Genomic DNA, 54288 nt, shown 5'->3' on the forward strand with positions numbered 1-54288 from the left:
CGATCTGCTGCTCGAGGTCTTCCGGCGTCGTGCGGAGGAGGGGTTGGCGCACCAGGCGCGTGCGCTGGAATCGGACCAGCCGTTGTGGGCGTTGTGGCGGTTCAGCACCGATCCCGCGGGCGTCGCGCTGACCATGGCTTTCGTCGGACTGGTCGGCCGGTACGAGTCGATCCGGGCGGAGATCGCCGATTATTCCGAGCGCTTCCGCGTCGCGCAGGTCGAGGCGCTGAACACGATCTTCGATCGTTATGGAATTCCGTCCGAGGAATTTCCGCCTGTGGTTTTGGTGGTTATTCTGACAAGTATTTCCCGTGTGGTCATGATGGAAGAGGCGCTCGGCTTCTCCACCGGCCACGCCGAGACCATGGAATGGGTCGAACAGCACATCCGCAAGGTCGAGGGGCCCGAAGCGGCGAACGCGGCGCTGCGGACGTAGCATGCTCGAACTCTGTGGTCAGTCGCCGGAAGGCCGGCGATACGGTGTCGGGTGGCGCCGGACGGCGCGGCCGGGGAGTCCTTGGAGGTCATGGCATGGCATCGCCGCGACGGATCGGCGCGCTGGACGCGAAGAACCGTATGGTCCTGCTCGACGCGGCGGAGCGGCTTCTGCTGGAGGAGGGGCACGCCGCGGTGAGTTCGCGGCGGGTGGCGGCCAAGGCCGGGCTCAAGCCGCAGTTGGTGCATTACTACTTCCGGACGATGGACGATCTGCTGCTCGAGGTCTTCCGGCGTCGTGCGGAGGAGGGGTTGGCGCACCAGGCGCGTGCGCTGGAATCGGACCAGCCGTTGTGGGCGTTGTGGCGGTTCAGCACCGATCCCGCGGGCGTCGCGTTCGCGATGGCGTTCACCGGCCTGGCCCATCAGCGCGCGGCGATCCGGGCGGAGATCGCCGATTATTCCGAGCGCTTCCGCGTCGCGCAGGTGGAGGCCCTGTCCGAGATCCTGGACCGTTACGAAATCCCCTCGGGCGAGCTCCCTCCCGCCGTCCTGGCCGTCCTCCTGACGAGTATCTCCCGTGTGGTCATGATGGAGGAGTCTCTCGGCTTCGCCACCGGCCACGCCGAGACCGCGGAACTCGTCGAACGGTGCATTCGCAGGCTGGAAGGCGACCCGAGGACCGAGGACACGACGTCCTGGACGTCCGGCTCCGCGGGTCCGGCCTCGTCCGTTCAGGAGGTCCACGGCCTCCGCCTTTGATGTGATCCCGACCGGCGCGAACTCGGTCTTCACGAGTTCCGGCCATCTCCCCGAGGCGTCGCGGAGGAGGAGGTTCGGGTCATGGCCGCCGCGCCGTTCGGGCTCACGGTCGGCGACACCGAAGGCTGGTCTCCCTGGGCGGGGGTGGTCTGAGGCCGAAGTCTCAGGGCCTCTTGTCGGTCTTGGCGACGGTCGTGCGCAGTTCTTGCTCGGGCATCAGCCAGATGGCGAGCAGGGTCGCCGCGCCCGCCGTCGCGGCGAGCAGGAAGACCATGCCGGTGGCGTCGGCGTAGGCGTCGCGGACGACGCGCAGGACCGGGTCCGGCAGGGCGGACAGGTCGAGGCTGCCCGTCCAGGCTCCCGGACCGGTGATGCCCGCCGCCGCGAGGCCCGTGTGGATCTCGTCCGAGACGCGGGCGGCCAGCACCGCGCCGAGCACCGCGACGCCGACCGTGCCGCCCAGGGAGCGGAAGAAGCCGACGACGCCGCTGGCCGCGCCGACGTCGCGGACGTCGACGGTGTTCTGCACCACGAGCACGAGGTTCTGCATCAGGGCGCCCATGCCCAGGCCCATCAGGGCCATGAAGACGCCCAGCAGCCAGATCGGGGTCCGGTGGTCGATCGTCCCCAGCAGCACCATGCCGGTGATGAGCAGGACCGCCCCGCCGAGCAGGTAGCGCTTCCAGGCGCCCGTCTTGGTGATCAGTTTCCCGGAGACCGTCGCGCTGATCATGTTGCCCACGATCGTCGGCAGCATCAGGAGGCCGGCGACGGTCGGCGCATGGCCGCGGGCGACCTGGAGGTACTGGCTCAGGAAGACCGTCCCGCCGAACTGCGCGATGCCGACGGCGACGCTCGCGACGACCGCCAGCAGCGTGGTGCGTTCCATGATGATCCGCGGAGGCACCACGGGTTCGGCGTGACGCCTCTCCACGAGCACCGCGAGGCCGAGCGCCGCCAGCGTCCCGGCCAGGAACAGCGCGGAGGCGCCCGAGACCCAGGCGAAGTCCTTGCCCGCGAACGACACCCACACCAGCGGCAGGCTCGCCGCGACCGAGATGGACAGCGCGCCCCACCAGTCGATGCGCACCTCGCGGCGCAGCGGCTCCAAGCGCAGGAAACGCTGGATCAGCAGGAGGCCGGCGATCGCGAACGGCACCGTGGCGAAGAAACACCAGCGCCAGCCGGCGGTGTCCACCAGCAGGCCGCCGATCAGCGGTCCGGAGACCGTCGCCACCGCCATGGCCGAGGCCATGTAGCCGCTGTAGCGGCCGCGCTCGCGCGGGGCGATGATCGTGCCCATGACGGCCTGGGTCAGGGCCACCAGCCCGCCGACGCCCAGCCCCTGCAGCGCGCGGGCCGCCAGCAGTTCGGGAACGTTCCGGGCGAACCCCGCCCAGAGCGAGCCGAGCAGGAACACGACGCCGGTCAGCTGCAGCAGGCGCTTCTTGTCGAAGAGGTCGGCCAGTTTGGACCACAGGGGGCTGGAGACGGTCATCGCCAGCAGCGTCGCCGTGAACACCCAGGTGTAGGCGCGCTGAGAGCCGTCGAGGGCGCCGATGATGGTCGGCAGCGCCGTGCTCACGATGGTCGAGCTGATCATCGCCACGAAGAGCATCGACACCAGGCCCGCCAGCACCTCGAGGATCTGGCGGTGGGTCATGGGCTGCGGCGACGGCGCCGGGGGCTGCGCCGTCTCGGAGGTCTGGGGCACGCGGGGTCCTTCGTCGCTGGTGCGCGCACACGGCGGCGAAAGCCTGGGTTAACGCGCGTTCACCACGATAGCGACCGCGCCGGGACCGCCTCTCGGCCGGGGCGGCCCGGTGCCGGACGCCGGCGCCCGGCCGTCAGAACGGCAGTTCGCCCCTGGTGACGAGCTGCCGCGCGATCACGTTCCGCTGGATCTCGTTGGTGCCCTCACCGACGATCATCAGCGGGGCGTCACGGAAGTAGCGCTCCACGTCGAACTCGGTGGAGTAGCCGTAACCGCCGTGGATCCGCACCGCGTTGAGTGCGATCTCCATGGCGGTCTCGGAGGCGAACAGCTTGGCCATGCCGGCCTCCATGTCGCACCGCTGCCCGGCGTCGTAGCGCTCGGCGGCCAGCAGCACGAGCTGGCGGGCCGCGGTGAGCTTGGTGACCATGTCGGCGAGGTAGTTGCCGATCGACTGGTGCTGCCAGATGGGCTTGCCGAAGCTCTCCCGCTCCTGCGCGTAGCGCAGGGAGTCCTCCAGCGCGGCACGTCCCACTCCCAGGGCGCGCGAGGCGACCTGGATCCGCCCGATCTCCAGCCCCTTCATCATCTGCGCGAACCCGCGCCCCTCCACTCCGCCGAGCACCGCGCCGGCCGGCACCCGGTGGTCCTGGAAGGACAGCTCGCACGACTCGACGCCCTTGTAGCCGAGCTTCGGCAGATCGCGGGAGACGGTCAGGCCCGGCCCGTGCTCGACGAGCAGCACGCTGATGCCCTTGTGCGCAGGGCTCGCCTCGGGATCGGTCTTGCACAGCAGGGCGATGAGCCGGGAGCGGCGGGCGTTGCTGATCCAGATCTTGGTCCCGTCGATCACGTACTCGTCGCCGTCGCGGCGGGCGCGGGTCGTCATCGCCTGCAGGTCCGAGCCGCCGCCCGGCTCCGTCAGGGCCATCGTGGCCCTGATCTCGCCGGTCGCCATCTTCGGCAGGTAACGCCGCTTCTGCTCCTCGGTCCCGAAGTCGAGGATCAGTTTGCACACGACGGTGTGGCCGCCCATGGCGCCCGCCAGGCTCATCCAGCCGCGGGCGAGCTGCTCGGTGACCTGCACGTAGCAGGCGGTGGAGACCGCGGCCTCCCCGTAGGGCTCGGGAATCGCCAGACCGAAGACGCCGAGGCGCTTCATCTCCTCGATGAAGCGCTCGGGGTATTCGTCGGCGTGCTCCATGCCGTTCACGACGGGCCGCACGTCACGGTCGACGAAGTCACGAACGGTGTCGACGATGCTCTGCTCTTCTTCGCTCAGCCGTGCCATGTGGTCTCCAGAGGGGGGCGGGTGCGGTCGATACCGTACGGGGTCTCGGCGGTCAGGTGAAGTAGACGCCGATGCGGCTGCCGCCCAGGTCGTGGACGTCGATGTCCAGGTCGTAGACGGGGTTGAGGACCTCCGGGGTCATCATCTCCGCGGTCTCGCCCTGGGCGGCCACCGTGCCGTTCTTCATGGCGACGATGGTGTCGGAGTGGCAGGAGGCGAAGTTGATGTCGTGGACGACGAGGACGACGGTCTTGCCGTAGTCGTCGGCCATGCGGCGGAGGCGGCGCATCATCTGGACCGAGTGGCGCATGTCCAGGTTGTTCAGCGGCTCGTCGAGGAGGACGTAGTCGGTGTCCTGGCACAGGACCATGGCGACGTAGGCGCGCTGCCGCTGGCCGCCCGACAGCTGGTCCAGGTGGCGGTCGGCCAGGTCGCCCAATTCGAAGTAGTCGATGGCCTCCTCGACGAGTTCCAGGTCGCCCGCGGTGAGCCTGCCGCCCGAGTGGGGGAAGCGGCCGAAGGCGACGAGTTCCCGGACGGTCAGCCGGACCGGCATGTGGTTGTCCTGACGGAGCACGGCCAGCCGTCTGGCGAGCACCTCGCCGGGGGTGGAGGCGACGTCCAGCCCGTCCACGGTGACGGTGCCGCCGTCAGCAGGGGAGAGGCGGCTGATGACGGACAGCAGTGTCGACTTGCCCGCGCCGTTGGGGCCGATGATGGAGGTCACGCCCCCGGGGGCGATGGTCAGCGACACCTCGTCGAGGACGGTGGTCCCGTCGTAGCGCTTGGTGACGTCCTTGATCTCGATCATCGTCGGGACTCCCGGATGAGCAGGGCGATGAAGTAGGCACCGCCGATGAAGTTGATGATCACGCTGAGGGCGGTGTTCATGGTGAAGACCCGCTCCAGCAGCGCTTGGCCGCCGGCCAGCACGGCCACCGAGAGCAGCACCGCGGCCGGAACCAGGGTGCCGTGGCGGAAGGCGCCGGTGAGCTGCCTGGCGAGGTTGGCGACCAGCAGCCCGAGGAAGGTCAGCGGGCCGACCAGCGCGGTGGACACCGACACCTGCACCGCGATGACGACCAGGGTCTGGTTGACCACCGAGGCGTGGTCCACGCCGAGGTTGAGGGCGTAGTCGCGGCCGAGCGCCACCACGTCCAGCCGCCTCGACAGCCGGGCCGTCCACGCGAGCGTCGCGGCGACGAGCAGGGCGGACAGGGCGAGCAGGCTCTCGTCCACCTGGTTGAAGCTGGCGAACAGGCTGTCCTGCAGCACCACGAAGTCGTTCGGGTTGATCAGCCGGGCGGCCAGCGACGACAGGCTGCCGAACAGGGTGCCCAGGACGACGCCGGCGAGGACCAGGACGAACAGGTCCTTGCCGGTGCGGCCGAACAGCCATCGGTAGAGCGCTCCGGCGAAGACCACCATGACGCCCACCTGGCCGGCGAACAGCAGCCTGGGATCGGTCGTGGTGAGCACCAGTGAGCCGAAGAAGAACACGATGAGGGTCTGGACCAGCACGAAGAGCTGCTCGAAGCCCATGATCGCGGGCGTCAGTATGCGGTTGCCGGTGACGGTCTGGAACAGCACGCTGGAGCAGGCGACCCCGGCCCCGACCACGACCATCGTGGCGATCTTGCGGAACCGGACGCCCAAGGCGTACTCCCAGTCGCCGACGAGCCCGACGAAGCAGAACGCGGCGGCCGCGGCGACGGCGAGCAGCGCCAGCAGGAGGAGGGCGCGGTGCTCGCGGCGCGAGGCCACGGGGGTGCGGACGGCCGTCTTCATCGCAGCCCCATTCGCCTGCCGCCGCGCAGCAGCAGCGTGAGGAAGAGGACGCTGCCGATGACGCCGACGACGGTGGAGACGGGGATCTCGTAGGGGAACCGGACGAGCCGGCCCACGACGTCGCACAGCAGCACGAACGAGGCTCCGGCGAGAGCGGTCACGGGCAGCGCGTGGCGCAGGTTGTCGCCGAGCGCCAGGGTGACGAGGTTCGGCACGATGAGGCTGACGAACGGGATCTCGCCGACCGTGGACACGACGACGGCGGTGATGACCGCGGTGAGCACCAGGCCGGTGTTGACGACCCGGTCGTAGCGCACGCCCAGGTTGACGGCGAAGCTGCGGCCCATGCCGACGACGGTGAAGCGGTCGGCGTACAGGTAGCCGAGCAGGGTCACCGCGCCGGCGATCCACAGCAGTTCGTAGCGTCCGCGCAGCACGCCGGAGAAGTCTCCCGAGGTCCACGCGCCGAGGGTCTGCAGCAGGTCGTACCGGTAGGCGAGGAACGTGGTGGCCGATCCGATGACCGCGCCGAACATGAGGCCGACCAACGGCACCAGGACCATGTCGTGGAAGGTCAGCCGGCGCAGGACCCACATGAAGAAGAACGTGCCGATCAGGGCGAAGACGACGGCCACCGACATCTTGACGAAGAGGGCCTGGCCGCCGGCGAGCAGCGTGGCCACCAGCACCCCGAAGGAGGCGGACTCGTTGGTGCCGGCCGTGGACGGGGTGACGAAGCGGTTGCCGGTGATGTGCATCATGATCAGCCCGGCGACGCTCATGGCGGTGCCGGCGAGCAGGACGGCGAGCAGGCGGGGCAGCCGGGACTCCACGAGGACGCGCAGGTCCTCGGGCCGTCCGTCGAGCAGTCCGGCGGGGGTGAGGCCGCTGACTCCGACGAACAAGGACCCGACGGCCAGGACGGCGAGCAGTGCCGTCCCGGCCATCAGGTGCCGGGTCCTCAGCCGCCCGGAGGCGGGTGAGCGGGTCATCAGGACAGGCTGTCCCCGATGGTCTTCACCATCGACTCGACCGAGCTGAGCGCGGCGGGGGCGATGTACCAGGAGAAGCCGTCGAGGTAGACGATCTTGTTGCTCCGGGCGGCCTTGGTCTGCTCGACCAGCGCGTTGTCGAGCACCTGCGCGGCGGCCTGGCCGTCCTGGCCGATCGCGGCGTCGCGGTCGACGACGTAGAGCAGGTCGGGGTCGGTCTCGGCGATGAACTCGTGGGAGACGGCGTTGCCGTGGGTGTCGGTCTTCAGGCCGGTGGCGGCGGGCTTCACGCCCAGGGCGTCGTGGACGAAGCCGAACCGGCCGCCGGGGCCGTGGGCGCTGATCTTGCCGCCGGTGGTGAGCACGACGAGGCCGGTGCGGTCGCCCGCCTTCTCCTTGACTCCGGCGATGGACTGCTCGAGGGCGTCGAGGCGCCGGCGGACCTCGGTCTCCTTGCCGAGGATCCGGCCGACGGCCTCGGTGCGGGCGCGGAAGCTCTTGAGGAAGTCGGCCTGATCCACGGTCAGGTCGACGGTGGGGGCGATCTTCGCGAGTTCGTCGTAGGCGGCCGAGGAGCGGCCCGCCACCACGATCAGGTCGGGGTCGAGAGAGTTGACCTTCTCGTAGTCGGGCTCGAACAGCGAACCGACCTTGGTGTAGCCGTCACCGGCGTACTCGGCGAGGTTCTCCGGGAGGTTCTCGATCTGGGGTACGCCCACGACCTTGGCGCCGAACTCGTCCATGGTGGACAGGAATCCGACGTCGAAGACGACGAGCTTCTGCGGCAGGCCGGGGATGGTGGTGCTGCCCTTGGCGTGCTCGATGGTCACGCTGCCGGAGCCTTCGGCCGAGGAGTCGGCGTCGGTGCTTCCGCACGCGGACGGCAGAAGGAGGAAGGGCAGGAGGAGCAGGCCGAGCAGACGGGCCGCGGGGGAGCGGTGACTCATGGGAACCTCTCACAGGAACGATCCAAACTTTGGTTAGCCTAACCTAACTATGCATAGACATACGACACCAGTCAGGTTCATACGGTTCATGTAGTGACAAATCGCATGCCGTGGCGCCCCGGTGCGCCAGGCTCGGAAAACTGGCTCTTGACGTATCAAATGAACACTCGTTTAATTTCGCCCATGGGTCGCATCGCGGGCGTCACCGCCGCCGAAACCCGGGAACGGCTGCTGCGCGCGGCCGCCGACGTCTTCGCCGAGAAGGGGTACGACGGCACGCGCGTCGCGGACATCGCCGCGGCCGCCGGGGTGAGCAACGGCACGCTGTACGCGCACTTCGGCTCCAAGGCCGAACTGCTGGTGGCGGCGCTGCGCGTCCACGGGCGGCGGAGGCTGGCCGACCTGATCGCCGCCGATCCCGACCAGCCGGTCTCCGAGCTGCTGCTGGCCATCGGCCAGTGGCTCCCGCGCCGCCGCGGGGCCAGCGGCGACCTCATCGTCGAGGCGCTGGTCACCGCCCGCCGCGACGAGGGCGTCGCCCGGCCGACACGCGACTACATCGGCGAACGCGCCGACTGGATCTGCGAGCTGGCGCGCACCGCGCAGGCGGGCGGGGAGATGGACCCCGCGCTGTCGCCGAACGCGCTCGCCCACTTCTGCCTCCTTCTCGCCATGGGAAGCGCGCTCGTCACACCGGACCTGCACGAGGTCGGCCCCGAGGAATGGGCCGACCTGCTGGCCCGCGTCGTGGCGGCCTTCGCCCCCACCCCCTCCCCGGCACGAACAGGAGAAACACAGTGAAAGTCCAGATCGACTCCGGGCGGTGCCACGGGCACGGCCGCTGTTATGACCTCGCCCCCGACCTGTTCGGTGAGGACGAGGAAGGCTACGGGCAGGTCCTCGGTGACGGAGACGTGCCGGCGGACAAGCAGCACGAGGCGCGCCTGGCCGCGTCCAACTGCCCCGAGCGCGCGGTCACCGTTCTCGAGGGGGTGTGACATGACCGTCGACGAACGCTTCACCGAGGGCTTCTGGGACAAGCGCGACGACCGTTCTACCGGCGCGCGCAACGAGATCGTCACCGGCCCGGTCTCGGACTGGACGAGCGACTTCTCCCACCTCGACCCCGAATGGGCCGCCGACCCCTACCCGGTCCAGGACGACCTGCGGCGGCGCTGCCCGATCGCGCACACCGGGCGGTTCGGCGGCGGCTGGCTGCCGACGCGTTACGAGGACGTCGCGGCGGTCGCCTACGACACCGAACACTTCAGCTCGCGGACGGTCGTCATGGGCAACTTCCGGCCGCCGCGAGAAGTGGCCCCGGTGGGTGTCACGCCGCCGATCTCCTCGGACCCGCCGTTCCACCACAGCGCGCGCAAGCTGCTGCTCCCGGCCTTCACCAAGACCGCGGTCTCGCGGCTGGAGTCGGCGACCAGGGCGTTCTGCCACTCGCTCATCGACGCGTTCGAGGGGCGTGACGTCGTCGACGCCGCCCAGGAGTACGCGCAGCACATCCCGATGCGGGTCATCGCCGACATGCTCGGGTTCCCCCAGGAGGACGGCCCCAGGTTCCGTGAGTTCGTGGAGACCGCGCTCGAAGGCGTCAACCTGCCGCCCGAGGAGCGCATGGCGCGGGTGTCGGAGCTGTTCGACTACCTGCTCGAGCAGGTTCACGACCACCTCGACGATCCGCGGGACGACCTGACGACCTACCTCCTCAACGTCGAACTCGGCGGGCACAAGCTCGCACCGTCCCATGTCTCGGGCACGATGGCGCTGCTGCTCATCGCCGGGATCGACACGACGTGGAGCGCGATCGGCGCGTCGTTGTGGCATATGGCCGGGAACCCCGCCGACCGCGAGCGCCTCGTCGCCGAGCCCGCCCTGCTGCCGACAGCGATGGAGGAGTTCCTGCGGGCCTACGCGCCGGTCACGATGGCGCGCCTGGTCAAGGAGGACATGCACTGGCGGGGCGTCGACATGAAGGCCGAGGACTGGGTCCTGCTGTCCTTCCCGGCCGCCAACCGCGACCCGGAGCAGTTCGACCGTGCGGACGAGGTCGTCATCGACCGGGAGGTCAACCGGCACGCCGCGTTCGGGCTCGGAATCCACCGCTGCGTCGGCTCGCACCTGGCGCGCATGGAGCTCCGGGTGGCCCTGGAGGTCTGGCTCGAGCGCGTCCCGGAGTTCTCCCTGGCGGACCCGTCGGCGGTGGCCTGGTCGGCCGGCCAGGTCCGCGGGCCCCGTGCCCTTCCGGTCCGCATCGGCTGACCGTCGGCGTCAGGGTTTTCGCATCGTCGGCGCTCGCCGTCAGCGGGCGCCGACGATGCGGAGGGCTATCTGGACGTAGCGTTCGGCGACGTCCTCGGGGCTCCAGTCGCCGTCGTCGCTGTACCACCGGGCGATGTCGATGCCCAGGGAGAGCAGGGCGACGGCCGCGGCGCGGGGGTCGGGTGCGTCGAAGGCGCCGGCGGCCACGCCCCTGTCCACCAGGTCGCGGATCTCCTGGCTGATGAGGTGGCGGATCTCGCGGATCTCGGTGAGGTGCTCGGGGCTGAGCGCGGCCAGTTCGTAGTTGACGATCCGGGCGCCGGTGTGGCCGCGGGCGTGGTGGACGGCGAAGTCGTGGATCACCCGGCGCAGCGACCCGGTGGGGTCGTCGGCGGAGGCGATCGCCTCCCGCACCATGCGCAGGGTCTTCTCGTGCCCCGTCCGGGAGATCAGGTAGAGCAGTTCTTCCTTGGACTTGTGGTGCACGTAGAGCGCGGCCGAGCTCATTCCGGCGGCGGTGGCGATGTCACGGGTCGTGGTGCCGTGGAAGCCCTTCTCCGCGAACGCGCTGATGGCGGCCTCCATCAGCCGGGCGCGGGTGGCGTCGGCGCGGGGGAGGCCGGGCGGGTCGGTCATCGCGCGTTCATCCTTTCTGACATCGGGATATAGCGATACCACGGAACGGGTGTGTGACGTGGGTCACGCCCGTTCCAGGGTCGGCGTTGTTGACGGCCGTGCCGTGTCTGCTGCACGCTGAGTGCCCGGATCTAAGCAAGCGCTTAGTAACCTCTCTGGGGGCGCCCATGCGACGAACGGAAGAGCACCCATGTCCATGAGATTCGCGGGACGTACGGCGATCGTCACCGGCGCGAGCCGGGGCATCGGCCTGGCCATCGCCGAACGGCTGGTGGCCGAGGGCGCCAAGGTCGTCGTCACCGCAAGGAAGAAGGAGACGCTGGACGAGGCCGTCGCCCGGCTGGGCGGCCCCGAGCACGCGCTCGCCGTCGCCGGCCACGCCGACGACGCCGAGCACCAGGCCGATGCGGTCGAGCGCGCGATCAAGGCTTTCGGCAGTGCCGACTTCCTGGTCAACAACACCGGCATCAACCCCGCCTACGGGCCGATGGTCGAGATGGACCTGGACGCGGCGCGCAAGACCTTCGAGGTGAACTGCCTCGCCACCCTGTCGTGGGTGCAGCAGATCCACCGGGCCTGGATGAAGGAGCACGGCGGCGCGATCGTCAACGTCTCCTCGGTCGCCGGGGTCCGGCCCTCGCCCGGCATCGGCTTCTACGGCGCCACCAAGGCGATGCTCACCCACATCACCCAGGAACTGGCCGTCGAGCTCGGCCCGGGCATCCGGGTCAACGCCGTCGCCCCGGCCGTCGTGAAGACGAGGTTCGCCACCGCCCTCTACGAGGGCAGGGAGGAGCAGGTCGCCGCGGCGTACCCGCTCAAGCGGCTCGGCGTCCCCGAGGACATCAGCGGCGTCGTCGCCTTCCTGCTCTCACAGGACGCGGCCTGGCTCACCGGCCAGCTGGTGGTCGTCGACGGCGGCGTGACCCTGACCGGGGGCTCCTGAGAACCCGAAGCCACCCCACCAGCACAGAACCATCGAGCGAGGAGGAACCCCCATGACCACCACCCGCACCGCCGTCGTCACCGGCGCGGCCCGCGGCATCGGCGCCGGTGTCGCGAAGCGGCTCGCCGAGGACGGCTTCGCCGTCGCCGTCATCGACCTGGACGAGGCGGCGTGCAAGCCGGTCGTCGAGCAGATCGAGGCGGCGGGCGGAAAGGCGCTGGCCGTCGGCCTGGACGTCTCCGACGAGCAGGCCGTGCAGGCCGGCGTGGCGCGGATCGCCGAGGGACTCGGCGCGCCGGCCGTGCTGGTCAACAACGCCGGAGTCATCAGGGACAACCTGCTGTTCAAGATGAGCGCCGCCGACTGGGACACCGTGATGGCGGTGCACCTGCGCGGCTCGTTCCTGATGACGCGGGCCGTCCAGGGATACATGACCGAGGCCGGGTGGGGCCGGATCGTCAACCTGTCGAGCACGTCCGCGCTGGGCAACCGAGGCCAGGCCAACTACGCCGCGGCCAAGGCCGGGATCCAGGGCTTCACCAAGACCCTCGCCCTGGAGCTCGGGAGGTTCGGCGTCACGGCCAACGCGATCGCCCCGGGTTTCATCGAGACCGAGATGACGGCCGAGACCGCACGGCGGATCGGCATGGACTTCGAGGACTTCAAGCGGGCCGCGGCGAGCCAGATCCCGGTGGCCCGCACCGGAAAGCCCGAGGACATCGCGCACGCGGTCTCGTTCTTCGCCGGCGAGGGGGCCGGATTCGTCTCCGGCCAGGTCCTGTACGTCGCCGGCGGGCCGAAGGCCTGAGCGGGGGAGGAGAGCAGATGAAGATCTTCAACGGCATCGAAGAGCTGGAGCAGGCCGTCGGCACCCACCTGGGGTACTCCGACTGGCACACCGTCACCCAAGAGCAGATCGACACCTTCGCCGAGGCGACGGGCGACCACCAGTGGATCCACGTCGAACCGGAGAAGGCGGCGCAGGGTCCGTTCGGCGGCACCATCGCGCACGGTTACCTGACGCTGTCACTCGTGCCGATGCTGGTTTGGCAGGTGTACAAGGTCGAGGGGGTGAGCATGGGCATCAACTACGGCGCCAACAAGCTCCGCTTCCCCTCGCCCGTACCCGTCGGCTCCAGGGTGCGCGCCGGAGTGGAACTGCTGTCGGTGACGCCCGGTGGCGGCGGCTACCAGGTGACGTCGAAGGTGACCATCGAACGCGAGGGCGGCGGCAAGCCGGCCTGCGTCGTCGAGACCGTCAGCATCGTGGTGCCCTAGCGAGAGAGGACGACAATGTCCGACGAGATCATCCTGCGTGAGGGGCTGCGGCGGCGGATCGCCGACTTCCTCGCCGCCCACGACCCGGCCGCGACCGAGCGGCCGGCCTTCCTGCGGGCCCGGTACGACGCCGGCCTGGCATGGGTCTTCTTCCCCGAAGGCCACGGCGGCCTGGGCCTGCCCCGGGATCTGCAGCCCGAGGTGGACCGGCTCTTCCATGAGGCGGGCGCGCCCGGCAACAGCCCCGAGAAGAACGGCATCGGGCTGGGCATGGCCGCGCCGACGATCCTGGCGTACGGCACCGAAGAGCAGAAGAAGCGCTTCCTCAAGCCGCTGTGGACCGGCGAGGAGATCTGGTGCCAGCTCTTCAGCGAGCCCGGCGCCGGCTCCGACCTGGCGGCCATCGCCACCCGCGCGGTCAAGGACGGCGACACGTGGGTGGTCAACGGCCAGAAGGTGTGGACCTCCGGTGCGCACAACGCCCGGTTCGCGATCCTGGTGGCCCGGACCGAGCCGGACCTTCCCAAGCACAAGGGCCTCACCTACTTCCTGTGCGACATGACCGACCCGGGGGTCGAGATCCGCCCGCTGCGGCAGATCACCGGCGAGGCCGAGTTCAACGAGGTCTTCCTCACCGACGTGCGGATCCCCGACGAGCACCGGCTCGGGGCCGAGGGCGAGGGCTGGAGGGTCGCCAACGCCACCCTCAACAACGAGCGGGTGGCCATCGGCGGCCACGCCGTGCCCCGCGAGGGCGGCATGGTGGGCGTCGTCTCCCGCGCCTGGCGCGAGCGTCCCGAACTGCGCACCCCCGAGCTGCACGACCGGCTGATGCGACTGTGGGTGGACGCCGAGGTGGCCCGGGTCACCGGACAGCGGCTGCGGCAGAAGCTGCTGCTCGGCCAGCCGGGCCCGGAGGGCTCGGCGATGAAGCTGACCTTCGCCCGGCTCAACCAGCGGCTCTCCGGCCTGGAGTTGGAGCTGCTCGGCGAGGACGGCCTGCGTTACTCCGACTGGACGATGGTCCGGCCCGAGCGGGTCGAGTTCACCGGGCGGGACGCCGGCTACCGCTATCTGCGCGCCAAGGGCAACTCCATCGAGGGCGGCACCTCGGAGATCCTGCGCAACATCGTCGCCGAGCGCGTCCTCGGCCTGCCCGCCGAGCCCCGCGTCGACAAGGACATCCCTTGGAAGGAGCTCCAGAAGTGAGCGACCTCAACCTGCTCTACACCGAGGTCGAGGACGACCTGCGCTCCTCCGTGCGCGCCCTGCTCGCCGACCGGTGCGACCCGGCCGCGGTGACGGCCATGTACGACGGCGACCGCTCCCCGGTCGCCGGTCTCTGGAAGGCGATCGCCGCCGACCTGGGCCTGGCCGGCCTGCTGGTGCCCGAAGAGCACGGCGGCGCGGGCGCCTCGGCCCGGGAGGCCGCCGTGGTCCTGGAGGAGCTCGGCCGCTCGGTGGCCCCGGTGCCGTTCCTCACCAGCGCCGTGGTGGCGACCACCGTCCTGCTGGACGCGGGCGGTGCCCTGCTGGCCGACCTCGCCGCGGGAGAGCGGACCGCGGCCCTGGCCGTCCCCCTGTCGACTGCGCCGGACGCCGCGCCGCCGACGGTCGGGGTCGACGCGGACGGCCGCCTGACCGGCACGGTGACCAGCGTGGCCGGGGCCTTGGAGGCCGACGTGCTGCTGGTTCCGGCCGGTACCGGCGAAGGCGTCGCGGTGTACGCCGTGGCCGCCGCCGAAGCGAGCCTGAGCCCGGTGGTCTCCCTCGACATGACCCGGCAGCTCGCCGACATCCGGCTCGAGGGCGTGACCGGCGACCTGGTCCTGGCGGAGGGGGAACCCGCCGTCCGGCGGGCGCTCGTGGCCGGGGCCGCGCTGCTCGCCTCCGAGCAGGCGGGCATCGCGCAGTGGTGCCTGCACGCCACCATCGCCTACCTCAAGGAGCGCCGCCAGTTCGGACGGGTCGTCGGAGGTTTCCAAGCTCTCAAGCACCGGCTGGCCGACCTCTTCACCGAAGTCGAGTCGGCCGCCGCCATAGCCCGTTACGCCGCGGCGGCCCTCGCCGCGGGAGACCCCGACGCGGAGACGGCGGCCGCCGTCGCGCAGGCCTACTGCAGCGACCTCGCGGTGAAGGCCGCGGAGGAGGCCCTCCAGCTCCACGGCGGCATCGGCATGACCTGGGAGCATCCCGTCCACCTCTACCTCAAGCGCGCCAAGGCCGACCAGATCGCCTTCGGTACCGCAGGCGCCCACCGGACCAGACTGGCCGGCCTGGTCGACCTTCCTGCCGCGGGGTGAGCACGGAGCCCCGCCGCCGGTCCTCCCGGGGCGGCTGATCGGCGGTAGGCCGATCATCGAACGCGGAGGCCCCCGAGCGCGGGACGGAGTCCGGATCTCCGCCCCGCACCGGGGGTCTCCGTCATCCGTTGGGGCGGCCCCGGCCGTTCGCGGCTACCAGTGGCCGGTCACGACGTTGGACGTGATCTTGTACCTCTTCCCGTCGGGCTTCTGGTAGACCGCCTTCACGTAGATCTCGTCTCGGCCCTCGAAGTCCTCGTTCAGGATGGACTTCCGAATTCGTACGTAATAGAGGGTGGGACTGAAGAGGCTGTGCCTGAAGTCGTTGTACCACTGGTCCGAACCCCAGATCTCCAGGGACAGGAATCTGTCCGCCTCGGAGAACGGGGTGCACAGGGCCCGTATGATCGCCTCGTCGGGGGCGGGGCTGTTGTCGATGGAGAGTCTGCACTGGCCGGGCGCCGCGGAGGCCGGAGCCGCCATGGTGTGGAGTCCCGCCGTGGTCAGGGCGAGGCCGACGCCCACCGCCCACCGTTTTGCTGACTTCATCATGGTTCCTGCTTTCCGTAGACGTGAGTCGTCGCGCGGGTTTCGTCGCGGTCCCCGACGTCCTCGGTCCCGGGAGATGGAAGACCGGCGCCTCGTGGACGTCCGGGAAGAAGCGCAGGAAGCGCCTGTCTCTTTCCAAGAGAACACGCTGTCCGTCGCCTGATGTTCCCCGGCGGCAGGCCGAACGGCAGCCGGCTTCTTTTCCGTCTCGTGCATGTGATCGGGTCGGCGGCCGCGGAGTTCTTTAACGTGCGGGACATACGGTCCTTGACGTGGGAGACACAGGGATCGGGGCCGCCTCCCCGCCGGTGCGGCAGGGGGCCGTCGCCGCGGGGGCGGTGGCGCTGGCGGCCATGACGGCCGCGCAGGTCGCGTCGGGGCTGCGCCCCGGGTCGGTTCTCCTCGTCGCCGTGGTCGTGCTGCTGCTGGCGGGGTGCGCGGTCGCCTTCACCGCGGCGGTCAGCTCCTGGGGGGCGGCCGCCGTCGCGTTCTGCGTGGTGGCGTGCGTCGGGCTGGTGGCGGAGTGGGTGGGGACCCGGACGGGGTTTCCGTTCGGAGGCTACCGCTACACGGACGTGCTGTGGCCGCAGACCGGCGGCGTCCCGGTGATCGTCGCGTTGGCGTGGGCCGGGATGGGGCTGGCCGCGTACGCGGTCGCGCCGGGCGAGGGGCCGGTGCGGATCGGGACGGGAGCGGCCGCGCTGACCGCCTGGGACCTGTTCCTCGATCCGCAGATGCTCCGGCTGGGCGCGTGGGCCTGGGTGGAGGCCGGGGCGTACCGGGGCGTGCCGTTGAGCAACTTCGCCGGGTGGCTGCTGGTGTCGGCGGTGGTGATGGCGGTGATCCACGCCGTCGTCGGGCGGAATGCCTCGGGCGCCGTCGGGCTGGTCGGTCTGTACACGGTGATGGCGGTGATGGAGACGGTCGGGTTCGCGGCGGTGTTCGAGCCTCGCGATCCGCTCGTGGCGGTCGTGGGAGGGGCGGCGATGGGGGGTTTCGCGGTGCTGGCATGGAAACGCCGGGCGGACCGGAACGGAGCCGGGCGTGGCTGAGGTCGTCGTGGTCGGCGGCGGCGTGGGCGGGATGGTCGCGGCGCTGCTCCTGGCCCGGGAAGGTCACGGCGTCCGCCTGTACGAGCGGCTGTCGCGGTTGGGAGGCAAACTGGCCGAACACCGGCGTGACGGTTTCGCCTTCTCCCTGGGACCCTCGCTGCTGACGCTCCCGGAGCTCTTCACCGAACTCGGGATCACCCGGAGCTTCGTGGAGCCCGCCCTGCTGTGCGACTACCGTTTCACGGACGGCTCCCGGCTGCCCGCGCCCAGGGACCCGTCGCGGATGGCCGCGGAGGTGGACCGGCTCGCGCCGGGGGAGGGGCAGCGCTGGCGGGCCTTCCACTCCTGGGCGCGCGGCTGCATGGACGCCTCGCGGCGCACGTTCTTCTCCGGTCCGCTGTTCGGCAGGCCGACGCCCGGGACGAGGGCCTCGGACGTGCTGGCGGTCGCGCCCGGACGGACGCTCGCCGGGCTGGCACGCAAGTACTTCCGCGACCCCAGGCTGCGGCAGTATGTCGGCCGCTACGCCACCTACGCCGGGTCGAACCCCTACCGGGCCCCGGCCGCGCTGGGCTGTGTCCCGGCGATCGAGCACGACCAGGGAGGCTGGTACGTCCCCGGAGGGCTGCCGCGCCTGGCCGACGATCTGGCGGCGCTGTTGAAGGAAGCCGGTGTGGAGGTCTTCCTCTCCTCCCAGGTCGACACGATCGTCTCCGACGGCGATCGGGTCCGCGGTGTGCGCCTCGCGGATGGCGAGACGGTGCGTGCGGACGTGGTGGTCGCCAACACCGATGCGACGGCCCTGTACGCACGGCTGCTGCCGAACCGCAGGCGGCTGCGCCGCATCGCCGGGCTCGGCCCGTCGTCGTCGGCGTTCCTGCTGCTGGCCGGGGTGGAGGGGCGGACCGAGGGACTGGCGCACCACACGGTCGTCTTCTCCGCGGACTACCGGGCGGAGTTCGATGACATCTTCGAGCGCCGCCGCCCGCCCCTGGACCCGACGGTCTACGTCGGCTGCTCCGCGGTGGACGACGCCTCGCAGGCGCCCGACGGCATGGAGAACTGGACGATGCTGGTCAACGTGCCCGCACACGACCCGTCGCGGTGGCCTCTGACGCCCGAGGCCTACCGGGACCTGGTGCTGGAGCGGCTGGCGGACCGAGGCCACGACCTGTCGGGCAGGCTGAGGTTCGTCGACCTGTTCACTCCCTCCGATCTGCGTGAACGCTACGGCGGATGGAACGGAGCGATCTACGGCACCGCCTACGACGGGGTGATGGCGCCGCTGCGCCGTCCCGGCAACCGCGGGCCCCGGCGCGGACTGTACCTGGTGGGCGGCTCGGCGCATCCCGGCGGTGGCCTGCCCCTGGTGGCGATGGGCGGACGTATCGTCGCGTCCCTCGTCAGCGCGGACTTCCCCGCGCAGGGGCGGGCCCGGTGAGGCTCTCCGCGCTGGTCACGGCCGCTCAGGCGGGAGCGGCGGCGGCGGTCTGGACGCGGCTCGCCCGGGGCCGGGACCGGCTGCCCGCCCTGGCGCCCCCGGCGCGGCCGGTGAAACCGGTCTCGGTGGTGATCCCCGCCCGGAACGAGGAGAAGCGCCTCGGCCCCTGCCTGCGCGCCGTGCTCGCCGACCCCGCGGCCGGCGAGGTGATCGTCGTCGACGACGAGTCCCGGGACGGCACCGCGCGCCTGGCCTCCGAACTCGGCGCGCGGGTGGTGTGGGGGGCGCCGCTGCCGCCGGGCTGGGTGGGCAAGCAGTGGGCGCTGCGCCAGGGGACGGAGGCGGCGGCGCACGAGGTGGTGGTGACCCTCGACTCCGACACGCGGCCCCGGCCCGGCCTGGTCTCCGCGATGGCCGCCTCCCTGGAGGAATACGACCTGGTGACGGCCGCGCCCCGGTTCGTCTGCGACGACATCGCCGAACAGGCCCTGCACGCCGCGTTCCTGAGCACGCTGGTCTACCGGTTCGGGCCGGTCGGGCCGCGTGTCCCGCCTCCGCCGGACCGGGTGCTCGCCAACGGCCAGTGCACCGCCTTCCGCCGGGACCGGATGGTCGCGGCCGGTGGCTTCGAACGCATCCGCAGACACATGACGGACGACGTCGCGCTCGCCCGCACTCTGGCCGCCGACGGCTGGAAGATCGGTTTCCTCGACGCGGGCGGCCTGCTGGAAGTGGACATGTACACGTCGGCCGGGGAGGTCTGGCGTGAGTGGGGCCGTTCGCTCCCGCTCCGGGACGTGACCGGCCCGGGCCCGCTCGCCGCCGACCTGGCCGTGGTCTGGCTGGCCTGCGCCCTGCCCGCGGCAAGGCTGGTCCTCGGCCGTCCGACCCGGCTCGACCTGGCGCTGCTGGGGACCCGGCTGCTGCTGACGGGCGCGCTGCGCGGCAGCTACACCCGTCCCGGGCCGGGCGTGTGGCTGTCACCGCTGCTCGACCCGGCCGCGGCCGTCCGCCTGACGTGGACGACGCTGCGCCCGGTCCGTACCTGGCGCGGGCGCGTCTACCCCGCCTCCGGGGACGGCGCGGCGAGGGTCAGCGGCGGCGCGCCGCCAGCGCGGCCTGACCGAACCGGAGCCCGATGAGGCACATCAGCAATCCCGTGGCGGCCACCTGTTTCGCGGGGGCGAACAGCAGTTGCAGGACGGGGGCGCCGAAGACCGCGGCCCTGGCCCCGACCGCGAACGAGCGGGCCGCCGCCGTCGTCACCGCCAGCACCACCAGGCCCAGCAGGAAGGCGGGCGGGCAGATCACCGCGAAGCCCCCGACGAAGGTGAGGATCGACCGTCCGCCGCGGAACCCGGCGAAGACCGGCCACGCGTGCCCGACCATGGCCGCGCCCACCGCCGCGTACACCAGCGCCGTGTCGGGCGCCGTCCACAGACCGGACGACGTGCCCGCGCCGGGCGTCCAGGCCGCGCAGAACCGCCCGAGCAGCCCGGCGCACAAGCCTTTCAACACGTCGCCGGCGAACACCGGAGCCGAGGCGCGCGGACCGAGCTGCTCTTTCATGTTCCAGAAACCGGGATTGCGGTCGCCGACCTGCCTGGGGTCGAAGCCGTGGACCCGGGCGACCAGCACCGCCACCGGCACCGAGCCGAGAAGGTAACCGCCGATGACCACAGCGAACAGGAGAACCATCGCCTCGTTCCACCTCGTCAGGTATCCCGGCACCGGGGCCATGCGGCACATGGGCTTCGACCGGCCGGTGCTGCGCCGCACCGGAGGGCTGCTGTTCTGGAGGCTACTGGGCACGGGGCGCGGCGAGGCGATGACACTCGGTGCGGACCTGCGGCGCTGGGCGCTGCTGGCGGTGTGGCGCGAGGAGCGGCATCTGGACGACTTCCTGCGGTACTCGCCGATCCCGGCCCGCTGGCGGGACGAGGCGTGTGAGCACTGGCAGGTCCGGCTGGCGCCGCTCGCCTCGCGCGGCAGATGGGGCGGGACCGACCCGTTCGGAGCGGGACGGCCGACGGCCGCGACCCCCGGTCCGGTCGCCGTGCTCACCCGCGCCTCCATCCGCCCCGCCCGTCTGCTGGCCTTCTACCGTTCGGTCGCCCCGGTCCAGAGCGCGCTGCTGCGGCAGAAAGGCTGCCTCGCCTCGGTCGGCGTGGGCGAATGGCCGCTGGCCCGGCAGGCGACCTTCTCCTTGTGGCGGGACGCCGCGTCCGTACGCGAGTTCGCCTACGGAGGACTGGCGCACCGGCGGGTGATCGAACGCGTGCGCTCGGAGAGCTGGTACTCGGAAGAACTCTTCGCCCGCTTCACCCCGTACGACAGCGAAGGCACATGGGACGGGACCGACCCTCTGGGCTGAGTCCCTCAGGTCCGGATCACGCCCACCCGGGCATTTCCACGCCCATGTAACGGTCCGCCTTGGCCGCGGCCGAGGCGGCGGCCAGATGCCGGGCGAAGGTGGCGAGCATCCGGTGGCGGGGGACCTGGACCCGGCGGGCGAGGACCTCGAAGTCCGACCGCTCGATCTCGTCCAGGATGCCTCCGTACAGGTCGTGCGCGGCCTGTACGCAGGGACGGGACGAGGGAACGAGCATCTCCACGCCGGCCAGCGCGGCGCGGTAGTGCTCGCGGGCGCGTCCGGCCTCGAAGGCGAGGAGCTCGCGCAGCCGAGGCGAGACCCGCGGACGGGCGAGGTCGCTCTCCTCGACGCCGAACCGGGCCAGGTCGTCCTGCGGCAGGTACACCCGTCCCCGGACCAGGTCCTCCTTGACGTCGCGCAGGAAGTTGGTGAGCTGGAAGGCCAGGCCGAGCTGGCGGGCGGGCTCCCGGGCCTCCTTCTCCCAGCCGGGCAGCGGCTCCAGCACGGGGAGCGTCATGGTGCCGATCACCGCGGCGGAGCCCTCCATGTAGTCCAGCAGATCGCCGTAGGAGGAGTACCGGGCGATCGTCAGGTCCGCGCGCATCGACTGGAGGAAGGCGTCGATGTCGTCGTAGTCGATCCCGAAGGACCGCACGGTGTGGATGAACGCGGGCAGGACGTGGTCGTCGGTCGGCTCGCCCGCCAGGCCCGTCGCGAGCCGGGCGGTCAGGCGGTCCAGCGCCGCGGTGCGGTCGTCCGCCGTGGAGGAGGCGTCCACGATCTCGTCGGCGTACCTGGCGAAGCCGTAGAGCGCGTGCACGTGCCGCCGTTTCCAGGACGGCAGCAGCCTCGTGGCGAGGTAGTAGGAGCGGCCGAACCGGGCGTGCAGTCTTCGGCAGGTCTCGTAGCTGGCGGTCAGCGTCATCTTCGGTCCTCCAGGATGCGGTGCGCCGCGAGGCGCCCCGAGATCAGTACGGGCGGGACCCCGACGCCGGGAGCGGTGTGCATGCCCGCGAAGTGCAGGCCGGGGACGCGCCGGGCGGCGCCCGAGGGACGGAACCAGGCGGTCTGGGTGAAGCGGTGGTCCAAGGCGAAGGGGGTGCCGGCCGAATGGCCCTCCGCAGCCCAGGACCGCGGATCCCACACCAGGCGGGGAGCGTCGTCCAGACCGCCGTACCCGAGCCCGGCGAGCCGGGAGAGCAGGCGTTCCCGCAGCCGGTCGGCGAGGCCGGGATCCCACCTGCCCGTCAGGTTCGGCACCGGTTCCAGGACGCTCAGCGTGGAGTGCCCGTACGGGGCGGCACCGGTGTCCGACGCGGGGTGGGTGACCAGCAGGCTCGGGTCGGGCTGCGGCAGACCCTGCCGGAGCGCGGTGAACGTCGCCGCCCACTCCCGGCCGAAGTGCAGGGTGTGGTGGGTCTGCCCGGGGAGCCGTCGGTCCAGGCCGAAGTGCATCACCAGGCACGAGGGGGAGAACCGGGGCCTGCGCAGCCGCCAGTCCCGCGCCGCCTTCGGGAGCAGCCCGGAGGCGTGCGCGTGCGGCAGGTCGCACGCGACCACGACGTGCCGTGCGGCGAGCCGTTCTCCGGTGTCCAGCCTCACTCCGGTGACGCCGGAGCCGTCGGCCTCGACCTCGGTGGCGCGCACCCCGTAACGGAGGGCGGCGCCCTTCTTCTCCGCCAGCGCCGCCAGCGCCCTCGGGATGGCGTGCATCCCGCCCTTCGCGGGGAAGTAGACCCCGCCGACGGTGTCCATGTGCGCGATCACGGCGTAGATGCCGAGGGCCTGCTGGGGAGGCAGGCCGACGTACAGGGCCTGGAAGGTGTGCGCCCTGATCAGCCGGTCGTCGGTGAGGTGGGCGCCGACCAGCCGGTCCAGCCGCCGGAACCCGCCCAGCGAGGCCAGTTTCAGCAGGGCGTAGGGGCGCGCGAGATCGCGCAGCGAGGTCATGTCGCGGTCGATGAAGGACGACCACTCCGCCTCGAACATCTCGCCCAGCAGGGAGCGGAAACGCAGGTAGCGGGCGGCTTCGTCCGGGCCGCACAGCGCACGGACCTGGTCGGCCATCGCGTCGGCGTCCGGAAGGACGTCCAGGTGGGAGCCGTCGTGATAGGAGAGCCGGTAGCAGGGGTCGAGGCGGCGCAGCGGCAACCAGGAGTCCGGTTCCTCCCCGGCGGAGCCGAAGACGTCGGCGAGGACTCCGGGCATGGTGAGCACCGAAGGGCCGGTGTCGAAGCGGTACGGGCCCGTGGTCGCCGTGCCGCAGCAGCCGCCCGGCTCGTCCCGTGCCTCGACCACCGTCACGTCGCGTCCCGCCGCGGCCAGGCGCACGGCGGCCGCCAGCCCGCCGAGCCCCGCCCCGATCACCACGACCCGCATCACGCGCTCCTGTCCGTGGCCAGGGCCGCCAGCCCCGCCAGCGCCGCCGCCGCGTCGGCGGGGATGCCGGAGCCGTCGAGCGCGGCGGTCGCGCGTCCGGCCAGCCCCGCGATGCGGTCCTCGACGGCCGCCAGCGCACCGCAGGCGGTGATGAGCTCGCGGGCCGCCGCGACGTCGGCCTCGTCGCGTACGTTGTCCAGCAGCGCGGTGCCGTACGCTCCCGTCCGCCGCCGGGCCTCCACGAGCAAATGTGTCTGCTTGCCCTGGCGGAGGTCGGCCCCGGCGGGTTTGCCGGTGCGGCCGGGGTCGCCGAACACGCCGAGCACGTCGTCTCTGAGCTGGAACGCCTCTCCCAGGGGCAGTGCGTAGGAGCTCAGCACGGCGCGCAGGGCCGGATCACCTCCGGCGATGGCGTGCCCCAGGTGCAGCGGCCGTTCGACGGTGTACTTGCCGGACTTGTAGACCGCGATGTGGGCCGCCTCCCGCAGGGTGCTCGTGCCGCGGGCCGTGCAGGCCATGTCCATGAGCTGGCCGCCGATGACCTCGGCCCGCAGCCGGGTGAACACCTCCAGCGCGTCCGCCAGCCGGGGACCGGTGTCCAGCAGCGCCGCGTCCGCCCAGGTGAAGGCGAGCAGTCCGAGCAACGCGGCCGCCGACTCGCCGAACCGTCCGGGGTCGCCCTGCCACCGCGACGCCCGGTGCCGGTCGGCCAGGGACAGGTGCGCGGTACGGCGGCCGCGGCGCAGATCGGCCTCGTCCATCACGTCGTCGATGAGCAGAGCGCAGGCGTGCAGCAGTTCGACCGCGCATCCGGCCGCCAGCACGGCGTCCTCGTCGTCAGGGGAGCCGCCCGCGGCCCGGTGCCCCCAGTACACGAGGAGAGGACGCAGCCGCTTGCCGCCGCCGCGCACGAACTCCGCCAGATGGCCGACCAGCATCTCGTACTCGTCCGGGCCCAGGAAGGAGACCCGTTCGAGTTCCCGCTCGACCAGCTCTCCGAGCCGCTGTTCGACCAGCGCGAGGACCCCCTCGTCCGCCGGGGCCGCCACCGCCATGGAATCTCCTTACCCCTCGCTCCGCTGGAGCGCCGCCCTGGCCGTTCCGGAGCGTGCATTCCTCCTTGCTTAGAGTTACCTCTCCCGGGGTGATCAAACAGCGGTGATCGCTTTCGAAAATCGGCCTTGACGCTGCGGGCCCGCCATGAAAACGTGACTCGCACTAGTGAGAATGTTATTCTCCTCACAGGAGATCGAAGTGCGTGCGAGCGCTCACCCTTGCTGCTGGGGGACATATGGCTCTTTATCCGGGAGTGGAAGAGGGCGGTCGGGCCGGATCCCGGCGCGGGGCGTCGACGGCCGCGCCGCCGGGCCGATCGACCGTGCGTTATTTATCGCGAATATTGCGATTCCTGCGTAAAAGTCCAAGTCATCCGCTATAACCGACGAAGCCTTCATGATCTACAAGGAGCCGTACCAACAGTGAGCGACTTCGAGACGAAGAACTTCTTCCAAGACCAGGACCTGGTCGCGGACCCCTACCCGTACTACAAGGCGCTGCGCGACAAGTGCCCCGTGTCGCACGAGCCCCACCACGGCGTGGTGATGCTGAGCGGGTACGACGAGGTGTCCGAGGTGGCCCAGGACTCCGAGAAGTGGTCGTCCTGCACTTCGGTGATCGGTCCCTTCGCGGCCTTCCCCGTCCCGCTCGAGGGCGACGACATCACCGCCCTGATCGAGGAGTACCGGGACCAGCTCCCGATGAGCGACCAGCTCCCCACGTTCGACCCGCCGACGCACACCAAGCACCGCGCGCTGCTCATGAAGCTGATCACCCCCAAGCGACTCAAGGAGAACGGCGACCGCCTGGTCGAGTTCGCCGACCGCGTCCTGGACGACTTCCTCGCCGGCGGCGAGGGCGAGGCGATCAGCGAGCTGGCCGTCCCCTTCTCCCTGTACGTCATCGCCGACCTCCTGGGCGTGCCCGAGGAGGACCGGGACTCGTTCGCCGCGGTCCTGCAGGGCAAGTCGGTCGAGGAGACCACCCTCGGCAGCACCGAGGGCGAGCTGGCGCACTCCCCGATGGAGTTCCTCTACGCGAGCTTCGTCAAGTACATCGAGGAGCGCCGCGCCGAGCCGCGCGAGGACGTCCTGACCGCCATGGCCCAGGCGACGTTCCCCGACGGCTCCCTCCCCGAGGTCATGGACGTCGTGCGCGTGGCCGCCAACCTGTACTCGGCGGGCCAGGAGACCACCGTCCGCCTCATCGGCTCGGCGGTCCAGATCCTCGCCGACAACCCCGACATCCAGCGGCGGATCCGCGAGCAGCCCGAGCTCCTCGGCAACTTCATCGAGGAGACGCTGCGGACGGAGAGCCCGATCAAGGGCGACTTCCGGCTGTCGAAGGTGCCGGTCACCGTGGGCGGGGTCGACCTGCCCGCCGGCACCACGGTGATGCTGATGAACGGCGCCGCCAACCGCGACCCGAAGCACTTCGAGGACCCGGACACCTTCGACCTCGAGCGCAAGAACGCCCGCCACCACATCGCGTTCGGGCGCGGCATCCACACCTGCCCCGGCGCCCCCCTCGCCCGGGCCGAGGCGAAGGTCTGCCTCGAGCGGCTCCTCGCCCGCACGACCGACATCAGGGTCTCCGAGAAGGTCCACGGTCCCGCGGACGACCGCGCCTACCAGTACCTTCCGACCTTCATCCTCCGCGGCCTGATGAACCTGAACGTGGAGTTCACCCTCGCGGAGGACGGCTCCTGATGAAGGTCACCATCGACGACGACAACTGCCGGGGCCACGGCGCCTGCTGTGCGGCGAGCCCCGACGTGTTCGACATCAACGACGACGGCTACGCCGAGGTCCTGCTGGACGTGATCCCCGCCGAGCTGGAAGAGTCCGTTCGCAAGGCCGCTGCCAACTGCCCCGAGCGCGCCATCACGGTGAGCTGACACCCCGGAATCCAGACCGCGCGGTCTGCCCCCAGAGGAGAACGAAATGCCCAAGGCATACGTCATCGTCACCGAGGACATCAAGGACGAGGAGGGTATGGAGGCCTACGGCAAGGCCGCCCTTCCCTCGATCATGCAGTCCGGCGCCTCGATCCTCGCCTTCGACTCCCAGCCCCAGGCTCTCGAAGGCGAATGGCACGGCACCCGCACGGTCGTCCTGGAATTCGAGTCGGCGGAGGCGGCACGCGCCTGGTACGAGTCCGAGGAGTACCAGAAGGCGAAGGAACTGCGCCTGGCGGCCGCGGACTCCAACGTGGCGATCATCAACGGGCTCTGACCCCCGGGCCTCCGGCCGAACGGTCCGGCCCGCGTCGGCCGCCTCCCGCAGGGGAGGCGGCCGGCGCGGGAGAGGCATCCTATGCTGGTGGGCATGAGCCGCTGGAAAGAGCTGACCGGAGGGACGTCCGGGGAAGAGTACGCCGCGCGCTTCGCCGCACTGGCCGAGTCCGGGAAGGACCTGCACGGGGAGGCGCGTTTCTGCGCGGCGCTCGTGCCGCCGGGGGCGCGGATACTGGACGCGGGATGCGGCACCGGCCGGGTCATGCTCCGCCTGGCGGAGCTCGGCTACGACTGCGTCGGCGTGGACCTCGACGCCTCCATGCTGGCGGTCGCGCGCAAGACCGAGCCGGAGCTGCCCTGGCTCCAGGCCGACCTGGCGGAGTTCGACCCGTCGGCGCTGGGTATCGTGGCGGACTTCGACCTCATCGTCGCCGCGGGCAACATCTTCCCGCTGCTCGCACCCGGCACCGAGCCCGAGGTGACCCGGCGACTCACCGCGGCTCTGAAGCCGGGCGGGCTGCTCGTCGCCGGGTTCGGCCTGGACCGCGCCCACCTGCCGGTGCCGCCGAGCATCACCCTGGACGAGTACGACGCCTACTGCGCGACAGCCGGGCTCACCCTCCTGGACCGCTTCGCCACCTGGGACGCCGCCCCCTACGACGGCGGAGGCTACGCGGTCAGCGTCCACAGGCGCTGACCGGTGACGGCATACCTGCACGAGCGCTTCCCCGGCCTGGAGGAGAACCTCCCGCACCTCCCGCTGGGGGACGGGCCGACGCCGGTGCGGCCGCTGCCCGGGCTCGTCGACGGACCCGCGCCGGTGTGGCTCAAGGACGACGGTGCCTACGGGAGCGGCGGCTGGGGCGGGAACAAGATCCGCAAGCTCGAATGGCTGATCCCCGAGGTGCGGCGCGGCGGGCGGAGCACGATCCTGAGCGTCGGCGGACTCGGCACGAACTGGGGGCTGGCGACCGCGTTGTACGGACGCGAGCACGGGCTGCGGACGGTGCTCGCGCTCGTGGACCAGCCCGTCGACGACCACGTCCGGGCGCAGCTCGAACGGCTTCGGGCGTCCGGGGCGAAGCTGTACTTCACCCGGACGAAGGGGCGGACGATCGCCGCGGTGCCCTGGCTGGTCGCACGCCACTTCTCGAACGGGCGTCCGCCGTACCTGCTGGGAGCCGGGGGATCGTCGCCCGTGGGAGTACTGGGATACGTCGAGGCCGCGCTGGAGATCGCCGCGCAGGTGCGGGAGGGGAAGCTGCCCGAACCGTCGCACATCGTCACAGCGGTGGGGTCCGGCGGCACCACGGCGGGCCTCCTTCTCGGTCTCAGGCTCGCCGGGCTGCGGACGCGGGTCGTCGGCGTCGTGGTCAACGACACCCTGCGCCTGGACGAGACCACCCTGACGAGGCTCGCGCGCCGCACCGCGAAGCTGCTCGAGCGGCGCGGCGCCGGGCCGCTGCGGTTCGAGCCCGGCGAGGGCGACCTCCTCGTCGTCCGGGACTGGCTCGGAAAGGCCTATGGGCACGCCACCCCGGAAGGGGAGCGGGCCCGGGAACGCGCCGCCGAACGGGAGAACCTCCTTCTCGAGCCCGTCTACACGGCCAAGGCCGCCGCCGCGCTCCAGGCGATGAACAGGCAGGGGCGCTTCGGTGAGGGGCCCGTCCTCTTCCTCCAGACGAACGGACCGAGATGAGCAGGCGGGCGCAGGACGACACCGGTGCGGTCACGTCCCTGCCCGAGAGGGCGGAACGGGTCGTCTCGCTGGTCCCGTCGCTGACCGAGAGCATCGCGGCCACCGCGCCGGGCCTCCTCGTCGGCGCCACCGACTGGTGCACGCATCCGGCGAAACTGGACGTGACACGGATCAAAGGCACCAAGAATCCGGACATCGAACGCATCATCGCGCTGCGTCCCGATGTCGTGCTCGCCAACGTCGAGGAGAACCGCGCCCCGGACGTGGAAGCGCTCCGCGCGGCCGGCGTCCCCGTATGGGTCACCGTGATCCGCACGGTGGACGAGGCCCTGACGTCACTGCGCCGCATGCTCACCGAGGCCTGCGGCCTGCCCGTACCGACCTGGCTGGAAGACGCCGAACGGGTATGGGCGGCTCTCCCGGAACCGGAACACCGCCGCACGGCCGTCATCCCGATCTGGCGCCGCCCCTGGATGGTGATCGGCCGTGACACCTTCGCCGGCGACGTTCTGGCCCGCCTCGGCGTCGACAACGCCTACGCCGCCCACACCGAGCGCTACCCCAAGATCCCGCTGGAGAGACTCCTCGCCGTCGCCCCCGACCTCGTCGTCCTCCCCGACGAGCCCTACGCCTTCGGCCACGCCGACGGCCCCGAATGTTTTCCGGGCCTGAGGACGGCCTTGGTCTCCGGCCGTGACCTCACCTGGTACGGGCCGTCCCTGGTCGACGCCCCGGCACGGCTGACGGCCCTCCTCGGCGACCCGGCCTGACCGGTACGGACGCTCCAGGAACACACGCCATCTCGTCGCGGGGCGAATGTGAGATCAGTGGTCGCCTTGCTCCGCTCGTCAATCGGCCATCAGACCGTCCGGGGTGGATCTGGCGAGCTCGGCGAGCGTGCCGAGAGCGTGGGAGAGGGTTTCGGCCGGTGGGGAGGCGAGCCCGAGGCGGACGGCGTTGGGGGCGCGGTACCGGCCCACGGCGAAGGCCGCCGCAGGGGTCACGGCGATGCCGTGGCGTGCGGCCGCGGCCACGAACGTGTCGGCCCGCCAGGGACGCGGCAGCTCCCACCAGCAGTGGTAGGAGTTCGGGGCGCTGCGGATCGAGAACCCCTCCAGACGCCGGGCGACGAGTTCCTGCCGAGCGGCCGCGTCCCGCTGCTTGGCGCGGCCCACCGACCGCACGGCGCCGTCGCCCAGCCAGCGGGTGGCGGCGTCCAGAACGAAGCGCATCGGCGCGGATCCGGCGGAGCGCAGGGCCGTCGCCATGCTCGAGGAGATCGCTCGCGGGACGACGGCGCACCCGACCGTCAGCCCGGGGGCGAGCCGCTTCGACAGGCTGTCGATCAGGACGGTCCGTTCGGGCGCCAGGGCGGCGAGCGGCGGGAGGCCGCCGTTCAGGAACGACCAGACGGCGTCCTCGATCGCGTGGAGGCCGAGCCGTTCCAGGACGTCCGCGATCTCGGCTCGGCGGTCCACGGGCATGGTGATCGACAGCGGGTTGTGCAGGGTGGGCTGGAGGTAGACGGCATTGAGCGCGGCCTTGCGGGCGGCGGCCTCGATCGCCTCGGGCACGAGCCCGGCCTCGTCGACGCTCAACGGCACGAGGGTGATCCCGAGCCGGTTCGCGATCGCCTTCAGGACCGGATAGGTGAGTTCCTCCACGCCCAGCCGGGATCCCGGAGGCACCAGCGCGGCCATGGCCGCGGCGATCGCCTGCCGCCCGTTGCCGGCGAACAGCACCCGCTCGGGATCCGGCCGCCAGCCCGCGTGCGCGAGCAGATCGGCGAAGAGCTCCCGCGCCGGAGGCGTGCCGGCCACGCCGACCGGCCGCATGGACGACTCCAGGACGTCGGGGCGGAGCAGGGAGCCGATGCCGTGGGCGAGCAGCCCCGCCTGTTCGGGCACGACCGGGTGGTTGAGTTCCAGATCGACTCTGGTGCCGGCGGGTTCGGCGAGCGCGGGGCGCGGCACCTGGCCGGAGGCTCGGACGAACGTGCCGCGGCCGACCTCCCCGACCGTCAGGCCTCGGCGGGTCAGCTCCTTGTAGACCCGGGCGGCGGTGGAATCGGCGATGGCGCGCCGCCGGGCGAACTCCCTTTGCGGCGGCAGCCGGTCACCCGGCCTCAGCCGCCCGGCCGTGATGTCCGCGGCCAGTTCGTCGGCGACCCGCAGATAGTCGTCCATGGCCGTCTCCTCCTCGGTGCGGTCCGAAAATTGCTCCGAGAGCATTCTGCTCTATTGTATGGAAATGGATTGAGAGGATACTGTCAATACAGGCCGTCGAATCGGTGTGAACGGGCCTTATTGCTGGGATGGAGAAGGCGGCCGTGGCCATGGTCGAGGAAACCGCACTGCTGGGTGTCGTATCCGTCGCGCTGGGGATGGTCCTGTCTCCGGGTCCGAACATGATGTACCTGGTCTCCAGGAGCATCAGCCAGGGGCGACGGGCCGGAATCATCTCCCTCGGCGGGGTCGCGGCGGGGTTCCTGGTCTATCTGGTCAGCGCGAACCTCGGCCTGGCCGTGCTGTTCGCGGCCGTTCCCCAGATGCTCACCGCCATCAGGATCGCCGGCGCCCTTTATCTGATCTGGCTCGCCTGGAAGACCGTCAAGCCCGGCGGTGTGTCGGTCTTCGCCGTCCAAGACGTGCCGTACGATTCGCCGCGCCGCCTTTTCGGTATGGGTTTGATGACGAATCTGCTCAATCCGAAGATAGCCATTCTTTATGTGTCGGTCATTCCGCAGTTCATCGACCTCGACAAGGGAAACGTCCTGCTGCAGGGCATCGTCCTCGGCGGTTTCCAGATCCTGGTGGCCGTGTCGGTGAACCTGTCGATCGTGCTCGCCGCCGGGGCCGTCGCCGGCTTCCTCGAACGGCGTCCCTCCTGGCTGAGGGTCCAACGGATCGCCATGGGAAGCCTGCTGGGCGTGCTGGCCGTCATGCTGGCCTTCGGCGGTTCGGGCTGGACTCTGCCACGGTGGGAGAGTCCAGGATGGAGCGCGTGCGGGATGAACTACTGACCATCGGGCGTTTCGCCCGGATGTGCCGACTGAGCGTGAAGCGGCTACGGCACTACGACGACCTCGGACTGCTGACCCCGGACCGGGTGGACCCGTCCACCGGATACCGCTACTACGCGCCGGCGAGGGTGCGCGACGCCCTGACGGTGGCGCTGCTGCGCGACCTCGACGTGCCGCTCCAGGTGATCGCCGAACTGCTGGCGGCTGGCGACGCGGAGCGGACGCGGCTGCTGGCCGCCGAACGGGACAGGCTCGCCGCCCGGATCGCCCGCGACACCGAACGGCTGGCCGTGCTGGACCGGCTGGCCGAAGGCCCGGTGCCCGCCTACGACGTGGAGATCGTGGACGATCCCGCCCTCCGCCTGGCCGCGGTGCGCGGCCGGTGCGGCGCGGACGAGGTGGGGGCGCGGACACGGGAGTGCGTCATCGCCCTTCTCGAGGCCCTGAACAGGAGCGCCGCGGGCTGGACTCCGCCGATGTACGGCCTGTACCCCCTGGACCTCGAAGACGGGATGGTCATCGCAGTGGGAGCTCGGACGGACAAGGACGTACCGGGCACCGTCGCGATGACGCTCCCCGCGGGCCCCGCCGCCACGACCCTGCACACCGGCCCCTACGAACAGCTTCCCCTGGCCTACCACGCGCTGCACGTCCGGCTCCACGAACAGGGGCTCACCGCCCGAGGCCGGGCACGGGAGGACTACCTCGTCGCCCCCGGCGAGGCCGAACCGCACGAGTTGCTCACCCGGCTGACCATCCCCATCGACCCACCACCGCAGGAGACCATGTGACCGTCCCGAAGACCGACCTGAAGAAAGTCCACAGGTCCCTCTACACCGCGACCGCGAACCCCGGCCTGGTCGAAGCCCCCGAGCTGCCCTTCCTCATGATCGACGGCAGGGGCGACCCGGACGGGGACGGCTACCGGCGGGCGGTCGAGGCCCTCTACGGCGTCGCCTACGCCGTCCGCTTCGCCCTCAAGAAGGCCGAGGTCCTGGAGTACCCCGTCATGCCGCTTCAGGGATTGTGGTGGCCGGACGAGGGACGGGAATTCTCCTATGACCTCACGCGTGACGCCTGGTGCTGGACCATGATGATCCTGCAGCCCGCCGAGGCCACCGCCGAGGTCGTCCAGGAGGCGCTCACCACGGCGGCCAAGAAGAAGCCCGGCCTGCCCGTGCCGGACGTCAGGGCGGAACGCCTCCACGAGGGCCCCTGCGCGCAGATCCTCCACACCGGCCCTTTCGCCACCGAGCCCGCGACCCTCACCCGCCTCTACGGCTTCCTGGACGAGAAAGGCCTGGCCATCGCGGGCCGCCACCACGAGATCTACCTCTCGAACCCTCACCGCACCGCCCCGGAGAAGATGCGGACGATCCTGCGATACCCCGTCACCCTGCCCTCCGCGTGACGCCCGGCCGGGTGCGGCCGGGACATCATCGAGCTTCCTCGGAATGCATCAAAACGATTTGATGTATAATCCTGGTTGTGGAGCTCTCGGATCAGGCCGCTCCGGCCTTCGTTCGGCTCGCGGCGCATCCCGTGCGGTGGCGGCTGCTGCGAGAGCTGGCCACCAGCGACTACCGGGTTCGTGAGCTGGTCGAGCGAGTCGGCCAACCGCAGAACCTGGTCTCCTACCATCTGCGGTTGCTGCGGAAGGGCGGGCTGGTCGCCGCGCGGCGCAGCAGCTTCGACGCCCGCGACAGCTACTACCACCTGGACCTGGAGCGCTGCGCGCACGCGCTGGCCGCCGCCGGTGGCGCCCTGCACCCCGCGCTCGGTTTCGACCCGCCCCTCGCTTCGCCGACCTCGTTCTCGTCACAGGCCGCGCCGGCATCCCGGCCCGCCGTACTGTTCACCTGCACCGGTAACAGCGCCCGCTCGCCGATCGCCGAGGCGCTGCTCCTGCATCGCGCCGGCGGCCAGGCCGAGGTGACCAGCGCCGGCAGCCATCCCAAACAGCACCTGCACCCCCACGCGGTGCGGGCTCTGGCCGAGCACTATGGCCTCGACATCGCCGACCGGCGTCCACGGCATCTCAACACCCTGGCAGGCCGCCGGTTCGACTATGTGATCAGCTTGTGCGACAAGGTCCGCGAGATCCGCCCCGACTTCCCCGGCCACCCCCGGCGAGTCCACTGGAGCATCCCCGACCCCGCCACGGCCGCCGGCGCCGACTACCCGGCCTTCATCCGCACGGCCGCCGACATCGACACACGCATCCGCTACCTGCTGTCCCAACTCGCCCGTCCAGGAGAGGTCCAGCCATGACCACACCCGACCAGCTCGCCAGCGTCCGTTACCTGGTCGACGACGTCCAGGAAGCCATCGACTTCTACACCACCCACCTGGGCTTCACGCTGCGCGCCAGCGCTGTGCCCGCCTTCGCCGACGTGGTGCGCGGGCCGCTGCGGCTGCTGCTGTCCGGACCGGCCAGCTCCGGCGCCCGCGCCACCCCCGAACCGGCCGTCCCCGGCCGCAACCGCATCCATCTCACCGTTGACGATCTCGACACCGAGATCGACCGGCTACGCACCACCGGACTGACCTTCCACAGCGACATCGTCGCCGGCCCCGGCGGCCGCCAGATCCTGCTCCTCGACCCCGCCGGCAACCTCATCGAACTCTTCCAACCCGCCTCCCCGCCACCGGCGACGGCACCGGCCCGGTCCTGACCGCGGGGCCCCGACCAGGTCGGCCGGTACACGCATGGCGGGAGCATCGTGGGAGACCGTCGGTTCGAACCCCTGAAGGAGGCTAGGGCCAGATCAGGCCCTGGTCGGTCCAGACGACGCCCTTGTTGCGGCACAGGCAGAAGGGGTGGCCGACCGGATCGGTGAAGACCCGCCAGCCGTAGCCCTCGTCGTCGATGAAGTCTTGCTGCAGCGTCGCGCCGAGGCCGATGACGCGGCGCTGCTCGGGCTCGATCTCGTCCACTTCGAAGTCGAGGTGGAACTGCTTGGGGTGCGCGCCGTCGGGCCACTGCGGAGCGCGGTAGTCGTCCACCCGGTAGAAGGCCAGCTCGACCTCGCCGAAGGTGATGCCGGCCCAGTTCTCGTGGCTGCCGTCCTTGATCGGGCGGCCCGTCAACTCGGAGTAGAAGGCCGCCAGCTTCATCGTGTCCGGGCAGTCGATGATGAAATCGGTGAATCGCAGCATTTTGCGATCTTGTCACAAGATTGACTCAAGTGAGGTCAGCGGCCAGTCGTTGACGGTGGCGATGAGGTTGATGAACGGCTTTACCGGAGACCTCACTTAGCGATCACGACGCACCGGACTTCGAGACACGGTCCAAGGGGCAGGGGGCGGGGCTATGGCGGATCAGTGGAAGGCCGATCTCGTCGGAGTGGAGCGGACGGCGCTGGTGACGTTGTATCTGCGGGCGGTGGAGAGCCGTTCGGAGGACTCGATCCTGTGCGACCGGGCCGCTGCGGAGGCCGTGCGGCACCTCGACGCCGGTCTGAGGTCGTTGAGGATGCGGCTGACGGTGGGGGACCGGTATCTGGTGGTGCTGCGGTCCAGGCAGCTGGACATGTGGGCGGCCGATTTCCTCGCCCGGTATCCGGACGCCGTCGTGGTGCAGCTCGGCTGCGGGCTGGACACCCGGGTGTTCCGGTTGGATCCTCATCCCGGGGTCCGCTGGTTCGACGTCGACCTCCCGGACGTCATCGGGCTGCGGCGTCGGCTCTTCCCCGGACGGGAGGGGTATCGGACGATCGGCTTGTCGGTCCTCGACCCGGCGTGGCTGGAGGAGGTCCCCGCGGACCGTCCGGTGCTGGTCATCGCCGAAGGGCTGCTGATGTACCTGGCCGAGGACGAGGTCCGGCGGCTGCTGCTGCGGCTGACGGAGCGTTTCGCCCACGGCACTCTGCTGTTCGACGGGGTGCCGCCCTGGGTCGTGTGGTCCTCGCGGAGGCTGCCCGAGATCTACGGAGAGTTCACCATGGGCTGGGCGGTCCGGGACGCCCGGGAGGTCGAGCGGATGAATCCGCGCCTGCACCGTGCCGAGGAGATCGCCGTCATCTCCCAGTATGCCCTGGTGCCTGTCCGGTTCTACCGGCTCCTGTACCGGATGCTCGACCGCTTCCCTCCGGCACGGGACACGCTACGGATGTTCCGCTTCGAGTTCTGACCTCGGTGCAGGGGCCTCCGGCGGGCGCCTCGGCCCCTGCACCACGGCGGAGCCGCCGTTCGCGGGGTCAGGACCTGGTGTCCTCCCACATGCGGAGGTAGGCCTCCGCGCCGTGCGACAGGTCGGTGATGATCTCCTCGCCGCCGACGGTTCGCACGTCGGCGAGCCAGTCGGGGACCAGGCCGTAGTGGGCGACGCCTTCGGTGTTGACGTCCCAGGTGCGTTCGCCGGTGCGCGGGCGGTCCAGGGTCACGTTCGGGTCGAACGGCGAGGTGAACGGGTAGCGGACGGGATCGGCTTCGTTGCCGGACCGGGGGGCGGGGAGCGGGCCCATGCCGTTGGCGTCGAGGCCGTAGCCGAAACCGAAGAGCCGGGCGGGGTCACCGGCCTGCTTGGCGCGGCGCCAGCTCGAGGTGAAGCCGTCGGCGGGACCGGCGTAGGAGGTGAGCATTCCGCCGAGCCCGTAGATGCGATGGGCGTATCCCAGGTCGGTCCAGCTGTGGCTGGAGACGACTCCGGGGTGGCCCGCCTGTTCCAGGATCGTCAGGGCCTGGTCGGCGGCCTTGGCGCTCATGTGGTCGATCTCGACGATCATCCCGCGCTCGATCATGCCTTTGATCATGTGGGCGCCCAGGTCGGTGAGGCCGTTGACGTTGCAGTGCGGAGGCTTGGGATAGACCGGCAGCGTGACGCCGATCGGCCGCAGATGCGCCAGCGGGCCGGAGAGGACGGCGGTGAGGTCGTTCGCCGGGGTGATCGTGTTGTCGTGCTCGGGCCGGGTGCAGGTGTCGGCCTGCCAGAAGCGGCGGGTTCCCAGGAAGTTGCCGATGTTGAGGATGAGGCCGGTGGTGTCGCCGTCGAAGCGGACGCCGCACAGCGCGTTGTCGAACTTGTGGCACAGGAACATGGAGCTGACGCCGAGGCGCTGCATCTCGTCCAGGCCGTCGTCGATCTGCTTCTCGGTGCACTGCGGCCGGTCGCCGATCCGGCGGCAGCCGAACGGCTCGGACGTCTCGACGCCGAGGACGACGGCGAGCTTGCCCTGTTCGATGACCTTGCGGGCCTCGGACGGGTTCCTGACGACGCGGAACCAGCCCTTGCCGGGGCCGCCGCTCTGCTCGTCCACGTAGTTCTGGAGTTCGTAGGTGCGCCGTGCCTGGAGGCGGATCGAGTCCATCTCGTCGCAGGGGTACTTCTTCAGCGGGTAGAGCTCGCAGAGCGTCCGGTTGGACACCAGCTGGTTGACGAGGATCCGCTGCCCGGCACGCCAGGAGCGTTCGACCCACCGGTAGTAGGCCTGCTGGTGGGTGCGCGAACTCCGGCTGGGCCAGTCCTTGAAGGTGGGCCAGCCGACGGTGTCGTGCGTCCCGGTCAGGGTGCCTTTGCTGACGAGGTTCTCGAACCAGGCCAGGGAGCCGTTGCTTCCGTGGTCGGGGCAGTCGCGCAGGGCCGCCTGGACGCCGCGCACGTCGAACGCCTTGCCGCACATCAGGCTCCCGCCGAACCCCTCGTACGACATCAGGTGGCTGTGCAGGTCGATGTATCCGCTCACCTGGCCGTCCGGGCCGGCGCCGCGGAAGGGTTCTCCGCTGACGTTGACGTCGTCGTAGAAAGGGGCGGCCTGGGTGGGCGGAGCGCCGTAGAGGAGACCGGTGACGAGGGAGGCCCCCGCCAGGATGGAGAGGAATGCTCGGACTACCAGCTTCTTTCGTGGCATGACGGACATCCTTCAAAGGCGAATGTTTTTCGCGTCTCCTGGTGCGTATCACGTACGGATCCGGGAGAGAAGGGGGACGGCTCCGCGATCCGGTGCGGATCTTCCAAGCCGGATAAACGATCTTTTCCGGCGGAACGTTAAGCCGTGTACTACCGTGAGATCACGCTGGCCTCCCGGTGCGCCCTCCGGTGCCACGCCGGCGGGACAAGGCCCGACCCTCCTAAGGAACACCTGTGACCGACGACGCCGCCACCGTCCCCGCGGGCATCGACACCACCGTCCCCCACCCGGCGCGCATCTATGACTTCTTCCTCGGTGGCAAGGACAATTTCGCCTCCGACCGCCAGGCGGCCGAGGCCGCCATCGCGGGCTTCCCCGACGCGCCCCTGGTCGCCCGGCAGAACCGCGACTTCATGCGCCGGGCCGCCGCGGCCATGGTGAAGGAGGGCATCCGCCAGTTCATCGACCTGGGCTCCGGGCTGCCGACCAACGACAACCTCCACCAGATCACCCAGCGCACCGCCCCCGACAGCCGCGTGGTCTACATCGACAACGACCCGATCGTCCTGGCCCACGGCAGCGCCCTGCTGGCCGACAACAAGACCACCACCGTGGTCACCGCCGACCTGCGCGACCCGCAGGGAGTCTTCGACGCCTGCGAGGCGGCGGGGATCGACTTCGAGCAGCCGGTCGGCCTGCTGATGATCGCGGTCCTGCACTTCGTCCCCGGCGACGTGTCCGGCCTGATGCACACCTACCGAAGCAGGCTGGCCACCGGTTCCTGGCTCGCGCTCAGCCACGTCACCGCCGACGGCATGGATCCGGAACGGGCGGAGCAGGCGGCCGGCACCTACGCGAGGACGCCCTCGGGCCTGCACTACCGCACCCCCGAGGAGATCCAGGCCCTGTTCGGCGACAGCCATCTGCTGGAGCCGGGCGTGGTCGCCACCAGGCTGTGGCGTCCCGAAGCCGTCGAGGGACTTCCCCAGATCGGCGACAACAGCCGGCCGACCTACCCGATGGTGCTCGCCGGCGTCAGCCGCTTCGACGCCGCCTGACCGGACGGGGCACGCGGGCCGGCGGCACCCGGTCGGGATCTACCGGCGTTTCTGCGTAAGGTGAGGTTCTGCCTGGAAAGCGGCGAAGCGCATGGTCATGCCTTCGCCGTTACCCGTGACGTATGGAAGGCCGTCCGCCATGTCGATCGCACTGTCTCTTCTCGATCTCGCGCCGGTGTCGTCCGGGCGGAGCGCGCGTGAGAGCTTCGAGGCCAGTGTCGTGCTCGCCCGGGCGGCGGAGCGCAGCGGGTACCGGCGCGTCTGGTACGCCGAGCACCACAACATGCCCACGATCGCCTCCACCGCCACCAGCGTGCTCATCGGATATGTGGCGGCGCACACCGAGAGCATCCGGCTGGGGTCGGGCGGGGTCATGCTGCCCAACCATTCACCGCTGGTGATCGCCGAGCAGTTCGGCACCCTGGAGACGCTCTACCCGGGGCGGATCGACCTCGGGCTCGGACGTGCCCCGGGCACCGACCAGACCACGATGAGGGCGCTGCGGCGCAACGCGGCGTCGGCGGACTCCTTCCCCGAGGACGTGCTGGAACTGCAGGGGTACCTGAACGGGGAGTCCCGGGTGCCCGGCGTGCAGGCGGTGCCCCGCCCCGAAGGCGGCGTGCCGCTGTACATCCTGGGATCGTCGCTGTTCGGGGCTCAGCTCGCCGCGCACCTGGGGCTGCCGTACGCCTTCGCGTCCCACTTCGCGCCGGACGCCCTGCACGAGGCGATCGCCCTCTACCGCGAGACCTTCAAGCCGTCCGAGCAGCTGTCCGAGCCGTACGCCATCGCGGGCGTCAACGTGTTCGCGGCCGAGGACCACGACGAGGCCGTGACGCAGATGAAGATCGCCCACCGGGCCCGCACACGGGCGCTGATCGCGCGGGGGCCGGCGGGCGGCGACCTCACCGATGAGCAGATCGACCTGTTCCTCGCCTCCCCGAACGGCCGGCAGATCGCGTCGATGACCCGTTGCACCGCCGTCGGCACACCCGCCGAGGTCCGCGACTACCTGAAGGACTTCGCCGCCTCCGCCCAGGCCGACGAGCTCATCCTCGTCCACTCCGCCCCCCGGGTCGCCGACCGGGTCGGCTCCATCGAGCTGACCGCCGCCGCCATGCTCGGAGCCGGGACGCCCTGACCTCAGGACCGGGGGAGCGGCCAGAAGGCCTCGACCACGACGAGCACCCGGATCCGCCTGAAGCGCCCGCCCGCGGAAGCACGACGCAGTCGGTTACCCGGAGCCGATGCGGGATAGGGATGGGGGAGCCGCGTTCAGGTGCTGCAGTGGCATCACATGCTCTCCAGCACCGACAGCGACAACGTCGGGATCGGTTACTACTCGCCGTACACCGTGCCGGGGCTGGAGATGAACACGCTGTGGGACGGGCGGTCATCTGCTGCAGCGCGGCGGCGAGCTTCTGGAACCGGCACGGGACGCCGCCGGCCGAACCCGATGAGTGCTCTCCTGTCGCATTCGGGGCATGAGCACGGTGCCCTGCCCGCCGCACGCGCCCGCGTCCTCGCCGGGGTCCTGCGCAGCCGTCCCGTCCACGCGCTCACCCGTCCCTGGGCGGCCCTGGCGTTGAGCGCAGGCGGCCTGCCGGTCCTGTACTTCACTCCTCTGTACGACGCCACCGCAGTCCACCCGGTCCTCCACGCGCTCCTTCATCTCCACTTCCTGGCCGCGGGGTGCCTGTTCGCCTGGGTCATCGCGGGCCCCGACCCCGCCCCCGACCGGCCGACCGTCCCGGCCCGCCTGGTCGTCCTGGGCGTCGCGATCGCCGTTCACGCCGTCGTCTCCCAGCTCCTCTACGCAGGGTTCCTCATCGGCGTCCACGCTCCCGTCGACCAGGTCCGAGGCGGCGCCGAGCTCATGTACTACGGCGGCGACATCGCCGAACTCCTCCTGGCCGCCGCCCTCGTCTCCACCTGGCGCCCCGCTTCCCGCTCCACCAGGACCGGACGCGCGGGGCCCGAAAGTGTCAGGGCCGAGTGATACAGCTCGACCATGAGCGTCGAGGTGTTCTTGAAGACCGTGGGGGAGTTGCCGGAGGTGACCCGGAACGACGGCCATCCGAACCTGACAGGGTTCCGGGTGCGGGGCAAGGGATTCTGCTACCTGCACGAGTCCGAGGAGACGGTCATGCTCAAGGCCACCCGGGAGGAGCAGGAGGCACTGGTCGCGGAGGATCCCGAGATCTTCTCCCCTTCCTGGGCGGGCGGCCGCTTCGCCTGGGTGGAGGTCGATCTCGCGAGAGTCGACCCCGGGGAGCTGGCCGAACTCGTCACCGAGGCCTGGCGGCTGTCGGCTCCCAGGCGTCTCGCGGCGCGGCTCGAGCCCCACGGCGCCCTCCACCCTCAGGAGTAGGGCTCGAGCCCGTATCCATGAGCGGCACTGACGGATGGTGACCGGTTTTGGACTCGGGACTGGTTTCGGATGGGGTGAGCACCGATGATCACGGGAGTCTCTTCAGGGAGGTCCCATGGTCAGGAAGCTGGTCGCCGTGTTGTGCGCGGCCGTGGTGGCGGCGGTGCCGTCCGCGGCACGCGCCGACGCGCCCCCGCCCGCCAAGGTGCTGTCGAACTTCGAGACGTCGGCCCCAGGCAACGTCGTCAACCGGGACTGCGGCTTCAGCGAGAAGATCCCCGGCGTGCAGCAGAGCCTCTGGCTGTTCTGCGACTCGGAGTGGTCGGGCACGTGGTCCGGTTTCTGGCTGGGGGCCACCGCGGCCAGAGGCCCCTACACACCGGGGCAGGTCCCGACGGGGATCACCGAGCTGCCCACCCCGCCCGCCGCGGTGGGCACGCTGCCGAGCAACCGGCCTCCGTCGGGCTTCCTGCCCAAGCCCACCGGGCTGGTGCTGCCGGACGGGACGGAGTGCACGGTGCCCGGCTCGGCGTACCAGGCTTCCTGGATCACCGGGGTGGCGCGGCAGCCGTCGACTGCGAACCCGAACAAAATGCTCATCGTCTACACCGACGTCTGCGTGCACCCGCAGGACATGACCGGCGAGGGTTTCGGACTGGTCGAGTACGACCCGTCGACGAACACGCTGAGCGGCCAGAAGCGGGTGTTCACCGAGCCGAGCGGTCTGCCCTTCCAGAAGATCCTCGGCTCCCCGGTCTTCCGCGACGGCTACCTCTACCTCTACGGCTTCAAGTGCGACTCGATCGTGTGGGGCGGCTGCACGGCGGGCAAGACGACCGTCGCCCGGGTCGCCGCGAACCCGGCGTCTTGGCAGAACGCCTCGTCCTACCGCTACTGGACGGGCAGCGCCTGGGACGCCGACCACAACGCCGCGGCGTCCGTCGTCCCGTCCGCGACTCCGGTCGCCGTCCACGTCGACGACTTCTCCTCGGTCGGCAAGGGCCTCATCCTGATCGAGCAGCCGTCGATCGCCGGCGACTTCCGTGTCTGGCGGGCGAGCTCGCCCACCGGCCCCTGGACGCTGCTCACCACCGGCACCGCCCCCTGCGGCGCCCAGTCGGGATGGAACCTGTGCCGCGCGTACTTCGGCCACCCCGAGCTGAGTACCTCGTCCGCCATGCTGATGTCGTACTACGACCCCACCGACAACCACGTCTCCGTCATGTCCGTCCCCTGGTAGCCGGCTGAGGGCTTCACCTCATGGAAGAAGGTCGCAGGAGAAGGGACGCGTGACGCGCGGCCGGGGTGGGGAGGATATTCGGCACTCGGAAAGCGGTGCTGGGCGGGTGTCCGGCCACAACCCAAGGTGTTCCCATGGCAGAACGGTCCGCGGTCCGGCTGACGGCGACGCTGGATTCCCGGCTGAGCCGGTGGCTCTGGCTGGTCAAATGGATTCTCGCGCTTCCGCACTACTTCGTCCTGGTGTTCCTGTGGATCGCCTTCTTCGTGCTGACGGTCGTGGCGTTCTTCGCGATCCTCTTCACCGGCCGCTACCCGCACACGATCTTCGAGTTCAACGTCGGTGTGCTGCGCTGGACGTGGCGCGTGTCCTACTACGCCTACGGGGCCCTCGGCACCGATCGGTACCCGCCCTTCACCCTGCATGACGTGCCGGACTATCCGGCGCGTCTGGACATCGCCCCGCCGCAGAGGCTGTCGCGCGGCCTGGTGCTGGTGAAGTGGTGGCTGCTGGCCATCCCGCACTATCTGGTGGTGGCCTTCTTCACCGGTCCCGGAATAGAGATGGCGTCGGGGACGTGGGAGGACTCGGGTCCGGCCCTGGACTGGGGGCTCATCGGGCTGCTCGTCCTCTTCGCGGCGGTGGCCCTGCTCTTCTCCGCGCGCTATCCGCGCGGCGTCTTCGACTTCGTCCTCGGCATGCAGCGCTGGGTGTACCGCGTCGTGGCCTATGCGGCTCTCATGACGGACGTGTACCCGCCTTTCCGGCTCGACCAGGGCGGCGACGAACCGGCGTCAACGCGGGACGAACCTGCGGCCGGGGCCGTCGAGGCGAAGCCCCCGGCCGCGAAACGCCCGGCGCGCTGGTCGGCAGGGCCGGTGTTCCTCATGGCGGCCGGCGCGTTGGCCGCCGCTCTCGCGCTCGGCACCCTCGCGGCGGCGGTCGCCATCACCGCGGTGGACCGATCGCGCGGCTCGGACGGCTACCTCTCGACGGACCTGGAACGGGCGTCCGGGGCGGGTTACGCGCTGGTCTCCGAGGAGGCCGAGATCAGGGGAGAAGGCGTCGAGTTCCTGCGGGACTTCCTCGGCACCGTCCGGATCACGGCCCGCGACGGCAAGCCGCTGTTCGTGGGTATCGGGCCCCGAGCAGAGGTGGAGCGTTATCTCTCCGGTGTCCCGTACGAGCGCATCACCCACACGGTCTTCTCCCGAGGAGACGAGCGCGACCTCGTCCAGGAGGGCGAGCCCGGCGCGACGGCGCCGCCCCGCCCCGAACTCCAGCCCTTCTGGGCTGCCAAGACCGCCGGCCCGGGAACCCAGCAGCTCACCTGGGACGTCCGTGAAGGCGAGTGGACGGTCGTCGTCATGAACGCCGATGCGTCCCCCGGCATCACCGCGGACCTCCGGCTGGGCGCGACCCTCCCCGGAATCTCCGGGATCGCCACGGGCCTGTACGTGGCGACGGTGGTCCTGCTCGGCCTCGGCGCGATCCTGATCGTCCTGAGCATCAGGCTGGCCCGCCCGGAGTGAAGGGTCACCGCTGCTCCGCCGGGGCTGGGTCGTCGGTGTCGTGGGGGTCGTCGAGGCGGTTCAGACGGATCCGGCCGAAGCCGCAGATCAGGAGGAGGGAGGAGAGGAGCATCAGCGCGCCCGCACCGCAGATGGTGGGGCGGGGGCCCAGCCAGTCGGTGAGGTGGCCCTGGAGCAGGCCGCCGACGGGGAAGGAGGCGGTGGTCACCATGATCCTGCAGGCCATCACGCGGCCGCGCAGCCGGTCGGCGACCATGAGCTGGACGGCGGTGTTCACCCCGGAGATGACCGCGAGGAAACATCCGCCCACGGCGACCAGGGAGAACATGGCGAAGAGGTAGCCGGGGGCGGCGCCGAAGGCGATGAGGGCGACCCCGTAGAAGACCAGGCCCCAGCGGACCATCCGGCTGAGGCTCAGACCGCTGAAACCGCCGGAGACCAGCGGAGTCGTGAGCACGGCGCCGATGCCGAGGGCGGCGTTGAGCAGGCCCAGCCCCATCGCTCCGGTGTGGAAGACGCTCTCGGCGAAGACGACGGTGAGCTGGAAGACCGGGTTGCCGAGCACCCCGACCAGGACGGAGACCAGCAGGGAGACGAGGATGCCGGGCCTGCCGCGGATGTAGCGCAGCGCCTCGGTGAACTGGCGGGTGACGCCGTCGGAGGAGGAGACCGCGGGTCCGGAGTCACCCGTGCCGCTGATGAGCGTGAGCGCGGCGAGTACGAAGAAGAACGACAGCCCGTTGAGGAAGAAGGCCCAGGAGGGGCCGAGGGCGGCCAGCAGGATTCCGGCGATCGCCGGGCCGACGGCGCGGGCGGCGTTGAACTGCAGGGAGTTGAGCGACACCGCCGACCGCAGGTCGTCACGCGGTACCAGGTCGCTGACGAACGACTGCCAGCTCGGCAGGTTGAGTCCGTGGAAGAGCCCACCGAGGCCGACCAGGGCCAGCAGCGCCAGGGGCTCGCGCAGGCCCGACGCCCAGAACGCCCACATCAGGAACGCCGCGACGGCCATGCCCGTCTGGGTGGCGAGCAGGACGCGCCTGCGGTCGTGGCGGTCGGCCAGGGCTCCGCCCAGCGGTCCGAAGAACAGCCCCGGCAGGAACTGCCAGAGGCTCACCAGCCCCACCCAGAACGCGCTTCCGGTGAGCTGGTAGAGCACGTACGGCACCGTGAGGTTGCTCAGCCAGGTCCCGGTGTTGGACGTCAGCGCCCCGAGCCAGAAGATCGTGAAGTTCCGGTGCCGGAAGGCCCGCATCGAGTGGCGCAGGCCGGACGGCGGGGAGGGCGGGACGCTTTCGGTTCCGGCACGTTCCCCATCCTCGTTCACCTCGGGCCCCCTCCCTCGCTCAACAGATTCTGCCCTGCGGACGGCGAGGACTCCTTCCCGGGGACGAGGAGGGAATCGCCGTGCGTGAACCCCCAGCGGCCCGGGGGAACGGTATAAAGACCGCTCATGGGAAAGAAACTGCCGCTTCAGGCGGCACGCGCGGCCGTCGACGCCGCGCTGGAGTGCGCCGCCGCGGACGGCCTCAGGGTCAGTGTCGCTTTGGTCGACGCCGGAGGCGCGGACATACTCGTCGTACGGGCCGACGGAGCCCCCTGGTTCACGCCCGAGGTGGCCCGCGCCAAGGCCAGGACGTCGACGGCCTTCCGCGGTCCCAGCGAGGCCATGGCCGGCCTCCGCGAGACCTATCCGGACCTGTTCGCCCTCGTGGACGACCAGGTCCCCTACCGGCTGACCACCCTCCCGGGCGGCCTTCCCCTCAGGCACGACGGTGAACTGGTGGGCGCGATCGGCGTCAGCGGAGCCTCCCCGGAACAGGACGTCCAGTGCGCCGAAGCGGCCCGGGCGGCCTTCGCCGTCTTCCACGGCGAGTGAGAGTGGTCGAGGCGGTTCGCTCCGGGGTCAGGCGTCAAGGGAGTCCGCCCAGTCGCGGGCCCACGCGTCCAGGGGTTCGATGGCACGGCTCAGGGAGCGTCCCTGAGGGGTGAGGAGGTAGCGGTCGGATCCGTCCTGCTCGATCAGTCCGGCTTCGAGGAGTTCGGCGAGTCTGGCGTACAGGACGCTTGACGACATCCTGTCGCAGCGGTCGCGCAAGGCGCGGGCGCCCAGGGGTTCGGAGCGCAGCTCCCACAGGACGCGCAGGGCCCAGCGCCTGCCCAGGAGGTCCAGGGCCGCCATCAAGGGACGGCCGCCGTCCGAGCCGCGTACCTTCCGTCCGGGTCGGGGAGTCATCGCCACCACCTTGCGTTTCTTTTTCCGAAACACTACAGTGCGTCGCGGATGTTTCTGAATCAGAAACGTGATCGGATGGAGGCCGCCATGTCCCGGATCGTTCCCCTCGAGCCCCCGTACGACGACCGCACCGGACCGCTCCTGGAGTCCCTGATGCCCGCGGGCGTGCCGCCGATCGGCCTGTTCCGGACCTTCGCGCTGAACCCGGTGATGACCGAGGCGATGGCCGGCTGGGGGCGGTACGAGTTGGGGCCGTCGATGTCGTTGTCGCTCCGGGCGCGTGAGATCGTCATCGACCGGACCTGCGCTCTGTGCCGCTGCGAGTACGAGTGGGGCGTGCACATCGCCTTCTTCGCCGCGAAAGCCCGGCTCGGCGACGCCCAGGTCCGCTCGCTCACCCATGGTTCCCCAGCCGACCCGTGCTGGACGGACGCGGCGGAAAGGGCGCTCATCGGCGCTGTCGACCAACTCCATGACCGCAGCACCCTGGATGATGCCGTCTGGACCGAACTGTCCGCCTTCTACTCGGCCGAACAGATCCTCGACCTCCTGCTCCTGGCCGGCTGGTACCACGCGGTCTGCTACGCGGCCAACGGAGCCGGCGTCGAACTGGAGCCGGACGCGCCCCGATTCGCCGACTACCGGGAGTCGGCGCCCGCGGCGGGCTGAGAACGCCTGCCGGGCGTCGCGAGGCGCGGTCTCCGGAGGAACGCGCACCGCTCGAGTGGCGGACAAGGCGGATAAATCAGGAGCGAGGGCGTGCCGTGGCTGGGATGATGCGACGATGTGCGATCTTGAAGCGCTGATCATCCGGAGGACCCGTCGGCTGCCCCGTCCCGAAGGGGGCACGGGGGACGGTTCCGTCGTCGCGCGGCAGTTCGACGCGGTGCTCATGTCCGCGGGATTCAAGCTGTCCCGGGCGGCCATGGAGCACCTCACCGGGCTGGACGAGGGGACCGTCGTCGACCTCGCGGTCCGGACGCTGGGGGCGGTGCGGCGGGAGGTGGGCGACCACGTCCGGCACAACACCTACTTCAAGGACTTCCCGGCCGGGGTGCCGGACACGGTGGAGTTCTGGGCACGGTGTCTGGCCGAGGCGCTGCTCGATCCCGCCGTCATCGAATCGGGAGGGATCGACGCCCTCACCGAGGGAGGCGGGCTGAACCTGCTGGCGCTGCCGTCCTACGGGCGGTATCTGCACGGCTATGAGGAGATGCTCGCCGCGCACGACGAACTGATCCCGGCGGCCGGGGACAGGGTCACGCTGCTGCACCTCGGCGGGACGGTCGAGGAGGAGGCGTCGAAGCTGTACCTGGAGCTCGCGGGCAGCCGGGCACCGCTCGGCGAGGACGGTCTCGAGGCGCTGCGTGAGCTCGCCGAGCACTGCGCGGACGGGCCGCAGCCCGAGGTGATCCCGGTGCGGGAGAACCGGGCCGTCGTCAACCGGGTGCGGCTGGCGGCGGGGCGGGACCTGCTGGTCGACACCGTCACCGACGTGCTCCGGCTGGCTCTGGTGCTCTCGGGCGGGGACGCGGGGCTGGAGCCGGCCCGGTTCCGCTCTTTGACGCGCAGGGAACGGAAGGCGCTGCTGGCCGCGCTGGACGGGCTCGTGGCCGCGTCGCCGGCGAAGCTCGGAGACGTCCCGCCCCACCGGGAGCAGTGGAAGCGGCTGGGGGAGCGGCTCCACCCGCACGAGTACCCGAGGTGGCCGCACGCGGCCCGGGTGTTCGCCGTCGCGCGGGGAGAGGAGGCGGTGCGGTCGTTCCCCGCTCGGGTGCAGACGGCGATGGACGCGGGGGACATGCCGGGCGCGGTGAAGCTGCTGGGCTCGGCTCCGGGCTTCATGTTCCGGTCGCTGGACTGGCTGGCGCGTTCGGCGTCCTCCGAAGAGGAGCGCCGCTTGGTGCTGGAGGCCGTCGAGGCCTCGGTGGAGCGGACCTCGGGACGGGTGCTGCTGTCCATGCGGGAGCACCTGGCGAACCGGGTCGCCTCCCGGGGAGGGAGCCGGGTCTTCATCAACCGGCATGGCAGGGCGTGGGTCGCGGAGGACCGGCGGGAGCCGCTCGACGCGGAACTGGCGGGGCGGCTGTGCGAGATCCTGGACGCCGAGGTGGCGCGGCGGCTGCCCGAGGTGGAGCACCTGGTGATCGACCGGGACGTGTGGCCGGTGGCGCTGCCCCTTTCGGGTAAATCGTCCCCGTCTGGGTTCGGGGTGCTGCCGCGCGGCTCGGTGTCGTCGGTGGAAGGCGAGCTGCTGCGCTTCTTCATCTACTGGCGGGAACGGGAGGAAGAGACGGACTACGACCTGTCGGTGCTCCTGCTCGATGAGGCCTACACGAACGTCTCCCAGCTCTCATGGACGCAGCTGGAGGGATTCGGTGGGGAGCACTCCGGCGACATCACCTCCGCCCGGGAGGGGGCCAGCGAGTTCATCAACCTGCATCTCGGCGTGCTGGAGCACCGTGTCGTCATTCCGGAGGTGTTCATCTACGACGGAGAAGGCTTCCACGAGGTCGCCGAGTCGTTCTTCGGTTTCATGACGCGCGACGCCGAGCAGGCGGGTGCGCCGTTCGAGCCCGCGACGGTCCGGATGAAGTCCGACCTGCGGGGGGCGGGCCGGACGGCGCTGCCGCTGGTCTTCCTGCGGGGAGAGGACGGGAGGTGGCGGGCCAAGTGGCTGCACCTGTTCCTGCGCGGTGAGCTGGAGTTCAACCAGGTGGAGACGACCGACGCGACGGTGAAGTCCCTGGTCCGCGCGTTCGTGGACCGAGAGTTCCTGCGGGTCCGCCACCTGACGGACCTGTGGGCCGCGAAGGCGGGAACGGTCACCTTCCTCGGTGAGGAGGCGCTCCCGGACGTCCCCGTGACGTTCGTCGGTCTGGAGCGGCCCGAGGGGCTCGCCGAAGGATCGCGGGTGCTCGATCTGACTAATCTGATCGAGTTGATCCCCGCCTGAGTGCTATCTTTCTCGAAGGCGAGGCCATGAGGCGGCTTCCTTCTCACCTTTCTCTGTAAAAGAACCAGTCGTCTCGCTCTCCTCGCCCCGTGAAAAGGCTCCCGGTCACCGGGAGCCTTTTCACGTTCAGGGGGTCTTCTCCGGGCCGGAGCCGGGCTTCTCGGTGGTGCCGTCGGGCTTGGTGAGGCTCTCGTCGTCGGCCGCGAGCGTGACCAGCGAGTCGACCTTCCAGACCCCCTTCTCCAGGATCAGCTCCAGCATGAGTTTCGTGCCGAGCACACGCCTCAGCCCGGCGGTGCTGTTCACCTGGGTGTCGAGCACGACCAGGGACCTGGCGCGCTGCCCGTCGATCTCGTTGACGTAGATGTCCCGCACGGTGGCCTCGGCGTTCGCCTCGTACTTCCTGATGACGTCGGCGAGGCCGTCGAAGGCCGTCTCGTAGCTCTGCCCGAACTCCGCGGACGACAGCGAGCGGATGCGTTCACGGGCGCCGTCCAGGTCGGTGTGCCGGTAGGCGAGCAGCGCCTGGCTGAACTCCGCGGACCTGGTCCTGACGAGCTGCTCGGTGCGCGCCGCGTCGCCGAGCCGGCTCGCCTCCCGCCACTGCAGGACCGCCGTGGTCGCCGACGCGATGAGGACCAGGGCGACGGCCGCGACGAGGAGGACCCTGCCGAGCGGGACGCGCACGACCACGGTGTCCCCGTCGGACTTCTTCGCCTTCCGCTTCGGCGGAAGCTTCTCCTCCGCGGCCTCCTCAGGCTCCGCGTCGGGTGTCTCCTCGGCGTCCTCGACGAGCTCTTCGGCGGCGTCCTCGGTGATGTCTTCGGCCTTCGTCGTCATCTTGGTCTCCCGGGTGATCATCGAGACGTGCTACGGAAACGGCGGACGGTGTGGGCGGCGACGCCGAACAGCACGAGGCCGCTGACGAGGACGGGCAGCAGGGTCAGCCGGTCGCCTTTCCCCTTATCGGGGGACCCGGCGGCCTTGGGCGCGATCGTGGTGAACGGTTGGGGAGCCCGCCCGTGTGCGGCTGGGGCTTCTTCGCGCTGCCGCGTGGCGTCCACGGCCTTTCGAGGCTCCGCGCTCCGCTGGTCGGTGCCGGTCCTGCAGTAGTAGACCGGCGGGACGTACGGGTCGGCGAGCTCCTGGGAGTACTCCTGGGCGTTGGGGGTCGGCCCGGCCAGGGTGATCAGCAGCTTGACCTTCGCGTACATGCCTTCCGGCCGTTTGATGAGGATGTGGTCGGAGACCTCGGGGAAGTCCCTGTGGATGCTCTTGAGCGCCCGGTTCAGCTCCTTGGCGTTCCTGCCGGTGAACAGCGGGGTGCTCCGGGTCTCCAGCGCGGTGAGCAGGCAGCGCATCCCGGGCTTGGACTCCTTCAGCAGCCCGTTCACCTGCTCCAGAAAGCCGGGTGAGCGGTCCAGCAGGCTGTCGAGCTCGGCGCGGGAGTCGCTGAGCGTCCCGGTGAACGCGGCCAGGTCGTTGAGGCCCGACGCGAGTTCGGTCCGCGATCCGGACAGGGTGTGCGTCAGCTGGGTGAGCTGGACGGCCAGCGCGTCGAGCACGCCGGACTCGTCCGCCAGCGTCCCGGTGAGCTGGTCGAGGTCGGCGAGAGTGTCGCGCAGGTTGTCGCCCTGCCCCTCCAGACCGGTCGCCAGCTCGCCGGTGAGCGTCTTGATGTCCTGCGGCGTCACCGAGTTCAGCAGCCTCCCGGCGCTCTCGAACAGGCGCTGGTATTCGACGGCGACCTTGGTGTTCGCGATCGGGACGACGTCGCCGTCCTTCAACGGCGTCCCTCGCCGGCCCGTCGGCGGCGTGAACTCCACGTACGGTTCGCCGACCGCGGACTTGCGCAGCACCTGGGCCGTCGCGTTGTGCGGGACGTCGACGCCTTCGTCGAGTTCGACCGTCACGTCCACCCGGCCGGTCTTCAGCTCGATCTCGTCCACCCGGCCGATCTTCACGCCGAGGTAGTCGACCTCCAGGTCCTGGCGCAGGCCCGGCAGGGAGGCGAACTCGATCCGCACCCGGAAGGTCTCCTCTCCGATCCGGATCGGCAGGAGGGTGGTGCCCGCCCAGACGGCCATGACGAGGGCGACGGCGGCGAAGACACCGAGGTTGAGCAGGATCCGTGGCCTCATGCGCTCCTCACCTCGGTCCCATGAGGTCTTCGAGCGTGTCGGCGAAGTCCGGATTCTTCTCCCGGGCCGACCCGGTGGGCAGGAAGCCGTTCAGCCACACGTGGATGAGGGCCTGGCCCTCATGGGTCATCGACGGGGCCTTGGCGAAGCCGGTGAGCAGGCCGTTGGCGAAGGCCTTGAGCTGGTCCTTGCCCTTGACCATCCTGCGCAGGACGGCGTCCAGCCGCAGCAGCAGCGTGCGCAGCCGGGCGCCGTGCTCGACGTGGACCTTCGCGTTCACCGCCTCGGCCATCTCGGTCAGCTCCTTCACCGCCTGCTTGAGCTCCCTGCGGTCCTTGCGGACCCGGGCGGTGGTCTCGAGCAGGGTGTCGGGCAGCCGGTCGAGGGACTGCCCGCTGCGGGCCAGCGACCGGCCGAGCCGGCCCATGCCGTCGATGACCTCCGCCAGGTCGCGGTTGGCCGCGGCGTAGTCGTCGGAGATCTCGGCGGCCCGCTTTATGATCTTGTTGAGTTTCGGGCCCTGGCCCTCCAGTCCGGTGGACAGCCCGGTGATGATGTCGCCCAGGTCCTGGCCGCCGAGCGCGGCGATGACCGGCGCGACCCGTTCGCTGACCTGCTCCAGGCCCGGCTGGACGTCGGTCTCGGTGATCGTCGCGCCGTCGGCCAGGAACCCCGAGGCGTCCTTCGGCGGTTCCAGCCGGACGTAGTTCTCGCCCAGCAGCGAGACCTTGGCGACGGTGGCGGTGGTGCCGGCGGGCACCCTGGTCCCGTCGACGATCGACAGGGTCACCTTGGCCCGGTAGCCCTGCAGCCGGACCTCGGTCACCGAGCCGACCGGGACGTCGGCGATCTGCACCGAGTGCCCGGAGACGAGGTTCTGCACGTCGTCGAACACCGCGTAGATGGTGAGGTCGCCCCGGGGCGCCCCGATCAGCTGGACCGAGCACGCGCTGGTGGAGAGCGTGACGGCGAGGACGAGCAGCCTTCTCAAGAGCCACCTCTCTTCACCGTCTTGTCGACGCAGTTGCCGAGCGGTCTGTCCAGGCAGGGCACCTCGCCCCAGCCCATGAGGTCGAAGATGGGCTGCAGCCAGATCCGCATGGTCGCGTTGAGGTGGACCCGGATGGCGGCGACGTCGTTCTTCCGGTCCCAGGTGCCGACGGCGAGGTCGGTGAACCGCGCGAGGCCGGTGATCGTCTCCGACAGCGAGGCGCTGTTGGCCTTGAGGGTCATCACCAGCGTCGAGGACTGCGCCAGGGTGGCGGGCAGCTTCTCCCGGTAGGCGGTGATGACCACTTCGCCCCTGCGGATGAGGGTCTCCAGCCCGACGAGGAAGTTCTTCAGCCGGGTCCGTTCGTCGGCGAGTTGCCCGCTGACCGTCGAGAACGAGTCGATGAGCGTGCGCAACTCGTCGTCTCTGCGGTTGAGCGAGGACGACAGGTCGCGCAGCCCCTTGGCGACGGAGACGATCTGCTCGTCCTGCGCCGCCAGGTCGTCGGCGAGTTCGGCGGTGGTCGACAGCGCCCGGTTGATCGAGTCGCCCCGCCCCTCCAGCAGCTCGACCCCGGTGCCGACGAGCTGCCGGACCTTCTTGGGATCCACCGATTCGGCGAGCGTGGTGAAGGCCGACAGCGCCTCGTCTATCTCCACGGCCGGCTCGGTCCGCTCGACCGGGATGACCGTGCCCGCCTCGGCCCGCTCGCCACCCGGCTTCCAGGCGGGGAAGAGGATGACGCTGCGCTCGCCGATGGCGCTCTCCGCGGCGATCGTCGCCCTGACATCGGCGGGGAGCGGGACGTCCGAGTCGACTCTCAGCTCGACGCGGACCTTGTCGTCCTCCACCCGGAGGTCCTCGACGGTCCCCACGTTCGCGCCCAGCACCTTGACGCGCGACTTCTCGTAGAGCGCGGGGGTCTTCTCGAAGTAGACGACCACCGGGTAGCCGTCGGTCCCTCCCAGGACCCCGCAACCGCCCAGGCCGAACATCAGGGAACCGCTCAGGGCCGCCGCGAGGATCGTGCGAGGTGCGGTCATCGTCGTCCTCCCATGCTCTCGGTGAGCTTGCGGATGTCCTCGGCCGACAGCAGGCCCAGCTGCGTTCCGATGGCGTCCACCCAGGGGCCGTGGCTGTTGCTGGCGTTGAAGGCGGTCAGCGTGGGGCCCATCCAGGCGAGCAGGGTGTTGAGGTCGCCGATCTGCGGGTTCAGCCGGCCGACGACGCCCTCCAGATCGTCGATGAGCCGGATGAGGTCGGCCTGCTTACGGCTGATGAGCCTGCTGATCCGGGTGACCGCCGAGTCGCCGCTGCCCAGCAGCACGGACAGCTCGGCCTGGCGGTCCCGCAGCTCGTCGAGCAGCTTCTGGATGTTGCGCGCCAGTGCGGCCAGCTGGGCGTCCTTGGCCTTGGCCAGCTTGAGCAGCCGGTCGCCGTCGGAGACCAGCCGCTTGAGCCGCGGCCCGGACTCCTCGAGGCCGTCGGCCAGGTCGGTGAGGTTGCGCAGGGAGCTCACGAGCCGCTCGCGGGTCTGCGGGGAGATCCCGGTGACCTGGTCGATGACCTTGGAGATGAGCTCGGTGTCGAGGTCGGCCAGGCTCCTGGTGCCCGACGCCAGCAGGTCGTTCACCGTGGTCGGGGTGCGGGTGCGGTCCAGCGGGATCCGGCGACGCTCCTCGGAGAGGCCGGCCAGGTGGGGTTCGCTGACCGGGCCGGTCAGCCGCAGGTACCGGCCGCCCAGGATGTTGGAGGTCCTGATCTCCGCGCGGGTCTGCGGGCCGAGGTCGACCTCCGAGTCCACCTTCCAGGTGATGAGCACGGTGCCCCGGGTGAAGTCGGGCTTCACCGCGGTCACCTCGCCGACCTTGATCCCGGCGACCTTCACGTCGTTGCCCGAGTGCAGGCCGCCGGTGTCGGCGAACACCCCGGTCATGGTGTAGCGGCTCTGCAGCAGGCCGAGGCTTCCGGTGAGGAAGACCACGAGGAGCAGGAGCCCGATGACCAGCAGGGACACCAGGCCGAGCACGACCGGGTTCCGGTCGCGGAAGGACTTGAGCGCCATCACTCGCCTCCCAGGATGAGCTTCCGCAGGGATTCGCTGGACCGGGCGGGGCGCTCCGTCGATCCGACGAGCTTGGGGTCGAAGGGGCACGGCCCGGGGGAGAGGGTGACGCAGGGGGCGGTGCCGGTCACGTACTGGCCGTCGTTGAAGGTGTCGTACAGCCGCTGGAGCTTGGGCCCCATCACGGTGATGGTCTCCAGGAGCGGGTCGAGGTTGCGCTGCGTGCCGTCCGTGACCCGGGAGAGCCTGTCGACGACCTGGGCGAGGTCGTCGGAGTTCTCGCCCAGGACGCGGTCGGTGGTGCGCAGCATGGCCGACAGCTCCTTGACGGCGTCGTCGACGAGCTTCCGGTTGTCGACGAACGCCTGGGACAACGTGACGAGGTCGTCGGCGGCCTTGGCGATCTGCTCGTCGCGTTTGGCGATGATCCCGGTGACGGTGGAGTAGTCGTCCAGCATCGTCTTGAGCGTCTCGAGCCGGGTCGCGATGGTGGAGGAGAGCTTGTCGACGTTGGTCAGCAGCCGGGCGATGTCGTCCTCGTTGCCGTCCAGCGCGAGGTAGACCGACATGAGGATCTCGTTGACCTTGCCGGAGTCGAGGCCGCGGGTGAGCGGCTCCAACCGGTTCACCAGGTCGCCGATGTCCACGACGGAGCGGGTGCGCCGGATGCGGTCGCCG

General features: G+C 70.6%; 58 protein-coding genes (1 of these 58 only partly in view). 35 read left to right on the plus strand and 23 right to left on the minus strand.

The window, feature by feature from the left end; genetic code table 11:
* Nucleotides 1-436: hypothetical protein (locus ABGB12_RS09770; RefSeq protein ID WP_347676158.1), on the plus strand; the 436-nt coding region annotated here is incomplete at its 5' end.
* A gap of 95 nt (nucleotides 437-531) precedes the next feature.
* Nucleotides 532-1197, plus strand: coding sequence for a helix-turn-helix domain-containing protein (locus ABGB12_RS09775; protein ID WP_347676160.1), 666 nt, complete (start codon nucleotides 532-534; stop codon nucleotides 1195-1197).
* Between the two features lie 163 nt (nucleotides 1198-1360).
* Here ABGB12_RS09775 and ABGB12_RS09780 read toward each other — a convergent pair whose 3' ends face one another.
* The 6 genes from ABGB12_RS09780 to ABGB12_RS09805 all read right to left on the minus strand — a co-directional run bounded on the left by ABGB12_RS09780 (nucleotide 1361) and on the right by ABGB12_RS09805 (nucleotide 7929).
* On the minus strand, nucleotides 1361-2911 hold the full coding sequence (locus ABGB12_RS09780; RefSeq protein WP_347676162.1) for an MDR family MFS transporter: 1551 nt from the start codon (nucleotides 2909-2911) through the stop codon (nucleotides 1361-1363).
* Between the two features lie 133 nt (nucleotides 2912-3044).
* Complete coding sequence (locus ABGB12_RS09785; RefSeq protein WP_347676164.1) at nucleotides 3045-4202, minus strand: acyl-CoA dehydrogenase family protein; 1158 nt, start codon at nucleotides 4200-4202, stop codon at nucleotides 3045-3047.
* 52 nt (nucleotides 4203-4254) lie between these two features.
* Nucleotides 4255-5013, minus strand: coding sequence for an ABC transporter ATP-binding protein (locus ABGB12_RS09790; protein ID WP_347676166.1), 759 nt, complete (start codon nucleotides 5011-5013; stop codon nucleotides 4255-4257).
* Nucleotides 5010-5990 carry an iron chelate uptake ABC transporter family permease subunit gene (locus ABGB12_RS09795; protein WP_347676168.1) on the minus strand — a complete coding sequence of 327 codons (981 nt, stop codon included), beginning with the start codon at nucleotides 5988-5990 and terminating at the stop codon, nucleotides 5010-5012. The genes ABGB12_RS09790 and ABGB12_RS09795 overlap by 4 nt, the downstream gene beginning before the upstream one ends.
* Nucleotides 5987-6982, minus strand: a complete 996-nt coding sequence (locus ABGB12_RS09800; RefSeq protein ID WP_347676170.1) for an ABC transporter permease — start codon at nucleotides 6980-6982, stop codon at nucleotides 5987-5989. Before ABGB12_RS09800 ends, ABGB12_RS09795 begins: the two co-directional genes overlap by 4 nt.
* Nucleotides 6982-7929: a siderophore ABC transporter substrate-binding protein gene (locus ABGB12_RS09805; RefSeq protein WP_347676172.1), complete on the minus strand. Its 948-nt coding sequence runs from the start codon at nucleotides 7927-7929 to the stop codon at nucleotides 6982-6984. The genes ABGB12_RS09800 and ABGB12_RS09805 overlap by 1 nt, the downstream gene beginning before the upstream one ends.
* 183 nt (nucleotides 7930-8112) lie before the next feature.
* Between ABGB12_RS09805 and ABGB12_RS09810 the strand changes: the two genes are divergently transcribed.
* Genes ABGB12_RS09810 through ABGB12_RS09820 form a run of 3 tightly spaced genes read left to right on the plus strand, consistent with a single transcriptional unit; the run spans nucleotide 8113 to nucleotide 10200 of the window.
* Nucleotides 8113-8730 carry a helix-turn-helix domain-containing protein gene (locus ABGB12_RS09810; protein ID WP_347676174.1) on the plus strand — a complete coding sequence of 206 codons (618 nt, stop codon included), beginning with the start codon at nucleotides 8113-8115 and terminating at the stop codon, nucleotides 8728-8730.
* Complete coding sequence (locus tag ABGB12_RS09815; RefSeq protein WP_347676176.1) at nucleotides 8727-8927, plus strand: ferredoxin; 201 nt, start codon at nucleotides 8727-8729, stop codon at nucleotides 8925-8927. The genes ABGB12_RS09810 and ABGB12_RS09815 overlap by 4 nt, the downstream gene beginning before the upstream one ends.
* Nucleotide 8928: 1 nt before the next feature.
* The gene (locus ABGB12_RS09820; protein ID WP_347676178.1) at nucleotides 8929-10200 is read left to right on the plus strand and encodes a cytochrome P450; all 1272 of its coding nucleotides are present in this window, start codon (nucleotides 8929-8931) and stop codon (nucleotides 10198-10200) included.
* A gap of 39 nt (nucleotides 10201-10239) precedes the next feature.
* On the opposite strand, the gene ABGB12_RS09825 is transcribed toward ABGB12_RS09820, so the two are convergent.
* Nucleotides 10240-10836 carry a TetR/AcrR family transcriptional regulator gene (locus ABGB12_RS09825; protein WP_347676180.1) on the minus strand — a complete coding sequence of 199 codons (597 nt, stop codon included), beginning with the start codon at nucleotides 10834-10836 and terminating at the stop codon, nucleotides 10240-10242.
* A gap of 190 nt (nucleotides 10837-11026) precedes the next feature.
* Between ABGB12_RS09825 and ABGB12_RS09830 the strand changes: the two genes are divergently transcribed.
* The 5 genes from ABGB12_RS09830 to ABGB12_RS09850 are packed head-to-tail and all read left to right on the plus strand — an operon-like array spanning nucleotide 11027 to nucleotide 15363.
* Nucleotides 11027-11782 (plus strand): SDR family oxidoreductase, encoded by a 756-nt coding sequence (locus ABGB12_RS09830; RefSeq protein ID WP_347676182.1) that lies wholly within the window; start codon nucleotides 11027-11029, stop codon nucleotides 11780-11782.
* 52 nt (nucleotides 11783-11834) lie between these two features.
* Nucleotides 11835-12590, plus strand: a complete 756-nt coding sequence (gene fabG, locus ABGB12_RS09835; RefSeq protein WP_347676184.1) for a 3-oxoacyl-ACP reductase FabG — start codon at nucleotides 11835-11837, stop codon at nucleotides 12588-12590.
* Nucleotides 12591-12607: 17 nt separating this feature from the next.
* Complete coding sequence (locus ABGB12_RS09840; protein WP_347676186.1) at nucleotides 12608-13060, plus strand: MaoC family dehydratase; 453 nt, start codon at nucleotides 12608-12610, stop codon at nucleotides 13058-13060.
* Nucleotides 13061-13075: 15 nt separating this feature from the next.
* The gene (locus tag ABGB12_RS09845; RefSeq protein WP_347676188.1) at nucleotides 13076-14269 is read left to right on the plus strand and encodes an acyl-CoA dehydrogenase family protein; all 1194 of its coding nucleotides are present in this window, start codon (nucleotides 13076-13078) and stop codon (nucleotides 14267-14269) included.
* Nucleotides 14266-15363 (plus strand): acyl-CoA dehydrogenase family protein, encoded by a 1098-nt coding sequence (locus ABGB12_RS09850; protein ID WP_347676190.1) that lies wholly within the window; start codon nucleotides 14266-14268, stop codon nucleotides 15361-15363. Before ABGB12_RS09845 ends, ABGB12_RS09850 begins: the two co-directional genes overlap by 4 nt.
* Nucleotides 15364-15516: 153 nt before the next feature.
* Here ABGB12_RS09850 and ABGB12_RS09855 read toward each other — a convergent pair whose 3' ends face one another.
* Nucleotides 15517-15912 carry a hypothetical protein gene (locus tag ABGB12_RS09855; protein WP_347676192.1) on the minus strand — a complete coding sequence of 132 codons (396 nt, stop codon included), beginning with the start codon at nucleotides 15910-15912 and terminating at the stop codon, nucleotides 15517-15519.
* A gap of 272 nt (nucleotides 15913-16184) precedes the next feature.
* On the opposite strand from ABGB12_RS09855, the gene ABGB12_RS09860 reads away from it, so the two are divergent.
* The 3 genes from ABGB12_RS09860 to ABGB12_RS09870 are packed head-to-tail and all read left to right on the plus strand — an operon-like array spanning nucleotide 16185 to nucleotide 19547.
* Nucleotides 16185-16964: a carotenoid biosynthesis protein gene (locus tag ABGB12_RS09860; RefSeq protein ID WP_347676194.1), complete on the plus strand. Its 780-nt coding sequence runs from the start codon at nucleotides 16185-16187 to the stop codon at nucleotides 16962-16964.
* On the plus strand, nucleotides 16957-18405 hold the full coding sequence (gene crtI / locus ABGB12_RS09865; protein WP_347676196.1) for a phytoene desaturase family protein: 1449 nt from the start codon (nucleotides 16957-16959) through the stop codon (nucleotides 18403-18405). The genes ABGB12_RS09860 and crtI (ABGB12_RS09865) overlap by 8 nt, the downstream gene beginning before the upstream one ends.
* Nucleotides 18402-19547, plus strand: a complete 1146-nt coding sequence (locus ABGB12_RS09870) for a glycosyltransferase family 2 protein (protein ID WP_347676198.1) — start codon at nucleotides 18402-18404, stop codon at nucleotides 19545-19547. The genes crtI (ABGB12_RS09865) and ABGB12_RS09870 overlap by 4 nt, the downstream gene beginning before the upstream one ends.
* Here ABGB12_RS09870 and ABGB12_RS09875 read toward each other — a convergent pair.
* Nucleotides 19498-20103, minus strand: coding sequence for a glycerol-3-phosphate acyltransferase (locus ABGB12_RS09875; protein ID WP_347676200.1), 606 nt, complete (start codon nucleotides 20101-20103; stop codon nucleotides 19498-19500). The genes ABGB12_RS09870 and ABGB12_RS09875 overlap by 50 nt on opposite strands.
* Between ABGB12_RS09875 and ABGB12_RS09880 the strand changes: the two genes are divergently transcribed.
* Nucleotides 20078-20779: a spheroidene monooxygenase gene (locus ABGB12_RS09880; RefSeq protein ID WP_347676202.1), complete on the plus strand. Its 702-nt coding sequence runs from the start codon at nucleotides 20078-20080 to the stop codon at nucleotides 20777-20779. The genes ABGB12_RS09875 and ABGB12_RS09880 overlap by 26 nt on opposite strands.
* A 16-nt stretch (nucleotides 20780-20795) precedes the next feature.
* Here the strand turns inward: ABGB12_RS09880 and ABGB12_RS09885 are convergent, their stop codons facing one another.
* The 3 genes from ABGB12_RS09885 to ABGB12_RS09895 are packed head-to-tail and all read right to left on the minus strand — an operon-like array spanning nucleotide 20796 to nucleotide 24213.
* Nucleotides 20796-21704 carry a phytoene/squalene synthase family protein gene (locus ABGB12_RS09885; RefSeq protein WP_347676204.1) on the minus strand — a complete coding sequence of 303 codons (909 nt, stop codon included), beginning with the start codon at nucleotides 21702-21704 and terminating at the stop codon, nucleotides 20796-20798.
* Nucleotides 21701-23158 (minus strand): phytoene desaturase family protein, encoded by a 1458-nt coding sequence (crtI, locus tag ABGB12_RS09890; protein WP_347676206.1) that lies wholly within the window; start codon nucleotides 23156-23158, stop codon nucleotides 21701-21703. Before crtI (ABGB12_RS09890) ends, ABGB12_RS09885 begins: the two co-directional genes overlap by 4 nt.
* Entirely contained in the window at nucleotides 23158-24213 is a 1056-nt protein-coding gene (locus ABGB12_RS09895; protein WP_347676208.1) for a polyprenyl synthetase family protein, read from the minus strand. The genes crtI (ABGB12_RS09890) and ABGB12_RS09895 overlap by 1 nt, the downstream gene beginning before the upstream one ends.
* Nucleotides 24214-24636: 423 nt before the next feature.
* On the opposite strand from ABGB12_RS09895, the gene ABGB12_RS09900 reads away from it, so the two are divergent.
* The 6 genes from ABGB12_RS09900 (at nucleotide 24637) to ABGB12_RS09925 (ending at nucleotide 28919) form a co-directional block, all read left to right on the plus strand.
* Nucleotides 24637-25923, plus strand: coding sequence for a cytochrome P450 (locus ABGB12_RS09900; RefSeq protein WP_347676210.1), 1287 nt, complete (start codon nucleotides 24637-24639; stop codon nucleotides 25921-25923).
* Nucleotides 25923-26111, plus strand: coding sequence for a ferredoxin (locus tag ABGB12_RS09905; RefSeq protein ID WP_347676212.1), 189 nt, complete (start codon nucleotides 25923-25925; stop codon nucleotides 26109-26111). Before ABGB12_RS09900 ends, ABGB12_RS09905 begins: the two co-directional genes overlap by 1 nt.
* A 46-nt stretch (nucleotides 26112-26157) precedes the next feature.
* Nucleotides 26158-26448 carry a DUF1330 domain-containing protein gene (locus tag ABGB12_RS09910; protein ID WP_347676214.1) on the plus strand — a complete coding sequence of 97 codons (291 nt, stop codon included), beginning with the start codon at nucleotides 26158-26160 and terminating at the stop codon, nucleotides 26446-26448.
* Between the two features lie 93 nt (nucleotides 26449-26541).
* On the plus strand, nucleotides 26542-27147 hold the full coding sequence (locus ABGB12_RS09915) for a class I SAM-dependent methyltransferase (protein ID WP_347676216.1): 606 nt from the start codon (nucleotides 26542-26544) through the stop codon (nucleotides 27145-27147).
* A 3-nt stretch (nucleotides 27148-27150) separates the two neighbouring features.
* The gene (locus ABGB12_RS09920; protein WP_347676218.1) at nucleotides 27151-28149 is read left to right on the plus strand and encodes a pyridoxal-phosphate dependent enzyme; all 999 of its coding nucleotides are present in this window, start codon (nucleotides 27151-27153) and stop codon (nucleotides 28147-28149) included.
* Complete coding sequence (locus ABGB12_RS09925; protein ID WP_347676220.1) at nucleotides 28146-28919, plus strand: helical backbone metal receptor; 774 nt, start codon at nucleotides 28146-28148, stop codon at nucleotides 28917-28919. The genes ABGB12_RS09920 and ABGB12_RS09925 overlap by 4 nt, the downstream gene beginning before the upstream one ends.
* A gap of 78 nt (nucleotides 28920-28997) precedes the next feature.
* Here the strand turns inward: ABGB12_RS09925 and ABGB12_RS09930 are convergent, their stop codons facing one another.
* On the minus strand, nucleotides 28998-30335 hold the full coding sequence (locus ABGB12_RS09930) for a PLP-dependent aminotransferase family protein (RefSeq protein WP_347676222.1): 1338 nt from the start codon (nucleotides 30333-30335) through the stop codon (nucleotides 28998-29000).
* 149 nt (nucleotides 30336-30484) lie between these two features.
* On the opposite strand from ABGB12_RS09930, the gene ABGB12_RS09935 reads away from it, so the two are divergent.
* The 5 genes from ABGB12_RS09935 (at nucleotide 30485) to ABGB12_RS09955 (ending at nucleotide 33846) form a co-directional block, all read left to right on the plus strand.
* On the plus strand, nucleotides 30485-31171 hold the full coding sequence (locus ABGB12_RS09935) for a LysE family translocator (protein WP_347676224.1): 687 nt from the start codon (nucleotides 30485-30487) through the stop codon (nucleotides 31169-31171).
* Entirely contained in the window at nucleotides 31153-31962 is an 810-nt protein-coding gene (locus ABGB12_RS09940; RefSeq protein ID WP_347676226.1) for a MerR family transcriptional regulator, read from the plus strand. Before ABGB12_RS09935 ends, ABGB12_RS09940 begins: the two co-directional genes overlap by 19 nt.
* Complete coding sequence (locus ABGB12_RS09945; RefSeq protein WP_347676228.1) at nucleotides 31959-32582, plus strand: GyrI-like domain-containing protein; 624 nt, start codon at nucleotides 31959-31961, stop codon at nucleotides 32580-32582. Before ABGB12_RS09940 ends, ABGB12_RS09945 begins: the two co-directional genes overlap by 4 nt.
* Before the next feature lie 77 nt (nucleotides 32583-32659).
* The gene (locus tag ABGB12_RS09950) at nucleotides 32660-33442 is read left to right on the plus strand and encodes an ArsR family transcriptional regulator (RefSeq protein ID WP_347676230.1); all 783 of its coding nucleotides are present in this window, start codon (nucleotides 32660-32662) and stop codon (nucleotides 33440-33442) included.
* Entirely contained in the window at nucleotides 33439-33846 is a 408-nt protein-coding gene (locus ABGB12_RS09955; protein ID WP_347676232.1) for a VOC family protein, read from the plus strand. Before ABGB12_RS09950 ends, ABGB12_RS09955 begins: the two co-directional genes overlap by 4 nt.
* An 82-nt stretch (nucleotides 33847-33928) precedes the next feature.
* On the opposite strand, the gene ABGB12_RS09960 is transcribed toward ABGB12_RS09955, so the two are convergent.
* Nucleotides 33929-34330 (minus strand): VOC family protein, encoded by a 402-nt coding sequence (locus tag ABGB12_RS09960; RefSeq protein WP_347676234.1) that lies wholly within the window; start codon nucleotides 34328-34330, stop codon nucleotides 33929-33931.
* Nucleotides 34331-34484: 154 nt separating this feature from the next.
* On the opposite strand from ABGB12_RS09960, the gene ABGB12_RS09965 reads away from it, so the two are divergent.
* Nucleotides 34485-35303: a class I SAM-dependent methyltransferase gene (locus ABGB12_RS09965; RefSeq protein WP_347676236.1), complete on the plus strand. Its 819-nt coding sequence runs from the start codon at nucleotides 34485-34487 to the stop codon at nucleotides 35301-35303.
* A 67-nt stretch (nucleotides 35304-35370) separates the two neighbouring features.
* Here the strand turns inward: ABGB12_RS09965 and ABGB12_RS09970 are convergent, their stop codons facing one another.
* Nucleotides 35371-37020, minus strand: a complete 1650-nt coding sequence (locus tag ABGB12_RS09970; RefSeq protein WP_347676238.1) for a Coagulation factor 5/8 type domain-containing protein — start codon at nucleotides 37018-37020, stop codon at nucleotides 35371-35373.
* Nucleotides 37021-37253: 233 nt separating this feature from the next.
* Here ABGB12_RS09970 and ABGB12_RS09975 point away from each other — a divergent pair, with 233 nt between their 5' ends.
* From ABGB12_RS09975 to ABGB12_RS10000, 6 genes are all read left to right on the plus strand, one after another.
* Entirely contained in the window at nucleotides 37254-38078 is an 825-nt protein-coding gene (locus ABGB12_RS09975) for an SAM-dependent methyltransferase (RefSeq protein ID WP_347676240.1), read from the plus strand.
* Nucleotides 38079-38217: 139 nt separating this feature from the next.
* Nucleotides 38218-39219 (plus strand): LLM class flavin-dependent oxidoreductase, encoded by a 1002-nt coding sequence (locus ABGB12_RS09980; RefSeq protein WP_347676242.1) that lies wholly within the window; start codon nucleotides 38218-38220, stop codon nucleotides 39217-39219.
* Nucleotides 39220-39357: 138 nt separating this feature from the next.
* On the plus strand, nucleotides 39358-40077 hold the full coding sequence (locus tag ABGB12_RS09985) for a cytochrome c oxidase assembly protein (protein ID WP_347676244.1): 720 nt from the start codon (nucleotides 39358-39360) through the stop codon (nucleotides 40075-40077).
* Nucleotides 40078-40089: 12 nt separating this feature from the next.
* The gene (locus ABGB12_RS09990; protein WP_347676246.1) at nucleotides 40090-40449 is read left to right on the plus strand and encodes an MmcQ/YjbR family DNA-binding protein; all 360 of its coding nucleotides are present in this window, start codon (nucleotides 40090-40092) and stop codon (nucleotides 40447-40449) included.
* A gap of 115 nt (nucleotides 40450-40564) precedes the next feature.
* Nucleotides 40565-41689 (plus strand): hypothetical protein, encoded by a 1125-nt coding sequence (locus tag ABGB12_RS09995; protein WP_347676248.1) that lies wholly within the window; start codon nucleotides 40565-40567, stop codon nucleotides 41687-41689.
* A 134-nt stretch (nucleotides 41690-41823) separates the two neighbouring features.
* Nucleotides 41824-43221, plus strand: coding sequence for a DUF4389 domain-containing protein (locus ABGB12_RS10000; protein ID WP_347676250.1), 1398 nt, complete (start codon nucleotides 41824-41826; stop codon nucleotides 43219-43221).
* Between the two features lie 4 nt (nucleotides 43222-43225).
* On the opposite strand, the gene ABGB12_RS10005 is transcribed toward ABGB12_RS10000, so the two are convergent.
* Nucleotides 43226-44548, minus strand: a complete 1323-nt coding sequence (locus tag ABGB12_RS10005) for an MFS transporter (protein ID WP_347676252.1) — start codon at nucleotides 44546-44548, stop codon at nucleotides 43226-43228.
* A gap of 126 nt (nucleotides 44549-44674) precedes the next feature.
* Here ABGB12_RS10005 and ABGB12_RS10010 point away from each other — a divergent pair, with 126 nt between their 5' ends.
* A complete protein-coding gene (locus tag ABGB12_RS10010; protein WP_347676254.1) occupies nucleotides 44675-45100 on the plus strand; it encodes a heme-binding protein in 426 nt (141 codons plus the stop codon).
* Between the two features lie 27 nt (nucleotides 45101-45127).
* Here the strand turns inward: ABGB12_RS10010 and ABGB12_RS10015 are convergent, their stop codons facing one another.
* Nucleotides 45128-45457 carry a helix-turn-helix domain-containing protein gene (locus tag ABGB12_RS10015; RefSeq protein ID WP_347676255.1) on the minus strand — a complete coding sequence of 110 codons (330 nt, stop codon included), beginning with the start codon at nucleotides 45455-45457 and terminating at the stop codon, nucleotides 45128-45130.
* A gap of 87 nt (nucleotides 45458-45544) precedes the next feature.
* On the opposite strand from ABGB12_RS10015, the gene ABGB12_RS10020 reads away from it, so the two are divergent.
* Both ABGB12_RS10020 and ABGB12_RS10025 read left to right on the plus strand, forming a co-directional pair.
* Complete coding sequence (locus ABGB12_RS10020) at nucleotides 45545-46126, plus strand: carboxymuconolactone decarboxylase family protein (RefSeq protein ID WP_347676257.1); 582 nt, start codon at nucleotides 45545-45547, stop codon at nucleotides 46124-46126.
* A gap of 115 nt (nucleotides 46127-46241) precedes the next feature.
* Nucleotides 46242-48413: a hypothetical protein gene (locus tag ABGB12_RS10025; RefSeq protein WP_347676259.1), complete on the plus strand. Its 2172-nt coding sequence runs from the start codon at nucleotides 46242-46244 to the stop codon at nucleotides 48411-48413.
* A gap of 126 nt (nucleotides 48414-48539) precedes the next feature.
* On the opposite strand, the gene ABGB12_RS10030 is transcribed toward ABGB12_RS10025, so the two are convergent.
* The 6 genes in view from ABGB12_RS10030 to ABGB12_RS10055 are tightly spaced (at most 7 nt apart) and all read right to left on the minus strand, a layout consistent with a single transcriptional unit that may run on beyond the window.
* A complete protein-coding gene (locus ABGB12_RS10030) occupies nucleotides 48540-49274 on the minus strand; it encodes a hypothetical protein (protein WP_347676261.1) in 735 nt (244 codons plus the stop codon).
* A complete protein-coding gene (locus tag ABGB12_RS10035; RefSeq protein WP_347676263.1) occupies nucleotides 49271-50554 on the minus strand; it encodes an MCE family protein in 1284 nt (427 codons plus the stop codon). The genes ABGB12_RS10030 and ABGB12_RS10035 overlap by 4 nt, the downstream gene beginning before the upstream one ends.
* Before the next feature lie 7 nt (nucleotides 50555-50561).
* The gene (locus ABGB12_RS10040) at nucleotides 50562-51545 is read right to left on the minus strand and encodes an MCE family protein (protein ID WP_347676265.1); all 984 of its coding nucleotides are present in this window, start codon (nucleotides 51543-51545) and stop codon (nucleotides 50562-50564) included.
* Nucleotides 51542-52588, minus strand: coding sequence for an MCE family protein (locus ABGB12_RS10045; protein ID WP_347676267.1), 1047 nt, complete (start codon nucleotides 52586-52588; stop codon nucleotides 51542-51544). Before ABGB12_RS10045 ends, ABGB12_RS10040 begins: the two co-directional genes overlap by 4 nt.
* Nucleotides 52585-53610 carry an MlaD family protein gene (locus ABGB12_RS10050; protein ID WP_347676269.1) on the minus strand — a complete coding sequence of 342 codons (1026 nt, stop codon included), beginning with the start codon at nucleotides 53608-53610 and terminating at the stop codon, nucleotides 52585-52587. Before ABGB12_RS10050 ends, ABGB12_RS10045 begins: the two co-directional genes overlap by 4 nt.
* Nucleotides 53610-54288 carry the 3' portion of an MlaD family protein gene (locus ABGB12_RS10055; protein WP_347676270.1) on the minus strand. 389 nt of this gene lie beyond the right edge of the window, so the window shows 679 of its 1068 coding nt (coding positions 390-1068); its start codon lies beyond the right edge, outside the window; it ends in the stop codon at nucleotides 53610-53612. Before ABGB12_RS10055 ends, ABGB12_RS10050 begins: the two co-directional genes overlap by 1 nt.

The sequence above is a fragment of the Actinocorallia sp. B10E7 genome (genome assembly GCF_039871655.1).
In the GTDB taxonomy this organism is placed as follows: domain Bacteria; phylum Actinomycetota; class Actinomycetes; order Streptosporangiales; family Streptosporangiaceae; genus Actinocorallia.

Coding starts and splice junctions, on each gene's coding strand:
- ABGB12_RS09775 (WP_347676160.1), top strand. CDS start 532: ATGGCATCGCCGCGACGGATCGGCGCGCTGGACGCGAAGAACCGTATG.
- ABGB12_RS09785 (WP_347676164.1), bottom strand. CDS start 4,202: ATGGCACGGCTGAGCGAAGAAGAGCAGAGCATCGTCGACACCGTTCGT.
- ABGB12_RS09790 (WP_347676166.1), bottom strand. CDS start 5,013: ATGATCGAGATCAAGGACGTCACCAAGCGCTACGACGGGACCACCGTC.
- ABGB12_RS09795 (WP_347676168.1), bottom strand. CDS start 5,990: ATGAAGACGGCCGTCCGCACCCCCGTGGCCTCGCGCCGCGAGCACCGC.
- ABGB12_RS09800 (WP_347676170.1), bottom strand. CDS start 6,982: ATGACCCGCTCACCCGCCTCCGGGCGGCTGAGGACCCGGCACCTGATG.
- ABGB12_RS09805 (WP_347676172.1), bottom strand. CDS start 7,929: ATGAGTCACCGCTCCCCCGCGGCCCGTCTGCTCGGCCTGCTCCTCCTG.
- ABGB12_RS09810 (WP_347676174.1), top strand. CDS start 8,113: ATGGGTCGCATCGCGGGCGTCACCGCCGCCGAAACCCGGGAACGGCTG.
- ABGB12_RS09820 (WP_347676178.1), top strand. CDS start 8,929: ATGACCGTCGACGAACGCTTCACCGAGGGCTTCTGGGACAAGCGCGAC.
- ABGB12_RS09825 (WP_347676180.1), bottom strand. CDS start 10,836: ATGACCGACCCGCCCGGCCTCCCCCGCGCCGACGCCACCCGCGCCCGG.
- ABGB12_RS09830 (WP_347676182.1), top strand. CDS start 11,027: ATGTCCATGAGATTCGCGGGACGTACGGCGATCGTCACCGGCGCGAGC.
- fabG (WP_347676184.1), top strand. CDS start 11,835: ATGACCACCACCCGCACCGCCGTCGTCACCGGCGCGGCCCGCGGCATC.
- ABGB12_RS09840 (WP_347676186.1), top strand. CDS start 12,608: ATGAAGATCTTCAACGGCATCGAAGAGCTGGAGCAGGCCGTCGGCACC.
- ABGB12_RS09845 (WP_347676188.1), top strand. CDS start 13,076: ATGTCCGACGAGATCATCCTGCGTGAGGGGCTGCGGCGGCGGATCGCC.
- ABGB12_RS09855 (WP_347676192.1), bottom strand. CDS start 15,912: ATGAAGTCAGCAAAACGGTGGGCGGTGGGCGTCGGCCTCGCCCTGACC.
- ABGB12_RS09880 (WP_347676202.1), top strand. CDS start 20,078: ATGACCACAGCGAACAGGAGAACCATCGCCTCGTTCCACCTCGTCAGG.
- ABGB12_RS09875 (WP_347676200.1), bottom strand. CDS start 20,103: ATGGTTCTCCTGTTCGCTGTGGTCATCGGCGGTTACCTTCTCGGCTCG.
- ABGB12_RS09885 (WP_347676204.1), bottom strand. CDS start 21,704: ATGACGCTGACCGCCAGCTACGAGACCTGCCGAAGACTGCACGCCCGG.
- crtI (WP_347676206.1), bottom strand. CDS start 23,158: ATGCGGGTCGTGGTGATCGGGGCGGGGCTCGGCGGGCTGGCGGCCGCC.
- ABGB12_RS09895 (WP_347676208.1), bottom strand. CDS start 24,213: ATGGCGGTGGCGGCCCCGGCGGACGAGGGGGTCCTCGCGCTGGTCGAA.
- ABGB12_RS09905 (WP_347676212.1), top strand. CDS start 25,923: ATGAAGGTCACCATCGACGACGACAACTGCCGGGGCCACGGCGCCTGC.
- ABGB12_RS09910 (WP_347676214.1), top strand. CDS start 26,158: ATGCCCAAGGCATACGTCATCGTCACCGAGGACATCAAGGACGAGGAG.
- ABGB12_RS09915 (WP_347676216.1), top strand. CDS start 26,542: ATGAGCCGCTGGAAAGAGCTGACCGGAGGGACGTCCGGGGAAGAGTAC.
- ABGB12_RS09925 (WP_347676220.1), top strand. CDS start 28,146: ATGAGCAGGCGGGCGCAGGACGACACCGGTGCGGTCACGTCCCTGCCC.
- ABGB12_RS09930 (WP_347676222.1), bottom strand. CDS start 30,335: ATGGACGACTATCTGCGGGTCGCCGACGAACTGGCCGCGGACATCACG.
- ABGB12_RS09935 (WP_347676224.1), top strand. CDS start 30,485: ATGGTCGAGGAAACCGCACTGCTGGGTGTCGTATCCGTCGCGCTGGGG.
- ABGB12_RS09955 (WP_347676232.1), top strand. CDS start 33,439: ATGACCACACCCGACCAGCTCGCCAGCGTCCGTTACCTGGTCGACGAC.
- ABGB12_RS09960 (WP_347676234.1), bottom strand. CDS start 34,330: ATGCTGCGATTCACCGATTTCATCATCGACTGCCCGGACACGATGAAG.
- ABGB12_RS09965 (WP_347676236.1), top strand. CDS start 34,485: ATGGCGGATCAGTGGAAGGCCGATCTCGTCGGAGTGGAGCGGACGGCG.
- ABGB12_RS09970 (WP_347676238.1), bottom strand. CDS start 37,020: ATGCCACGAAAGAAGCTGGTAGTCCGAGCATTCCTCTCCATCCTGGCG.
- ABGB12_RS09980 (WP_347676242.1), top strand. CDS start 38,218: ATGTCGATCGCACTGTCTCTTCTCGATCTCGCGCCGGTGTCGTCCGGG.
- ABGB12_RS09990 (WP_347676246.1), top strand. CDS start 40,090: ATGAGCGTCGAGGTGTTCTTGAAGACCGTGGGGGAGTTGCCGGAGGTG.
- ABGB12_RS09995 (WP_347676248.1), top strand. CDS start 40,565: ATGGTCAGGAAGCTGGTCGCCGTGTTGTGCGCGGCCGTGGTGGCGGCG.
- ABGB12_RS10000 (WP_347676250.1), top strand. CDS start 41,824: ATGGCAGAACGGTCCGCGGTCCGGCTGACGGCGACGCTGGATTCCCGG.
- ABGB12_RS10010 (WP_347676254.1), top strand. CDS start 44,675: ATGGGAAAGAAACTGCCGCTTCAGGCGGCACGCGCGGCCGTCGACGCC.
- ABGB12_RS10015 (WP_347676255.1), bottom strand. CDS start 45,457: ATGACTCCCCGACCCGGACGGAAGGTACGCGGCTCGGACGGCGGCCGT.
- ABGB12_RS10020 (WP_347676257.1), top strand. CDS start 45,545: ATGTCCCGGATCGTTCCCCTCGAGCCCCCGTACGACGACCGCACCGGA.
- ABGB12_RS10025 (WP_347676259.1), top strand. CDS start 46,242: ATGTGCGATCTTGAAGCGCTGATCATCCGGAGGACCCGTCGGCTGCCC.
- ABGB12_RS10030 (WP_347676261.1), bottom strand. CDS start 49,274: ATGATCACCCGGGAGACCAAGATGACGACGAAGGCCGAAGACATCACC.
- ABGB12_RS10035 (WP_347676263.1), bottom strand. CDS start 50,554: ATGAGGCCACGGATCCTGCTCAACCTCGGTGTCTTCGCCGCCGTCGCC.
- ABGB12_RS10045 (WP_347676267.1), bottom strand. CDS start 52,588: ATGACCGCACCTCGCACGATCCTCGCGGCGGCCCTGAGCGGTTCCCTG.
- ABGB12_RS10050 (WP_347676269.1), bottom strand. CDS start 53,610: ATGGCGCTCAAGTCCTTCCGCGACCGGAACCCGGTCGTGCTCGGCCTG.